The organism is Streptomyces sp. NPDC034111 (genome assembly GCF_055575375.1).
On record NZ_JBVIST010000003.1, the window covers coordinates 452,997 to 510,263 of the forward strand.

The 57,267-nt window shown below is 68.5% G+C and carries 51 protein-coding genes, 1 tRNA gene and 1 pseudogene (2 of these 53 running past the window's edge); 15 read left to right on the top strand and 38 right to left on the bottom strand.

Annotation, left to right across the window (positions count from 1 at the left end; translation table 11 throughout):
* The 4 genes from ACZ55A_RS11380 to ACZ55A_RS11395 form a co-directional block, all read right to left on the bottom strand.
* On the bottom strand, positions 1-727 hold the 5' portion of the coding sequence (locus ACZ55A_RS11380) for an SAM-dependent methyltransferase (RefSeq protein ID WP_468837570.1). 242 nt of this gene lie to the left of the window's left edge; only the first 727 of its 969 coding nucleotides appear in the window; it begins with the start codon at positions 725-727; its stop codon lies off the left edge, out of view.
* A 254-nt stretch (positions 728-981) separates the two neighbouring features.
* Positions 982-1,164, bottom strand: a complete 183-nt coding sequence (locus ACZ55A_RS11385) for a hypothetical protein (protein WP_468837571.1) — start codon at positions 1,162-1,164, stop codon at positions 982-984.
* Positions 1,165-1,326: 162 nt separating this feature from the next.
* Positions 1,327-2,784, bottom strand: a complete 1,458-nt coding sequence (locus ACZ55A_RS11390) for a SulP family inorganic anion transporter (RefSeq protein WP_468837573.1) — start codon at positions 2,782-2,784, stop codon at positions 1,327-1,329.
* A gap of 73 nt (positions 2,785-2,857) precedes the next feature.
* Positions 2,858-3,451 (bottom strand): carbonic anhydrase, encoded by a 594-nt coding sequence (locus ACZ55A_RS11395; protein WP_468837575.1) that lies wholly within the window; start codon positions 3,449-3,451, stop codon positions 2,858-2,860.
* 850 nt (positions 3,452-4,301) lie between these two features.
* Here ACZ55A_RS11395 and ACZ55A_RS11400 point away from each other — a divergent pair.
* Positions 4,302-5,462 carry an alkaline phosphatase PhoX gene (locus ACZ55A_RS11400; RefSeq protein ID WP_468837577.1) on the top strand — a complete coding sequence of 387 codons (1,161 nt, stop codon included), beginning with the start codon at positions 4,302-4,304 and terminating at the stop codon, positions 5,460-5,462.
* Between the two features lie 815 nt (positions 5,463-6,277).
* Here ACZ55A_RS11400 and ACZ55A_RS11405 read toward each other — a convergent pair.
* Genes ACZ55A_RS11405 through ACZ55A_RS11420 form a run of 4 tightly spaced genes read right to left on the bottom strand, consistent with a single transcriptional unit; the run spans position 6,278 to position 10,352 of the window.
* The gene (locus ACZ55A_RS11405) at positions 6,278-6,463 is read right to left on the bottom strand and encodes a hypothetical protein (protein ID WP_088799345.1); all 186 of its coding nucleotides are present in this window, start codon (positions 6,461-6,463) and stop codon (positions 6,278-6,280) included.
* On the bottom strand, positions 6,460-7,239 hold the full coding sequence (locus ACZ55A_RS11410) for a hypothetical protein (protein WP_468837579.1): 780 nt from the start codon (positions 7,237-7,239) through the stop codon (positions 6,460-6,462). Before ACZ55A_RS11410 ends, ACZ55A_RS11405 begins: the two co-directional genes overlap by 4 nt.
* A complete protein-coding gene (locus ACZ55A_RS11415; RefSeq protein WP_468837581.1) occupies positions 7,236-9,809 on the bottom strand; it encodes a hypothetical protein in 2,574 nt (857 codons plus the stop codon). Before ACZ55A_RS11415 ends, ACZ55A_RS11410 begins: the two co-directional genes overlap by 4 nt.
* A gap of 15 nt (positions 9,810-9,824) precedes the next feature.
* Positions 9,825-10,352, bottom strand: a complete 528-nt coding sequence (locus ACZ55A_RS11420) for a hypothetical protein (protein ID WP_088799343.1) — start codon at positions 10,350-10,352, stop codon at positions 9,825-9,827.
* 855 nt (positions 10,353-11,207) lie between these two features.
* Here ACZ55A_RS11420 and ACZ55A_RS11425 point away from each other — a divergent pair.
* A complete protein-coding gene (locus ACZ55A_RS11425) occupies positions 11,208-12,203 on the top strand; it encodes a hypothetical protein (protein WP_468837583.1) in 996 nt (331 codons plus the stop codon).
* Between the two features lie 178 nt (positions 12,204-12,381).
* On the opposite strand, the gene ACZ55A_RS11430 is transcribed toward ACZ55A_RS11425, so the two are convergent.
* A complete protein-coding gene (locus ACZ55A_RS11430) occupies positions 12,382-12,948 on the bottom strand; it encodes a peptide deformylase (RefSeq protein WP_088799341.1) in 567 nt (188 codons plus the stop codon).
* A gap of 163 nt (positions 12,949-13,111) precedes the next feature.
* Positions 13,112-13,309, bottom strand: coding sequence for a hypothetical protein (locus tag ACZ55A_RS11435; RefSeq protein WP_176956264.1), 198 nt, complete (start codon positions 13,307-13,309; stop codon positions 13,112-13,114).
* On the opposite strand from ACZ55A_RS11435, the pseudogene ACZ55A_RS11440 reads away from it, so the two are divergent.
* The 3 genes and pseudogenes from ACZ55A_RS11440 to ACZ55A_RS11450 form a co-directional block, all read left to right on the top strand.
* Positions 13,309-13,651: pseudogene (locus ACZ55A_RS11440) on the top strand (LacI family transcriptional regulator); the annotation flags it as partial. The gene ACZ55A_RS11435 and the pseudogene ACZ55A_RS11440 overlap by 1 nt on opposite strands.
* A 330-nt stretch (positions 13,652-13,981) precedes the next feature.
* Positions 13,982-14,326, top strand: a complete 345-nt coding sequence (locus ACZ55A_RS11445) for a hypothetical protein (RefSeq protein ID WP_088799340.1) — start codon at positions 13,982-13,984, stop codon at positions 14,324-14,326.
* The gene (locus tag ACZ55A_RS11450) at positions 14,301-15,500 is read left to right on the top strand and encodes a sigma factor-like helix-turn-helix DNA-binding protein (protein ID WP_107446798.1); all 1,200 of its coding nucleotides are present in this window, start codon (positions 14,301-14,303) and stop codon (positions 15,498-15,500) included. Before ACZ55A_RS11445 ends, ACZ55A_RS11450 begins: the two co-directional genes overlap by 26 nt.
* 737 nt (positions 15,501-16,237) lie before the next feature.
* Here the strand turns inward: ACZ55A_RS11450 and ACZ55A_RS11455 are convergent.
* The 8 genes from ACZ55A_RS11455 to ACZ55A_RS11490 form a co-directional block, all read right to left on the bottom strand.
* Positions 16,238-17,254: a hypothetical protein gene (locus ACZ55A_RS11455; protein ID WP_088799339.1), complete on the bottom strand. Its 1,017-nt coding sequence runs from the start codon at positions 17,252-17,254 to the stop codon at positions 16,238-16,240.
* Positions 17,255-20,461: 3,207 nt separating this feature from the next.
* Positions 20,462-21,505 (bottom strand): serine hydrolase domain-containing protein, encoded by a 1,044-nt coding sequence (locus tag ACZ55A_RS11460; RefSeq protein WP_088802260.1) that lies wholly within the window; start codon positions 21,503-21,505, stop codon positions 20,462-20,464.
* An 82-nt stretch (positions 21,506-21,587) separates the two neighbouring features.
* Positions 21,588-22,685 (bottom strand): glycosyltransferase family 4 protein, encoded by a 1,098-nt coding sequence (locus ACZ55A_RS11465; RefSeq protein WP_088799337.1) that lies wholly within the window; start codon positions 22,683-22,685, stop codon positions 21,588-21,590.
* Positions 22,682-23,218 (bottom strand): dCTP deaminase, encoded by a 537-nt coding sequence (locus tag ACZ55A_RS11470; RefSeq protein WP_088799336.1) that lies wholly within the window; start codon positions 23,216-23,218, stop codon positions 22,682-22,684. Before ACZ55A_RS11470 ends, ACZ55A_RS11465 begins: the two co-directional genes overlap by 4 nt.
* A complete protein-coding gene (gene dcd / locus ACZ55A_RS11475; RefSeq protein ID WP_468837590.1) occupies positions 23,215-23,754 on the bottom strand; it encodes a dCTP deaminase in 540 nt (179 codons plus the stop codon). The genes ACZ55A_RS11470 and dcd overlap by 4 nt, the downstream gene beginning before the upstream one ends.
* Complete coding sequence (locus ACZ55A_RS11480; protein ID WP_088799334.1) at positions 23,751-24,974, bottom strand: metallophosphoesterase; 1,224 nt, start codon at positions 24,972-24,974, stop codon at positions 23,751-23,753. The genes dcd and ACZ55A_RS11480 overlap by 4 nt, the downstream gene beginning before the upstream one ends.
* Entirely contained in the window at positions 24,971-26,257 is a 1,287-nt protein-coding gene (locus tag ACZ55A_RS11485; protein ID WP_468837976.1) for a UDP-N-acetylglucosamine 1-carboxyvinyltransferase, read from the bottom strand. Before ACZ55A_RS11485 ends, ACZ55A_RS11480 begins: the two co-directional genes overlap by 4 nt.
* Positions 26,258-26,289: 32 nt before the next feature.
* Positions 26,290-26,733 carry an ATP-binding protein gene (locus ACZ55A_RS11490; RefSeq protein ID WP_468837593.1) on the bottom strand — a complete coding sequence of 148 codons (444 nt, stop codon included), beginning with the start codon at positions 26,731-26,733 and terminating at the stop codon, positions 26,290-26,292.
* A gap of 176 nt (positions 26,734-26,909) precedes the next feature.
* Between ACZ55A_RS11490 and ACZ55A_RS11495 the strand changes: the two genes are divergently transcribed.
* Complete coding sequence (locus ACZ55A_RS11495; protein ID WP_468837595.1) at positions 26,910-28,172, top strand: helix-turn-helix domain-containing protein; 1,263 nt, start codon at positions 26,910-26,912, stop codon at positions 28,170-28,172.
* The gene (locus ACZ55A_RS11500; protein WP_468837598.1) at positions 28,169-28,723 is read left to right on the top strand and encodes a flavoprotein; all 555 of its coding nucleotides are present in this window, start codon (positions 28,169-28,171) and stop codon (positions 28,721-28,723) included. Before ACZ55A_RS11495 ends, ACZ55A_RS11500 begins: the two co-directional genes overlap by 4 nt.
* A 55-nt stretch (positions 28,724-28,778) precedes the next feature.
* On the opposite strand, the gene ACZ55A_RS11505 is transcribed toward ACZ55A_RS11500, so the two are convergent.
* The 8 genes from ACZ55A_RS11505 to ACZ55A_RS11540 form a co-directional block, all read right to left on the bottom strand.
* Positions 28,779-29,234 (bottom strand): hypothetical protein, encoded by a 456-nt coding sequence (locus tag ACZ55A_RS11505; protein WP_088799331.1) that lies wholly within the window; start codon positions 29,232-29,234, stop codon positions 28,779-28,781.
* A 9-nt stretch (positions 29,235-29,243) separates the two neighbouring features.
* On the bottom strand, positions 29,244-30,587 hold the full coding sequence (locus ACZ55A_RS11510) for a WXG100 family type VII secretion target (RefSeq protein WP_088799330.1): 1,344 nt from the start codon (positions 30,585-30,587) through the stop codon (positions 29,244-29,246).
* 170 nt (positions 30,588-30,757) lie between these two features.
* Positions 30,758-30,916 (bottom strand): hypothetical protein, encoded by a 159-nt coding sequence (locus ACZ55A_RS11515; protein WP_256331354.1) that lies wholly within the window; start codon positions 30,914-30,916, stop codon positions 30,758-30,760.
* A 241-nt stretch (positions 30,917-31,157) separates the two neighbouring features.
* Positions 31,158-32,867 (bottom strand): relaxase/mobilization nuclease domain-containing protein, encoded by a 1,710-nt coding sequence (locus tag ACZ55A_RS11520; protein WP_088799329.1) that lies wholly within the window; start codon positions 32,865-32,867, stop codon positions 31,158-31,160.
* Between the two features lie 4 nt (positions 32,868-32,871).
* Entirely contained in the window at positions 32,872-33,273 is a 402-nt protein-coding gene (locus ACZ55A_RS11525; RefSeq protein ID WP_256331756.1) for a plasmid mobilization protein, read from the bottom strand.
* 329 nt (positions 33,274-33,602) lie between these two features.
* Positions 33,603-34,517, bottom strand: a complete 915-nt coding sequence (locus ACZ55A_RS11530) for a DUF2637 domain-containing protein (protein ID WP_468837603.1) — start codon at positions 34,515-34,517, stop codon at positions 33,603-33,605.
* Between the two features lie 201 nt (positions 34,518-34,718).
* Complete coding sequence (locus ACZ55A_RS11535) at positions 34,719-36,074, bottom strand: DUF3631 domain-containing protein (RefSeq protein WP_371127280.1); 1,356 nt, start codon at positions 36,072-36,074, stop codon at positions 34,719-34,721.
* Positions 36,075-36,295: 221 nt separating this feature from the next.
* On the bottom strand, positions 36,296-36,490 hold the full coding sequence (locus tag ACZ55A_RS11540; protein WP_468837979.1) for a hypothetical protein: 195 nt from the start codon (positions 36,488-36,490) through the stop codon (positions 36,296-36,298).
* Between the two features lie 133 nt (positions 36,491-36,623).
* Between ACZ55A_RS11540 and ACZ55A_RS11545 the strand changes: the two genes are divergently transcribed.
* Entirely contained in the window at positions 36,624-37,313 is a 690-nt protein-coding gene (locus ACZ55A_RS11545; protein WP_468837607.1) for a transcriptional regulator, read from the top strand.
* A complete protein-coding gene (locus ACZ55A_RS11550; RefSeq protein ID WP_088799326.1) occupies positions 37,310-38,977 on the top strand; it encodes a site-specific integrase in 1,668 nt (555 codons plus the stop codon). Before ACZ55A_RS11545 ends, ACZ55A_RS11550 begins: the two co-directional genes overlap by 4 nt.
* A 45-nt stretch (positions 38,978-39,022) precedes the next feature.
* Here the strand turns inward: ACZ55A_RS11550 and ACZ55A_RS11555 are convergent.
* Positions 39,023-39,096, bottom strand: a tRNA-Thr gene (locus ACZ55A_RS11555).
* Positions 39,097-39,277: 181 nt separating this feature from the next.
* Here ACZ55A_RS11555 and ACZ55A_RS11560 point away from each other — a divergent pair.
* The 3 genes from ACZ55A_RS11560 (at position 39,278) to ACZ55A_RS11570 (ending at position 41,928) form a co-directional block, all read left to right on the top strand.
* The gene (locus ACZ55A_RS11560) at positions 39,278-40,414 is read left to right on the top strand and encodes an ABC transporter ATP-binding protein (RefSeq protein ID WP_468837610.1); all 1,137 of its coding nucleotides are present in this window, start codon (positions 39,278-39,280) and stop codon (positions 40,412-40,414) included.
* 338 nt (positions 40,415-40,752) lie between these two features.
* A complete protein-coding gene (locus ACZ55A_RS11565) occupies positions 40,753-41,169 on the top strand; it encodes a hypothetical protein (protein WP_468837613.1) in 417 nt (138 codons plus the stop codon).
* 30 nt (positions 41,170-41,199) lie between these two features.
* Complete coding sequence (locus ACZ55A_RS11570) at positions 41,200-41,928, top strand: nucleotidyltransferase family protein (RefSeq protein ID WP_468837616.1); 729 nt, start codon at positions 41,200-41,202, stop codon at positions 41,926-41,928.
* A gap of 685 nt (positions 41,929-42,613) precedes the next feature.
* Here the strand turns inward: ACZ55A_RS11570 and ACZ55A_RS11575 are convergent.
* The 7 genes from ACZ55A_RS11575 to ACZ55A_RS11605 form a co-directional block, all read right to left on the bottom strand.
* Positions 42,614-44,245: a DoxX family protein gene (locus ACZ55A_RS11575; protein WP_468837619.1), complete on the bottom strand. Its 1,632-nt coding sequence runs from the start codon at positions 44,243-44,245 to the stop codon at positions 42,614-42,616.
* A gap of 154 nt (positions 44,246-44,399) precedes the next feature.
* Positions 44,400-45,353, bottom strand: a complete 954-nt coding sequence (gene rlmB / locus ACZ55A_RS11580) for a 23S rRNA (guanosine(2251)-2'-O)-methyltransferase RlmB (RefSeq protein WP_468837622.1) — start codon at positions 45,351-45,353, stop codon at positions 44,400-44,402.
* A gap of 127 nt (positions 45,354-45,480) precedes the next feature.
* Entirely contained in the window at positions 45,481-46,884 is a 1,404-nt protein-coding gene (gene cysS, locus ACZ55A_RS11585; protein ID WP_468837625.1) for a cysteine--tRNA ligase, read from the bottom strand.
* A gap of 155 nt (positions 46,885-47,039) precedes the next feature.
* The gene (locus ACZ55A_RS11590; protein WP_468837628.1) at positions 47,040-47,444 is read right to left on the bottom strand and encodes a PPOX class F420-dependent oxidoreductase; all 405 of its coding nucleotides are present in this window, start codon (positions 47,442-47,444) and stop codon (positions 47,040-47,042) included.
* 129 nt (positions 47,445-47,573) lie between these two features.
* Positions 47,574-48,110, bottom strand: a complete 537-nt coding sequence (gene ispF, locus ACZ55A_RS11595) for a 2-C-methyl-D-erythritol 2,4-cyclodiphosphate synthase (protein ID WP_468837631.1) — start codon at positions 48,108-48,110, stop codon at positions 47,574-47,576.
* Positions 48,097-48,843 carry a 2-C-methyl-D-erythritol 4-phosphate cytidylyltransferase gene (gene ispD / locus ACZ55A_RS11600; protein ID WP_468837635.1) on the bottom strand — a complete coding sequence of 249 codons (747 nt, stop codon included), beginning with the start codon at positions 48,841-48,843 and terminating at the stop codon, positions 48,097-48,099. The genes ispF and ispD overlap by 14 nt, the downstream gene beginning before the upstream one ends.
* A 454-nt stretch (positions 48,844-49,297) precedes the next feature.
* A complete protein-coding gene (locus tag ACZ55A_RS11605) occupies positions 49,298-49,780 on the bottom strand; it encodes a CarD family transcriptional regulator (protein WP_003953493.1) in 483 nt (160 codons plus the stop codon).
* Positions 49,781-50,617: 837 nt separating this feature from the next.
* Between ACZ55A_RS11605 and ACZ55A_RS11610 the strand changes: the two genes are divergently transcribed.
* The gene (locus ACZ55A_RS11610) at positions 50,618-51,262 is read left to right on the top strand and encodes a copper chaperone PCu(A)C domain-containing protein (RefSeq protein WP_468837638.1); all 645 of its coding nucleotides are present in this window, start codon (positions 50,618-50,620) and stop codon (positions 51,260-51,262) included.
* A gap of 89 nt (positions 51,263-51,351) precedes the next feature.
* On the opposite strand, the gene phoP is transcribed toward ACZ55A_RS11610, so the two are convergent.
* Positions 51,352-52,023, bottom strand: coding sequence for a two-component system response regulator PhoP (gene phoP, locus ACZ55A_RS11615; protein WP_466419800.1), 672 nt, complete (start codon positions 52,021-52,023; stop codon positions 51,352-51,354).
* A 5-nt stretch (positions 52,024-52,028) separates the two neighbouring features.
* Entirely contained in the window at positions 52,029-53,297 is a 1,269-nt protein-coding gene (gene phoR / locus ACZ55A_RS11620) for a two-component system sensor histidine kinase PhoR (protein ID WP_468837640.1), read from the bottom strand.
* A gap of 505 nt (positions 53,298-53,802) precedes the next feature.
* On the opposite strand from phoR, the gene phoU reads away from it, so the two are divergent.
* Positions 53,803-54,480 carry a phosphate signaling complex protein PhoU gene (phoU, locus tag ACZ55A_RS11625; RefSeq protein WP_468837642.1) on the top strand — a complete coding sequence of 226 codons (678 nt, stop codon included), beginning with the start codon at positions 53,803-53,805 and terminating at the stop codon, positions 54,478-54,480.
* Positions 54,481-54,884: 404 nt separating this feature from the next.
* On the opposite strand, the gene ACZ55A_RS11630 is transcribed toward phoU, so the two are convergent.
* On the bottom strand, positions 54,885-55,133 hold the full coding sequence (locus ACZ55A_RS11630) for an SCO4226 family nickel-binding protein (protein WP_468837645.1): 249 nt from the start codon (positions 55,131-55,133) through the stop codon (positions 54,885-54,887).
* A gap of 269 nt (positions 55,134-55,402) precedes the next feature.
* Positions 55,403-56,164, bottom strand: a complete 762-nt coding sequence (locus ACZ55A_RS11635; RefSeq protein ID WP_468837648.1) for a phosphoglyceromutase — start codon at positions 56,162-56,164, stop codon at positions 55,403-55,405.
* 307 nt (positions 56,165-56,471) lie between these two features.
* Between ACZ55A_RS11635 and ACZ55A_RS11640 the strand changes: the two genes are divergently transcribed.
* Positions 56,472-57,267, top strand: partial view of an MDR family MFS transporter gene (locus ACZ55A_RS11640; protein ID WP_468837651.1) — the 5' portion only. 599 nt of this gene lie beyond the right edge of the window; 796 of the gene's 1,395 nt are visible here — the first part of the coding sequence; its start codon is at positions 56,472-56,474; the stop codon falls past the right edge of the window.

Sequence of the window (57,267 nt, forward strand, 5' to 3'; positions counted from 1 at the left end):
GGGTCGGAAGAAAGCACTCGGGGTACACCTTCCGCGACGCGTGCAGGCCCTCGCGTACGTTCTTGATCCCGCCGAGGATGTCCTTGAGGCCGAGGCGTCCACGGGCGCCGCCACTGCTCTGCGGGGTCAGTTGCTGGGGAGGCAGTACCAGGGAGGCGAGCCACCCGCGCTCGTTCCAGGCGTTGGCCTGTACGGACAGGCGCCCGGCCGGCCGGAGCCAGGAATGGCAGCGCTGGAAGAACTCCCGGTACCGGGCGATGCGCTGTGTGCGCCACATGGTGTTCCCGGCGCAGTGCTCGATCACCTCGATCGCGATGATGGCGTCATAAGGCCCCTCCGGTTCATGGTTGAACCAGTTCTCGGCCCGGACCTCGCAGCCCGGCCAGTGCTGGTCACGGGCCCACGCGGCCTGGGCAGGGCTCATGGTGAGGCCCACCGCGTGCTGGACGTGATGGGTTTCCACCAGCCGGTGCAGGAGGCTGCCGTACCCGCAGCCGATGTCCAGTACCCGGTCCGCGCCCACGGCGTGCGCTGCCTCAGCGTGGTGATCGAGCTTCCGGGTCTGCGCCGCGTCGAGGGTGTCGCCCTCCTCCCACATGCCGTAGGAGAAGACGAGCTCGGGCCCCAGGATCAGCCGGTAGAAGTCACCCAGGAAGTCGTATTGATGAAGGATCGCCTTCGACGATGTGCCCTTGTAGGAGGCTCTCTTCTTCGCTTCGTGTCCCACAGTGCCCACCAGTCCATTTCGGCAACGAAGGTCGGCCGGCCAGCGCAGACCATCGCTCCAGATAACCGGGTACGGGGCAGAACCTCCGGCTACACACCGGGCCGCGGTCCGCAGCCCGCTCGATCGGCGGCGGGCCCGGCGCCGAAGGACGGGCCACGGTGGTGAGCACCCTCACTGTCGTCCCCGGGCAAGGCATCGACTGCCGTCCCCGGTCAGGCATCGGCGGACGGTTCTTCGCGGCCTCGCAGTTCCGCTCACTCCGCGTCGCTGGTGGCTGCTGCCGTTTCGGCGGCCGCGTGCCCTTCGTCGGCCGGAGTCGGTGCGGGGAGGTCGATGGTGTTCTCGCCGCCCTCCTCACGGTGCTTCTGCAGGGCGAGTTCCTTGGCCAGCTTTTCCGAGTACAGCCGCATCTCTGCTTCTGCCTTGAGTTCGAACACCGTTGCCTCCTTTGAGCTTTACCGTGCGGCGGACGAAGCAGGAGTGTCAGGGTGTGCTGCCCCTCGCCCGGCGTCGGGCGAGGGGCAGCGGTGCACGGGTCCAGCGCGTCTGCGGTGCGGCGAACCGGCCGCAGACCACGCGTTCGGCATGCGGGGGCGGGGTCAGACGTTCGCGAGCACCCCGATCGTGGTTCCCCGCTGCTGTGCCCAGTTCTCCAGCGTCGTACGGCAGGCGTGGTCGAGGTGGCGCACCTCGGAGAGGTCGAGCTCGACCGGGCGGTCCTTGGGCAGCGCTTCGAGGGTTTCGAGCATGCGGGGCAGACGGAGGAAGGTGGCCGAACCGGTGAGGCTGACGATGAGCCGGCCGTCGGTCGTCTCGTGCACGTCGAGGTGGATGTGGGAGGTCTCCCAGGCGCACTTGACCACGGCGAGGGCGAGGCCGAGGAGGACGCCTTCGAACATGTTGGTGGTGATGATGGCGATCGCGGTGATGGCCAGGACAACGGCCTCGCCACGGTGCGCGCGCCACAGGGGCAGCAGGTCCTTGACGGGGACGAGTTTGCAGCCGGCGTGGACGAGGACCCCGGCGAGCGCGGCCAGCGGGATGACGCCGATCGCGGCCGGCAGGAGCGCGGCGAACAGCACGAGCCACAGTCCGTGCAGGATGCGGGAGAGCTTCGTCCTGGCCCCGGCCTGGACGTTGGCGGCGCTGCGCACGATGACGGCGGTCAGGGGCAGGGCGCCGAGTATGCCGCAGACGGTGTTGCCCACGCCCTGGGCCATCAGCTCCTTGTCGTAGTCGGTGCGCGGTCCGTCGTGCATGCGGTCGACGGCGGCGGCGCTGAAGAGGCTTTCGGCCGAGGCGATGAGAGCGAAGGCGAGCACCGTGCCGAGGCCGGCGAGGCTGGCCAGCGAGGTGAAGTCGGCCATGCCGGGCGGCTGGACGGCCGAGAGGAGTCCCTGTACCTCGACGCGGGGGACGGACCAGCCGGCGACTGCGGTGGCGGCGGTGGCCAGGGCGACCGCGGCAAGCGGTGCGGGCACCAGCTGGGCCTGGGCCGGGAGTTTCTTCCACAGGACGAGGACGGCGATGGTGGCTGCCCCGATGGAGAACGCGGTCAGCGCCTCGCTGGAGGTGACGATCTCGGTGACCAGGTGCGGCACTCCGATGATCTTGTCGATCCCGGAGCGGGGCTGCTTGACGTCGGCCATGGTGTAGAGCTGGCCGAAGATCAGAACGAGTCCGATGCCGGCGAGCATGCCCTGGACGACGGCTACCGTGATCGCGCGGAAGAAGCGGCCGAACCGCAGGGCTCCGAGAGTGAGCTGGACCAGGCCGGCGATCAGAACGATGGCCCCGAGCACGCCGAGGCCGAATTCCTGAACGGCCTCGAAGACCAGGACGGTCAGGCCGGCGGCCGGCCCGCTGACCTGGAGGCTGCTGCCGGGCAGGAAGCCGACCACCAGGCCACCGACAATGCCGGTGATCAGGCCGAGTTCGGCGGGAACGCCCGAGGCTACGGCCACTCCCACGCACAGGGGCAGGGCGACCAGGAAGACGACGAGGGAGGACAGGACATCACGCCGCAGGTCTGCGGGCTTTTTGAGGGTGGAGAGCATCAGTGGACTTCCTCGCACAACGGAAGCGGACGGGGGGAGGTGGTCGGCGGCCCGTGAGGCGGGCGGATGCGGATCACAGCGGCCGGAAAGAGTTGTCGTCCGGCGCGTACTCCTGCACGGCTCCGGTGTGCACCTCGTAGTACCAGGCGTGCACCGTCAGGGTTCCCGCCTCGACCCGTTCCGCGATGCAGGGGTGGGCGTGCAGCCGCTCCAGCTGGGCGACCGCGTGACGCTGGACGGCCTCGGCGAGGTCGGGGGACGGGGGTGCGGTCGTCTCGGGCTGGGACGCCGCGTGCTCCAGCCAGCCCTGTACGGCGGGCACGCCGGAGAGATCGTCCCCGCTTACCAGAGCGTTGACCGCGCCGCAGTGGGAGTGTCCGCACACGATGACGTCGCGGACGCCCAGCACCCGCACCGCGTACTCGATGGTGGCCGTCTCGCCGCTGGGCTGGTCGCTGCTGTACTCGGGCACGATGTTGCCCGCCGTGCGCAGCTCGAACAGTTCACCCGGCCGTGCGCCGGTGATCAGGGACGGCACCACGCGCGAGTCGGAACAGGTGATGAACAGGACCTCTGGGCTCTGACCGGCCTCAAGGGCGCGGAACTCGTCAGCGCGCTCCGTGACGTGCGTCGTGAAGGATCGTGCGTTGTCAACCAGGGACTTCATGGTGGCCTTTCTCCTGCGCCCGCAAACGTGCTTGCGGGCGCGGTGTGTTCAGGTCATCAGTGGAAGGGGCATGTGCCGGCGTGCCCGATGTGCGGACAGCCGGTGCTTACGCGTCATCGTCGACGCGAAGAGGTGATCCGAGACGGGACGGCGCTTGCGCCTACAGCGCTGAGCGCGCCACCCCCGCTTGGCCGCAGGAGCGGCAACGTCTGCGGTCCGAAAGTGACCGTGCCGACCGGTGTCTGGAATCGTGTGGACTCCGTCGCCGCTCCATCAGCACATCTCCCCCGAGTAATGCGGCCGTTGGCCCGACCACATGCGTGCCATTGCGTCAGCGCATCGGCGGCCCCCTTGGCCGCCGCGAACACCTCTTTGCCTGAAGATTACCTTACGGCTGGAGGTCAAGCCACGGTCAAGCACTTTCATATAAAGGTAATTGGCGCATTGAACACAGCGGCGCACCCATGCGTACGCCCCAAGGCGCGAGAGCCCCCACGAGCGCCCTGGCCCTCCTCACTCCCAGGTCGTCGCCGGGCAGCGCATCCCGCCCACCCACCGTTCACATGCACGCGGCGGACTCGACGGCTCGCACGCCGGAGCGGCCGGCAGCCCAGCCGGACAACGCCACCCTCACCCCCACTGTTCATCCACAGTCCGGAGGTTTCCCCTGTCGTTCATCTCGTGGCGCGAGCGATCGTTTCCGCACGAAACCTACTCACCGGTCGGCCAGGAAGAGTTCGCCTGTGGGGGCCTGATCGGCCAGGTGCGGCGGCCCTAGGTTCTCCCCGGTGACCAGTCGGCAAGGCGCTCAACTCCTCATTTTCCGCTGCACTTTGACGAAGGAGTAGTTGTGGAACGTCGTACCTTCCTGCGCGGAGCCGTCATCGGCACCTCGGCCGCCGCTTTCGGCGGCACCCTCATGCACAGCGCCGCCTACGCGGCCCCGGCCCAGAACGGCCCCGGCCCGTACGGTGCACTGGGCGCCGCCGACGCCAACGGCATCCAGCTGCCCAGCGGCTTCACCAGCCGGGTCATCGCCCGCTCCAGCCAGGTCGTCTCCGGCACCTCCTACACCTGGCACAACGCCCCTGACGGCGGTGCCTGCTTCGCCGACGGCGCAGGGTGGATCTACGTATCCAACTCGGAGATCAACCCCGGCGGCGGCGCGAGCGCCGTCAAGTTCAACTCCTCGGGCACCGTCACCGGCGCCTACCGCATCCTGTCCAACACCCGGCAGAACTGCGCGGGCGGCGCCACCCCCTGGCACACCTGGCTGTCCTGTGAGGAGGTCAGCCTCGGCTCCGTCTACGAGACCGACCCCTGGGGCGTGAACGCCGCCACCCGCCGCGACGCCATGGGCAAGTTCAAGCACGAGGCGGCCGCCGCCGACCCCGGGCGCCAGGTGATCTACCTGACCGAGGACGAAACCGACGGCTGCTTCTACCGGTTCATCCCGACAACGTGGGGGAACCTGTCCTCCGGCACCCTCCAGGTGCTGGTCGCCGGCACCGGCACGTCCGGCTCCTTCACCTGGTCAACCGTGCCCGACCCGGACGGCTCGCCCACCACGACCCGCAACCAGGTCTCCGGCGCCAAGCGGTTCAACGGCGGTGAGGGCTGCCACTACGCCGGCGACACCGTCTGGTTCACCACCAAGGGCGACAACCGCGTCTGGCAGCTCAACCTGACGAACAGCACCTACGAGCTGGCCTACGACGACAACCTGGTCAACCCCGGCCCCGCCCCGCTGACCGGCGTCGACAACGTCACCGGCTCCTCCTCCGGCGACCTGTTCGTCGCCGAGGACGGCGGCAACATGGAAATCTGCATCATCACCCCCGACGACATCGTCACGCCGTTCCTGCGGATCACCGGCCAGTCCAGCTCGGAGATCACCGGACCCGCCTTCTCCCCCAACGGATCACGCCTGTACTTCTCCAGCCAGCGCGGCACATCCGGCAGCTCCTCCGGCGGCATCACCTACGAGGTCACCGGCCCCTTCCGCACCTGACCACCCCGGGGAAGCACGCTCGACCGCTCGCAGAGGGCCCCAACACAACCGGTTCCGTGACACCTTGGCCCGGCCCGTCGCTGTAAAGAGTGCCGACTGGTCATCGGCCGCGCGGTTGCCCTGAGTCCTTGCACTCCTCCCCGCCTCAAGGCCACCGCGCACAGCGCGGGCGGTCGCCGGCCGACCGCCCGCGCCACCACTCAGCCCTTCCTCGCCACCGAGCCCGGTATCACGCAATCGGCCCCGGACACACAGTCCGGGGCCGACGGGACGCCGCTACATAGCGAAACCATCCGCTCACGGCATTCTGCTCAGAGCCCCCTGTCGGATTCGAACCGACGACCTTCGCTTTACAAGTGGGGTCGAATACCTGATCGGGGGTGCTGGTGTCTGCCGGGTGGTGCTGTTCTTGCAGGTCAGCACCACCCGGTCTGACGCTGGGTCCGGCTTTCGGGGCCTCATGTTTCGCCGTCCGCTCACGCATCGCTCACGCACCGGACAGCTTTCGGTGCGGCGGGATTTGAAATGGCAACCTCTTCGTCCCGAATGAGGTTCGAGGAGGGGCCTGACCGGGACTGGTCAGTATTTGTCCTGGTCAGACGGCTGGTGTGGTGTGGTGGTGATGGGGTTCAGTGGGCGTCCGGAGGAAGATCATCTCCCAAGGGGGCACGGGCACTGTGTTCCGCGCAGGTCTCGGCAACGGTTGCTGCCGCGAGTTCGCAGATGGCGCCGACTGATGCGGCGGGGGGCCCGCCACATCGGGTCAGGTCGTGGTGGCGGGCCACGTAACGCTGGCTGCGGCCATGACGGCTCGGTCATCTCCGTGGGTCCTCCGGGAGATGGCCGTACAGGCGGTACCCCATCTCGTCGGGGTGCCGTGTGACGCGAGCCAGTCGCCAGGCTGCCTCGTACGACATACGGCCGTGGTTCTGGGCACGGAGGCGCACCGCCAGCACGCTGGTGACCGGATCGAGGAGCCAGCGCAGGAGCGTCACCTTCACTGGAACTCGCCGGCGATGGCGGTGAGGGCACGGGCGGCGTCCTCGTCACCGAATGCCTTGACGGTGCCGGCGAGCAGGGTCAGGAGTTCCTTGCAGCCTTCGGGGGTCAGCTTGCTGACGAAATCGTGGAGCACCTGAGCAACAACGACCCACCGCTGTCCGGGTTGCCACTGTCTGACGGTGCGGACCAGTTCTTCGAGATCCGTACCGGTCGGTGGCCCGCCTAGACGCGGCCAGTTCTCGGCCGCGCTTTCCAGGGCTGTGTAGAGCCGGGCGGTGGCGGGGTTGGCGAGGATGTGCTCCTGGAGGAACTCCTCGCGTGCCCGGGCCTGGCGACGTGCCAGCTCGTCCAGTTCGAGTTCGCGGCGCAGCAGCTCTTCCTGACGATGGTGCTTCTGCCACAGCTGTTCCGTGGCGAGCGCGGCCAGCCGGGTTGGTTCGTCCACATCGATGCTCACGGTGGCGTCCACGACGATCACGCCTTCGCCACCGATCGGCAGGGCCTTGGTGAGCGCGGATCCGATGTCTTGCTCGGCGGCATCCGGGCGGAGGACATCGCATTTGGCTGCCGCCTTGTCGATCACTACCCTGACGAGTCTCCCGGCAGCTCGCGGATCCGCAGGAACGTCGGTGTCGTCACGGCGCCGCCATGCTGCCCGGACGTCCACGCAGAAGCAGAGCGTCGGGTCCGTGCTGCGTGGCCGGTCGGAGAAGGCGGAGACCCATGTGGTGGCACCCAGCTCGGAGGCGTCTTCGGGGACGGGGCGGCGCTTCATGCGGCTTCGGACTCCTCCGTCTCGTCAGCTTCGGAGGCTTCCGTCAGTAGGCGCTTCTGGACCTTGGCGAGGTCGGCGTCGAGGAGGGAGGAGAGCTCCTGTTTCAGGTGCGACCGGTCGGGTGAGTATGGGCGGTTCTCACTCTGGACCCAGACCTGGGAGCAGGTGCGGAGGGCTTCGCGCAGGATCGGGCCTTCAGGACCGCGAACGTCCACGGCCCGGCGGAGGGTGTCGAGGATGAGTGATCGCAGCGGCGGCTGTTTGAGGGCCGCGTCGAGCCACAGGTAGATGGCGTGGTCGAGTTCGCGATCTCCTGCCGGTCCAGTCGCTTGACGCAGGAGGGTGCGCCATCCGGTGACCAGGCCGGCGACGGGCGGGCGGAATTCCTCGTCCTCGTCGCTGTCCGGTGTCGTGTCGTTGTGCAGAACTAGCGGCACTCGGTCGGCCTTGGACGCGGGAGACGCGGCGAGAGCCGCGAACGTGCGCTGGCCCACGGTGTCCATGATCTTCTCGTCGCCGCACCAGTCGACGACGTACCCGAAGAGGGTCTTCCGGACGGACGTGTCCGCCCATAGCACCTGGATCGCCTCGCGCAGGCTGCCCACAACCTCCTCAAGTCCGATGTTCGCCACACGCTTCAGGCGGCGTAGCGCCTTTCCGGTGTGCCGACGTCCGAACTGCCCGGTGCAGACCTCGACGACCGCCTGCTGGAGGGAGGGCTCTTTGCGTTTGGCCCAGGACAGCAACAGCGTGTGGACGTATGGCGCGCTCGCGGCGTGGATCGCCGCGTTGTCGAACAACTCCACGGCCAGAGGCCACAGTTCTCTGTCCGTGCCGTGGGAGTACCACGCCTTGACGATCTCCTCCAATGGTTCCTGCCTGCGATGACGCACGGCCCAGCGCAGCGCGAACTCACCGATGCGGCCCGCCAGGGCACGGCGGGCGTCCTTGGTGATGGTTTCCAGGGCTTCCTTGTTCGTCCCCGTGTCGTCGATGGGTACCTGCGCGAGCCACTTCAAGAAGGACGTACGAGACAGAGGGCGGTCGTTCCAGAAGTACTCGATCGCGGCGTCGTCCCAGTGCGGGCGGTCGAAGCGAAGGGTGCCGTCCTCCTCGCGCCGCGCCTTGATCGCCTTGGTCATGGCGATCACGCCCGGGGCTTGCTGCCCGTGGATGGGAACGGAGTCCTTCTTCTTGTCTAGCGTGTCGGTCAACTCCGCGGCCTTGGCGTACACATGCCCCACTGGGTCGCCGCGCAGGACGGCCGCGGCCAGGAGGAAGTTCCGTTCGAAGCTGGTCCGGAAGTGGTCCTCCGGTTCGTGCCACTCGTAGAGCGCGTCCTCCCAGTTGCTCAGGACGGCCACGACGTTGGCGATCTGTGCGTCGAGGGAGAGGGGCCGCTCGGCGGAAGTCAGCTGTGTCGACTCCCGGGCTAAGTCCAAGGGGACGTCGGCAGCGTGACGCTCGGCCTTTCGGTGCTCATCGAGCATGAGAGAAGTGACGTTCAGGATGTCCGTGGGCGTCATGCCGTCGATGAGTCGGCGTATACCGGTGTTGCGGAGCCAGGTACTGACGGGGAACGACGGCTCCTGCGCGAGCAGCCAGCGGGTGGCGATGTCGTGCGGGCGGATCTTGCCCAGGTCCGGGGCTACGCCTGGCGGTGCGCCGTGGCTGATGCGCTGCCACTGTTCCGGGCGGGTGAGGACGATGAGCCGGTTGTCCCGCCGGGTCAGCCGCTCGCCGAGCTTGCCCAGACCGGAACCGAAGGTGTCGGCGACCTGGAAGCCGTCCTCGTCCGGCGGCAGTTCGAGCAGGAAGCCGCATCCGTGGTCGTGAGGTAGGCGTCGTGCGGGGAAGTGCTGGGAACCGCCGAAGGAGAGTGGTCGCACTTCTGTGATCAGACCTTCTTCCACGAGCTGGTCGAGAAGGGCGTAGGCGGTCGTGGTCCTGCTGCTGTTCGGCGGACGATTGATGACCAGCACGGACCCCGAGGGCCGGAGGGACGCCAGTGCCTGCGCGAACGGGCTGCGGCTCCGGTCCGCGCCTTCGAAGTGGGGCTCGGCATAGACCTTGCGGATCACCGCCAAGTACTCGGAGTCGATGGGCGCGTCGGCGTCCAAGGTCTGCTCGAACACGTACTTCGTGCCGATCATCTCGCCCAGATTGATCAACGCACGCTGTAGCGTGGCCGCTTGCCCGACCGCCTCGATCGCCTCGGGGGACGGTGATGCCGTCCTGCCCCGCTCGGCTTCTTGCTGGGCCAATGGCTCCGGGCTGCTCCGTGGGGCGGCAGGGGGAGGTGGATACGGCGAGAGTCCGGAGACGGACTGTGCGCTCGGCGCCGTCACCGCGGCCGCGCGGAAGTCGGTTGATGGCTCGGTATTGGCCACTGAGCCCGTCGCGTGTAAGCCAGCCGAACTGCCGTATTGTTCGGCGAGGGTGGTTTCTTCTTGATCTGTGTACCGGTCAAGCAGTGGTGGACGCACGCGCGAATCTTCGGTAGCGCTGTGCGGCACTCCAGTAGCCGGAGCGGGCTGCTGGGCAACGCCCGGTTCGTCGTCGAAAGCCATCGGTCGCGTCGCCTCTCAGCCGATGGTTCCGTCGATCTCGGTGCCTACTTGTTCCGCCGACGCCTCGATGACCTTCGCGGACTGGTCCACGCGCACGCGGCCCTGTTGGGAAATGCCTTGCGCGCGTACGCCGACCTGGTGACCGGCGAGGCGGTCCGTGCGTTGTGTGACGGAGACACCCGGGCGGGCAGGCCGCTCTTCCTCGTCACCAAAGGGCAGCTGCCGCCCATAGATCTCCTCCAAGTCCAGGCGCAGCCCACCCAAGAGCTCCCTGAGCTCGGGGTCGCCTCCCTGTAGCAGCGCAGGACGCGTCAGATACACCTGGAGTGCTCCGCGGGCTTCGGTGATGCGCTCGATGCGCGCGGCGGACAGTTCAGCTGGGTGGACGGTAAACAGCCCGCTCCGCCCTTCCACCTCTTCCGGTTCCTCTAGGGGAACTCGGCCCGAGCGTCGATCGAGGACCGCCCCGGCCCGATCGAATAGGAATTTGACCGCCTCGGTGAGCGCGGTGCCGACGAGCATCGGAAACGTCAGTGGATCCATGGCTGTATGCCCTCCCCGTTGATTGCGCATCCCGCGGCCTACCTGCGGGCACAAAACCCGACTGACGGTACGTTCGCTGTCACTCAGAGAGAAGAGTTGTTCCGGTCGCCGGAGATGCCGTCTGGAATGCCCCTGTCGTTCATGTGTGCGATGCCCTTGACGTGGGCGCCGTCCCGCGGTGCCCATTCCATACGCATATGGCAGGCGAACTTCCGGCTGGAATCATGCGGAATCGCCCGTGTGCGATCTTGCTGGCGTGGCCGAAATGCGGCAGAGGGGGCGCACGACTCTTCCGTGCCCGGAACGGAGGGCGCTTTCGCGACATCGGCATCGACGCGGGGTCGGGCGTGAGCGCAAGCGGAGCAGGCCATACATGGTGCCCGCGCTGCGTCTAGGTCAAGCTGGAGCTGACACGCGCCTTCTATCACGACAGCCGATTCCGTGGGCTGCCCCGGGAAGGCTGCTACGCCTACTGTCTCGACCCTGCCCGCTTCATGGCTGGCCCTTCGCTCAACGTCCGCTCCCACCCCCGGTGGCTTGACGAGCGCCAGGCGGTGCGCCAAGCGGGGGCGCAGCATGGTCATCGACCGACACGGTTCGCTCGCGCCAAGGACAGCCGCCGGCGCGCCGTAGCCATCATGGCGATGCGCGTGGCGGTCGTCGTATCGGAACGCCGCGGCGGTGGCAGCATCCAGTTCCGCAGAGGCTTCCCGAGCAGGCTTCTGTTTGCGAAGTTCGACCAAGCCCGCGTCAAGTGGCCCGGTTGGCCCTGGCCCCTCGGATCTTCACGACGTTGAACCTCTGATCTCCATCAAACCAGTCCGCCGCGCCGTGACTGAGCCGGAGCATGGTGGTATGTCGATTTGGTACCGGCCTGTTGGTCTTGTACGCGCCCACTGGAAGCTCGCCTTCTTGCCGGTCGGGTTTGTGCTGAACCTCTGGGGCAACCAGCTTTATGAGGCGGGGCGCCAGGCCGTTGGGGCCGTGATCTTTGTCTTCAGTATCGCCCTAATTGTTGTGGCGGGACGTCACTGGCGAAAGATCTCTCCTGGTTTGCAGGCGCCGAAGCCTTTACGCCGCATACGTAGTCGGCTGCGGCAGTGGGTGATAATTACTTTCCATACGCCCGTATGGTTCAGTCGCCGAGAGAAGGCGAAGGTGGCGATCTGGGGGATTATCGCGTTCAAGATATCCTTCTATCCACTCAATGTGGCTGACAGGATCATCGCAGCTCCAGAGCAATTCATCGCTCGCTACGGGGACGCTCAGAAGATGTTGGCCTTCTGCCTCCTCTTTCCTTACTTGGCGCACTGGTTTGAGCCGAAGGATAGACTGCTTGAGCGGCTGGAGGGGCGTGTCCTTCGAGCCATGGTCAGCCGGACGGTCGGGAACTTTAACGGAGCATGCGGTGTGGCTATTTTGCTGTATGCCGTGCTGCCGACGATTTCTCGTGACTACACCAAGGTGCTACCAGCTCTAGCGGTCACTGTCGCAATTGCCACCGTGGTGGCCACGCACAAAATGTGGACCCGCTACCGCAAATTGTGCACGCAGGCGCACAAGAACATCCAGGCCCTGATCCGGGCGCTGGAGCAATCGTCCGGAGCTGGAGCGCATTCGGAAGTTATGGCTACCTGGGAGGTGGTGGAGTTGGATTTTCGGACTCGCGTGGATACTGGCTACGTCTTCGGTATGCGATTCGCCCCGAAAGTGATTATCTCCGCAATCGGCGAAGCGGTTGAGAAGGTGAACAACGGGCTGCCCGGTCATGAGGAGGCCCGGGCTCAGGCGTTGGCTGACTTAAAGATCATTCGAGATGTGTGTGTTGAGCGGATTGATGCGGTGGCGTGAAGCGGTTTGTGGATCGAGCTGGTGTGTAGCATCTGCGGATGCATTTTCTCGTTGGGGAACGTTACGGATTGCGATAGCAGCGCCTCGCGGGAGCGGCAGGCGAGTTCGGCAGCGCCGGGCACGCCGCGGAGTTGGTAGACCGCGAGCCCGTATCTCGGCCCCCCCGTGAAGTTGACGGCTACTGCTCGTATGCCCAGGCCCTGCCGGTCTGTCGGTACTCCTCGACGGGGATCGGCTCGACCCCGCTGCGCATGCGGGCGGTGTAGAGCAGGCCGTCGAGGTGGTCGATCTCGTGGTGGATGAGGCGGGCGAGGCCGCGTTCGTACACGATGGTGACGGTCTCGCCGGTCAGGGCCGTGGTCTCGACGGTGACCTTCAGGGGGCGGGGGACGAGGCCGCAGACGTCGAAGAAGCTCAGGCAGCCCTCGTACTGCTCGTCCAGCTCGTCGGAGCGGTCGGTGATCTTCGGGTTGAGCAGGATGACGGCGGGTGCGTCGCCGGGCGGCTGGACGACGGCTGCGGAGCGGCCGATGCCGATCTGTGGGGCGGCGATGCCCATGCCCTTGGCGAAGGGGTGGACCTGGCCGATCCGTTCCATCGCGGCGAACAGTTCGTCGGTGATGCGCTCGGCTTCGTCGCGCTCGACGGGCAGGGTGAAGGCGCGGGCCGGTTCGGCCAGGATGCCGGCGCCGTGCTGGACGACTCCGAGGTCGCGCATCTGCTGGCTGGGCCGCACGTCAATCACCTGAAGTCCCCTTGTTCAGTGTTGTGTTCGGACCGTGCCCGGAACCTCCACTTAAGACGGTACCGAGCGTGGAGGGCGGGCGTGGTCGTGATCCAGGTGAATTGCCTTAGTTCACCGTCGTCGCTGCGGACGGGTGGGGTCCGCAGGGGTGAGGCTTCGGCCGTCATGGAGGTCTCGGTGCCCCACACGACGGGGTCGAGGGCTGCGGGGAAGCGAGCTGGACTTCGAGTTGTTCGGTGGGCAGGCGGACGGCCCGCTGGAACCAGTTGCCCCATTTGTCGTCGCCGACGGTGTAGGCGTACTCGATCCACACGGACTCGCCGGGGTAGAGCGGGAAGCGGCCGTGTTCGTTGTCGAACACTTGGCGAGCCGTGGCCTGGTGTCCCCCCGAGGCCGAGGTGCAGCCGCTCGGGCGGACGCCTGCTGGCTTCCGATCGCCAAGGGCCTCACGCCCCACGGCCTCCGCCACACCCACCGGACGATGGTGGAGGACCTCGGCACCGAGAACGTCCTCATGGACGAACGAATGGGACACATCGACGGCTCGGTCTCGGCGCGCTACGCCCATGTCACGTCCGGTATGCGCCGGCGTCTGATGTCCGGGCTGACCGAGCAGTGGGAGGCGACTCTCGAAGCCCGCCGCGCGATGTGCACTCGCTCCCCGGTGGCTGTGCTCGACGGTCTTCTGGACGCACGAGGGTAGACGGCGGCGGTGGTCGGCGCAGTGCTGTTGGGTGCCTGGATTCTTCCTGGGATGCCAGGCACTCAACAGTGAGTTCCCGTACGAACCTCATGGATCTTGAGCCCGCGTTACGAAACTCTCTTTAGATCTGCCTGGCGCCCTGTTGGCACCTGGAGAGCTCTGACCTGCAGATTTATGTAGGTCTTCAAATGGCTTCTATTTGGAGGCCGTTCGCGCTAGAGTCCTCTTGTCCAGCACACTTGTGCCCGGACGCAAGGCTCGCCATCGGCGGGCCTTTTTTGTTGTTCAGTTGCGCGGAGAAGCCCCCGGCAGTGGTCAGCCGGGGGCTTCTTGCGTCTGTACTGGGAGGGCATCCTGTTGACTCAACCACTCCTGCTCGCGGCCGACTCCGGTTGGGCGCACGATCTGGCGCAGGCTGGCATCGTGGCTCTCATCGTTTTCGGATTGATTGCGCTTGCCGCGGTCTGCCGTGCCCGTCCAGAAGACATGGTGCGCATGGTCGAGGCCGTGGGCCGAGCTCTGGCCGGCCTGGTGCCGTGGTCACGTCGGAACCTGAGTGTGGGGCAGCCTCCTACGGCAGAGACACTGCCTGCTCAGCCCGAGCTGGAGGGCGGCCTTCGGTCGATGGAAGCGGGAGGGGGCGAAGGGGATGCGAACCAGGGCCGCGAGGCGTAGAAGGTCATTTCGAGATCCCACGGCCCGGTACGTGGGCAGTGACGTCCTGAGCCAGGCTCTTGCGGAACTCGACGACGCTCAGCGGGACCTCCTCCTTCTGAGGCTGCAAGGGGCTCCAACTGCCCAGGTCGCCCGTCGTCTTGATACGCCTCCGTCCAACGTAGAAGCCGTTGTTGCGGACGCACTGGAGACCCTCCGTACTTCCGGGTACGCCGGCTCCCTCTTGGAGGAGATGCGGTGGGAGCACGGTCCGCTCCGTTCTGAGGTGGTGAGAGATCACTCCAGCGAAGTGGTAGTGCTGCAACGCTGCATCTGGCCTGAGTGCGAAGCCATCGTCGCTCAACCGGCCACAGGCCGTACGCGGTTGTACTGCTCGAGTGCGTGTCGGCAGAAGGCATACAGAAGACGTCGAAGTGGGAAGGAGGCACCGTCACTTCCCGCCCCGCCGAAGGTTCGTCGGCGCTTCACGATTCGGGACCCTTGGGCCGATGTACCGGAACTCCCCGCGCCGTTCGCAGCGCTTCAGCACCCGGTGTTCAGGCAGCACATCGTGCCCCGCCTCGCGGCCTGGTCGCGTGGGATCAGTCCCTCGCCGCTGGGAGCCCGCGTTCTGGGCTCGAGGCCCGGTTCCCGGGGTATGGCGTGGAGCCTTGTCTTGCCTGCACTCGCCACTCACGGATCGCCCATAGGTGATTCCTATCGAATGCTGATCGACGGTTCTCATCGTGCACGTGCCATATCGCCAAGTTTCGTGGGGTCGTTGCATAGCGTGGCTGTTCGTGGGCGTTGGCGCACACAGGCCGTCCTCGGAGAGAACTCCTGGGGGAGCTTCGGACAACAGGCTTTGCCTTTGAGCTCGATGGCCCCTTTTGCGGCCCGCCATGGCGCAGCCAGAACCCTGACCAGCCCGATGCTTCTGGGAATACCTGCAATACGTGGCCATGCTCGGCAACCTGATCGCGGTCTCCGAGGATGGATCCCCCCGCCATCGAGGCCGACAGGAACTGCTTGGGCCTTGCCGAGGGGAGACAGGCTGCATTGGCCGCAGTCCAAGCCGGTCGGCTGGCAACGTGGCCGGACGCAGTCTCGCGCGTGGGGGAGGAAGCACATGGGAGGTCACCAGAAGGCGTCGATGCGCAGGCGGTCAGGGAGGAAGGGGAGGCGGTCCGGGTGACCCACCACCCAACATGGCTGCACCGAGTATGGGCGCGCGTTCGTGATCGGAATCGGCAGGGAGTGAGGAGCACGGGCAGCCGTTCAGTCCAGCGCGTTTGCGACTGCCCAGCTTTCGCGCTCGCCGAGCTTCGGCATGACTGGCTGAGGGCGAGCGTCACCTGGGGGAGCCCGACCAAGATCCTCTCCCAGATTTCTCCCAGACGATCACCGGAGACGCAGGAAGGGCCTGATCAGAATCCGGATCAGGCCCTTGACCTGGTGTTTCTCTGTCGGGGGTGGCGGGATTTGAACCCACGACCTCTTCGTCCCGAATGAGGTTCGGTCAAGATCGAGACCTGCCTGTTTGGCTTTTCCGCAGGTCAGGGCGTTGGGCTCGGCGGGTCTCGGGTGGCGTCGGGAGGGTTTGGGGAACGGGTCGGCTCCCAGATGGCTACCCGCGGCGTCGGCCTCATTTCCCGGGCCTCAGTCCCGTACTCGCCCTCGGTGAGCTGATCGGTGACCGCCGCCTCGCTCCGCTTCAGCAGGAAGATCCGCTTGGCTCGTCTTGCCGGACCTTCCAATCTTGCGGCGGCGCTCTGTCACCTGCCAACGCTGACGTCGGTGTTCGAGGACTGCCTTCCACAGCTCCAGGCGATGGCGAGAATCCTTCGGCAACACGAAGCGGAGGACTCCGAGGACAACGGCAGCCACCAGCACGGATGCGGACCCCGGGTGGTCGGTGAGGAACGGCATGGATCAGCCCTTCCCGTCGCACAGGTCGAGTGAGGCGGTGCCCAGCACCACCCGGTATGTGTCACCGTGGCGGGTAAATCTCGCGCCCTTGACCCCGGCCTCCCGGTGGGTCAGTGCCAGAGCCAGGTCGCGGGGTTCGGGATAGCCGGTCCAGCGGCACTCCCATGAGTCGCCGGCGCCCCAGAGCCGACGTACGGGACCGTGCCGAATCACTTCCGGTTCCTTCCGGCGTTCGACTCCGGGGCGCTCCAGAGGGTCCCAGGACAGACTGGTCGCCCAGCGGCCACACCGGTCAACCAGGTTGTAGCGGGAAACGAGACCTGCTAGCAGAGTGGTCGCTTCCCCTGAGATCGGGGGAATGGCTGCCAGTGCGCGGCGCTCGTGCGCGGTGAGGTCGTTGTCCAGCGTGAGATAGGGGTGCCGGGGCACGAGGCTGCGCCTGTTGCCGCGCCGGCATCCGGCTGGGTCACCGGTGATGGTCAGCAGTGCACCGGTGGGCAGATGGCGTAGACAGACGGAGCGCTGCCCATGGCACGTGTATGTGACCTCGTGCCGTAGTCCAGGGACGCCGCGTGAGCCGGCTCCCTGGGTGGCTAGCAGCCGGGTGGCCACGTTCTCCGGGGCGCGCTCCGCCACTATCACCAACTGGTCCCTGCGGGGTGACATCACCGGGTCGTACGAGGCGACAACCGAGTAGTTCCACCTCGCCGTCGGACCGGTGTACACGTTGCCGTTGAAAAGCGCGAGCGCTAGTAGGGCCCGGAAGGCGCGCTGGTCGTCCGAGCAGTGGTCCAGGCCCAGCCCGTGGGTGTCGCTGCTGATCGCGGATTCGGCGGCGGCTTCGCTTTCCCCGGTGTACTGGACGCGGAGAGGGATCCGCTCCCCGGGCGCCATAGTGTGGACGGACAGTCCGCCCAACTCGCGCGCGGCGGTCAACCGTGCCTGCTGGAAGGGGATGACTTCACTGGACTCGTGCTGGATGCGGCGTGCGAGTTTAACGATGTCCCTGTCGAGCGTCATGTCCGGCTCCCGGTGGGCGCGCCTCAGTGCTCCCGCCCACTGCGCCCCATTAGGAGGAACGACAGTTTTCAATCACGCGCGCACTACGGCACTTTGCGCCCTCAACCCTGGGTAGCTGCGGGAGGAACCCAGGTCCGACGTAACGGCGAGCGTGGTCGCCTGACCGAAGCATAGCGTCTTTAGGGCACGTTGGACGAGGGTGTGCTCCGCTTGCGGAGCACACCCTGACCGCCTTTCAGTGCAACCAGTTCGCTACTCCCATGACACTGGCCGCCACCGTGCTCGCGAACGCCAGCGATTTGAGCGGTGCCGCGATCAAGGGTCACGTGCAAGGGGCCCGCAACGGAGCTCGAAGGCCGGCCTGGGCGAGGGCGGCTCCAACGGGTAGGCGGCCTGAGTGTCAGGGACAACGTGATAGTTCAGATGCTTGGGCACGGCTTCTCCGGTTCTTCGGCTCACGGCACATGTCGGCCGTAGGCAAGCGGCTGGCTCGGTGATTGGAGCGCGCCCACCTTCGAGCACCTGCTACTTAGCACCTCAAGTCGCTCCGGCCCGCTTCCTGCCGTTGCCGTCGACTCTGGCCGAGAAGATCACGGTGGAAAGGTGCGGCGGGGTCGTCGTGATCACTTACCTGCCAGACCAATGTGCTTGGAGCTGGAGCGCTCACGGCAGCGACGGAACCCGCCACGAGGCGGAGTAGGCGTATACCGTCCGATGGAAAGCCGTGATCGCGGTCGAGTGCTTCCTTTGAGATCACGTCGACCCTTGGGGGACATCAGCGGTGTCCCGATGGCGTTTGGCGATCCGAAGGAGTGTTGGTGCTGGGATGACGACGCACGGGCACAGGAGCCGATCAACGACGCGTGACGACGATGGGTGACGGCGGCGCCTTCGGTGAAGCCGCGCATGGGAGGGCATTTACCCCTCTTCCGGATCCGCGCCCCAAACGGCTCCCAGGCTGCCGCCGTCATTCGAGTGATCATGGCGGGCATGGTGGCGAAGGGTCCGTCGACGGCGTACCCGAACCGCAGAAGTGACCCCACAATCGAACCGGCAGCCGTCGACGCCGATCTGCCCCAAGACCTCCACGCAAAACCCTCGGACACGAAGCAGCGCCCGAACTCATCGGAGTGGGACCGGCCGTCGTGCGGCAGGCCGGACGGGATTCCCGCCGACCTGCACGCCGTAGACCGTGTGGGACTCGAACCTCCAATCAATGGAACCCGGAAAGATCACGTTGGCCGATGTCGGTCTCTGGTTTGCCTGCTCGGTGTGGTTCACGGTGGCGCGCCGTCTGGCTAGGGCCGGCGCATCCGCTCACGCATTGCCGCACCGAACAAGCCCTTCGGGCAGTCGTCTACGAGTTCTGACAGCGAGGCCGTCCCCCGACCGCAAGCTCTGACACACCTACATCAACCGCCCATAGGCAACATGATGTTGGTCGTTCCCCTATGCCCGTCGTCGCACGAGAAGGACTGACCTCCTACTTACTTGCGGTTGCGGGATGAACGGCCAGTCCAGACGGCGTACAAGCCGCCGAGAGCCGACGCGAGAACCGATATCCCCTCGGCATCGACCGACCGACTCATGATGAGCACTACACCGACCGCGAGAACGCCGATGAACGCTGTGGCGTCAGCGCCGAGTTGCGTAGGCTGGGTGGGCATCAGTGTTCCTCCAGAACGCTGTGGTTGGGCGCGAGGACGGTGGATGCTTGCCGGCGCTGCCGTCCTCGCCTCCGAGCACCGGGCGGTGCTCGCTGGGAACCATTCTGAGTGGGCTATCGGAGGACAGGCATGGGGAGCGATGACGTCTTGGTCCGACTTATCCGCGCGCGTGCGCCCGCGCAGAGAGGGGGAGGTCGGACCAAGACGTCATCGCCTGCGGTAGGGGGACAACTTTGACGGAGACGACGCAGAATCAGCAGAGGGCCCGGAAGCGAGCCGAGACGCTCAGAGTCCTCGTCCGGGAGCGGGGGCTCCCGGAGGTTCTCGCTGCGGCGGAGAAGCTGTGGTCCAACGGCCACGCACCCAACGAAATTCGCATTCGAACCCTCTATGTCCGCAACCCGAATATTCCAGACGTGGACCTTTGGGTCCCGTTTCCCGTCCCTGCGCAGCTCAGATTTGGACCCGAACTAGACGAACGCAAGCGCCCTGCGTCTCACATACTTCCCCCTATGGCGCGCCTTATTGTGTCACAAGGGGTGGCACTTCAGTTGCATTTGACTGCACTATTTGTCGCACACTGTCAATCCCGCCCAGGTCGGGCGTGGGATAACCAGATTCCCCTCGGTAGGCGCACCCCTGATTCGGTGAATTGGTTGGACCTTATGGCTGTGTCTGCCAAGTCCAGTGGGAGTTCCGCCCAGGCGTCGGCCTACACGCGGAATAAACTCCGCCAGTTTCGCTCGGCTCTCGGCCTACTGGCCCGGAATCATATGGTCGACCTGGGGAAGCATGGGTCGGCGAATAGGTACGAAGGGTTCCGACTTCTGTCGGAGGATGCCAGTAGCTCATCGGCGGGTGCAGTCGAGTACCGCGTCCCTCGTGGCGACGAAGATACGCTGAACATTCCCTTTCAGTTCTTCACGAGGGGGTGGGTGCAGGTGCTGACGAAGAGTGAGATCGCTGCCTTTTTGATGTGCCTCCAGCTGGCCTCCGAGGAGGAGTATCGATCCATTTCATGGAAAGATCGGGCCGGCCTTTTTGGGCTTTCGCGCGACGTGTATGACGCCACGCAGGCCCTTGAGGCATACCGACTTATCAACATCATGAGACCAAGAGATCGGAGGGAGGACGGTACTTGGCGCGGCTTCAGCAGCGGCGGCCAACCGTTCTCAAATAAGATTCGCCTGAACCTTCGCGGCCTCTGGAGGCCGGCCCCCGAAGTTGTCGAGGCAGCGGTGATAAAGACTGCTGTTCTAGGTAAATGGTCCAGACCCCTCGGTGGGTAAGTCAGGCGTGCATACCGCCCGGTTGCGTGCCAGCGTGCACGCCGGTCGTGGTTGTCGGGTCTGTATTGATGGGACTCTCCCGTGAAGCGGAGGCATCGCTGAGTTCGCTGGTCCCTTCCAGTCTGGGATGCCCGTGCTCTCCGTGAGAGGCGCCGTGCTCAGGCACGGTAACTTGGCCACTGACTCCGTCAAACGCTCGCCCGTGCTTTCCGGAAGGGAAAATTGTCCAATTGCGGTCCCAATTCCGTGTCTCAGCCGAAGGTGAGCGCGCCGAAGGCATTGCGGATGCGGGTCAACGGTTCGCGGTCGCGGGTGTAGTAGAGCTTGTTCGTCAGCAGGACGGCCCAGGTTCCCCGTTTGGGGGAGATCCACATGCCGGTGCCGGTGAAGCCGTAGTGCACGTAGGTGCGGTTGGTGGGTGCGGTACCAGGGGCCGGGTGCCAGAAGAGGCCGCGTACGGGCTCCAGGGTTCCGGTCTGGACGCTGAGCGATTCCTCGACCCAGTTCGGCCCGAATCCCGGTGCGACAGCGGCGGTCGTGGGGTCGAGCATGTACTTCAGGAAGCGGGTGAGGTCGTCGAGGGTGGAGAAGGCGCCGGCGATGCCGCAGACGCCGCCGAGGAGACGGGCGGAGAAGTCGTGGGCGATGCCCTTGAGGTGGCGGCCGGTGTCTTCGTCGAGTTCGGTCGGCGCACAGCGGACGGTCAGCTCGGGCGGCAGTGGGCCGAATCGGGTTTCGGTCATGCCCAGGGGCTGCCAGATGCGGGTGGGGGCGAGCTGGTCGAGGCCCTGGCCGGAGAGGCGCTCGGCCAGGTAGCCGAGGATGAGAGCGGCCCGGTCGGTGTACTCGACGGCCTCGCCAGGCGGCCGGTGGAGGGCTTCGTGGAGGACTCCAGCCCGGATCGTGGCCGGAACAGTGCCGTAGAGGTTCTTGAGCTGGGCCCGCAGGGGTACGCCGGCTGTGTGCGTGAGCAGTTGGCGGGCGGATGCCTGACCGAGGGGGTGGCCTGTGACCTCGGGCCAGAAGGCGCCGAGGGGGTCATCGAGCGGGAGGGCGCCGTCTTCCCAGAGGGTGCCGATCGTGGACCAGACGGCCAGGATTTTGGTCAGGCTGGCGACGTCGAAGACCGTGTCCGGCCGCATGGGGATGTCCGGCTCGGTGGGGTCGAGGACGCCAGCGGTGCCTGCGGCCTGCATGCCGACGGCGTTGCCGATGGCCCACACCGCACCGGGGTAGACCTTGTCGCGGACGCCGTCCGCCACGAGCTGCTTGATCCGGTCGGTGCTGTCTTGCATGAACATCTCCGATGTCGCAGTGCGGGCCCGCCCGTCAGCGTAGTGACGCGGGCGGGCCCGGCCGGGGAACGTGGCGGGGTAGTCAACTAATCCGGTGGCCGAGTTCGGTCAGGGCCTTAGCGGTGGCGCTGAGCGGATAGCGGGCGGCGTTGTTTCGTCCGGCCTGCTGCAAGGCGGCCAGCAGCCCCGGGGTGGTGCGGAGTCGGTCGATGTCTCGGGCGACGGCTGCGGGGTGGGTGAAGTCGGTCGCGGTGCCAGAGGCGGCGAGTGTTTCGGCCAGGCCGGGGACGGGCTGGTACAGCACGGGCAGACCGCAGGCTTGGGCTTCGAGAGCGACGAGGCCCAGGGCTTCGAGGGTGGTGGAGGGCATGACGAGCACGTCGTGGTCGGTGAAGGTTCTCCACAGTTGTGGACGGCGGAGCCAGCCGAGGTAACGGATCTTGACGCCGGACTGCCGTATGGCGCGGGTGAGGGTGTGGAACTGGTCTTGTGGCGCGGCGATGCTCAGCTCGACGCCCTGGACGGCCGCCAGGGCCAGCAGCAAGTTCTCGGCGCCTTTCTCTGGCGTGAGACGGCCGGCGTAGAGCAGCCGGAAGGGGCTGCCGGCCGGACGGGGTGATCTGTGCGGTGGGCGGGCCAGGAGTTGGTCGGGGATGCCCCAGGGCACGTGGGCGATCTTCGTGCGGTCGGTGGTGGGCGCGATTCGCAGGAGTCGGTCGGCCATGGCCGGTGTCGGCACGACGATTGCGTCGGCGAGTTTCACGGACTCGGTCAGGACCTTGTGTTGGTCGCGGTGGGATTCGGCGAACAGCAGGTCGGTGCCGTGTACGAGTGCGATCCGTGGGTGCTCGGGCAGGGCCTTGATCAGCGCGGGGGTGCCACCGAAGGTGAGGTGCTGGAGGTGGAGGACGCTGATGTGATTCGGGTCGATTGCCCCGGCCAGGGCCTGTCGGAGGGCGGCTACGTAGCGGTGGAAGGCCGGGCCTTCGAGGCACTTGCCCACGATAGGCAGTAGGTCGAGCCCGGCGGGCAGCCCGGGGCTGGGGCGGGCGGGGGCGAGCATGAAAGCCCGCGCGGGGATGTGGGGTTGGGGTCCTGTGTAGAGGTCGAGGAAGAGTTCGACACTGCCGCCAGGGCTGGGGAAAGGGAGGTCGAGGGCTGTGGCGACCGTCGTGTTCATGGCCGACCCCCCGGGGTCTCTTCGTACAGACGGGAGGTTTCGATTCCCTGGCTGGCCGTGTACTTGAGGCCGTGCTTCTGGTAACTGGCTGCAGCGCCGAGGGGCTGCAGAAAGACGAGCTTCCCGAAGGTCATGCGGGGGTAGATGCGGACCGGCTGACTGACACGGATCTCCAGGGTCCAACGGATGGCGTGGCCTTGGTGGCCGAGCGGCGCGGATACATGGACCCAGATGCCGAGGGCACCAGTGGTGCGGTCGCCGTTGAGGAGCTGGGCGTACGTCTCCGAGCCAGTCTTCTCGTGGGTGACGCCGAGGTAGAGCACTCCGGGTTTCAGGACGAATCCCGTGCGGGGGATGGAGATCTCGGTGAACGAGGTCGGGGTGGCGGCGTCGAGCTCTCCGTCGCAGACGTGTAGATCGTCGCCGAGACGCCAGTCGTAGGCGTTGGGAGAGAGCCTGCTGGGATCGTACGGGTCGATGGTGATCTCGCCCGCGGCAAGAGCAGAGGCGATGGCGGGACCGGTGAGGATCACGGCGCCACCGCTTCCAGTGGAGCGAGGTCCTGCCAGTAGGCGGAGGGCTTGGGCCCGCTGCCTGCCTGGTACTTGCCCGAGTACGGAGTGATGGGGCCGACGGCGACGAAGAACATGATCTGCCCGACCTTCATGCCGGCGTAGACGCGTAACGGCCGGATCGGGGAGAGCATGAGCGTCCACTGGCCGTGGAATCCGATGTCGCCGATGGGGGCGGTGATCTCGACGAACAGGCCGAGCCGGCCGACGGAGGAACGGCCGAAGAGGAGAGGGACGAAGGTGTCGGAGCCGACCTGTTCGACGGTGTGGCCGAGGTAGAGCTGGCCTGACTTGAGGACGTAGCCGTCGGAGTCGATCTCGATCCGGCGGGTCGGGTTGGGCCGGTGGGCGTCGAGGACGGGTGCGGTGTAGGCGAGCAGGGTCGGACCGAGGCGGACGTTGTAGCTGTTGGGGTTGACCTGTGCTTCGTCGAAGGGGGTGATGCGCACGCGGCCGTCGGCCGCGGCTGCGGTGATTTCTGGGCCCGTCAGGATCATCGGTGGGTCCCTTCGGTTAGGACGCGTTGGACGGCCTGGCGGAGGCGGAGGCCGGCTTGGTGGGTGCGGCCGTCCAGGTAGCTCTCGGCGAGGTAGTCGGTGGTCAGCACGGCTGGCAGCTGCGGGGGCAGAGGCTTCGGCTGGGTGATCAAGGGGCCCGCGCTCTTGGTGAGGTAGGGGAGCAGTGCGCCAGGGGTTTCTCTCAGGTCCTGGGGGATGCGGGCGTGGACGAGCTGGTTGTTGAAGGGCTCGATGGTGAGGAGGTCGCCGAAGGTGAGGACGTCGTCGAGCTGGGTGGGGCGCAAGGCGGTCTCGTTGAGGACGACGGCTTCGGCACCGAGGGCGGTATGGAGTCGGGTGGCGAGGTCGTCGAGGAGGAGCCTGCGATCGAGGACCCGTCCTCGGTACGGCTTTGAGACGGCGCCGATCGGCAGGGCCAGACGATCTTTAAGGTCCTCGATTCGATCACGGATGAGGGCGAGCTGGGGCGGTAGGGACGCCGCGCTGGTGATGTCTGGGAAGTGCGTAGTCTGCGCCGTCCATCGCGTGAGGGCCGGCTCAGCGATGGCGTAACCGATGCCGAGTTCACGACCCTTGAGAACGAGCGTCTCGCCCACATGGGTGGGGCCGTACTGGTCGCTGTGGCAGTGCCCGGCGAAGATCACGTCGAGGAAGGGGCAGACGGCGGCCAGCTTGAGGTCCTCGTCGAAGCCGGAGTGGCTCAGCACGACCCAGGAGTCGATCTCGTGGTGGTGCGCCAGCATCACTTCGCGCAGTGCCTGACCTGGTTCGGTGACGCGTTGGCCGGCTCGCTGATCGATGGGGATGGAGTGGAATGCCTGGACGCCGATGACCGCGGTGATGGCAACGCGCCGTCCGCCGATGCGCGCGGTGTGCAGGCGGCGGAAGAGCGGTCGGCCGGTTTCGGCATCGACGGCGTTCGCGCACACGGTGATGTCCCGGAGCGGTGGGTCGAAGTGGTGGATCCAGCCGTGGTTCCCGGGCGCGATCACGTCGTAGAGGCCATGGAGGATCGCTGTTTCGATACGGCCGTGGCCGAGGCGGTAGTAGCCGCTGCCTTCGAAGAAGTCGCCACAATCGACGATGAGCGTCTCCGGCCGGATGGCGTGCAGGTGGGCCAGCATCGGCAGGGCGTCGTCGAACGAGGAGTGGACGTCAGTGGTGGCCACGATCCGCCGCAGGGGGCGTGGACCGGTCACGGGGTGACCTCGCAGATGTCGGCTCCGAGTGCGAGCAGCTTGGTGGGAAGGTCGGCATGGCCTCGGCGGAGCTGTTCGAGGCCGCCGAGGGTCGTGACGCCGTGGGCGGTGAGGCCGGCGATGAGCAGGGCCGACCCGGTACGGATGTCGGTGGCTTCCACCCCGGTCCCGATCAGCTGCTGCGGCCCGGTCAGGCGGCACTGGGTGGGCGAGGTCTCGTGGATGTCGGCGCCGAGACGTGCGAGCTGAGGGATGAGGTTGCTGTGACGCCCAGGGTTGATCGCGTCGGCGAACAGGTGGGTGCCGGGCATGCCCAGGGCCAGTGCCATCAAGGCGGGTTCGAAGTCAGCGTCGAGTCCGCCGGGAGAGAGTGAGGCGATGGCTCGCAGGGGTTGATGGGTGGGGCGTGTGCGTTCGGCGTGGACGATGAGGATGTCTTGCTGGGCGTCGACGGGAATGCCGAGCCAGCGCAATGCGGCCACCATTGGCGCCACGTCCTTGCTGCGTACGCCCTCGATATGGCCGTTGCCCCGTGTGGCGGCGATGGCGCAGGCCAGGGTGCCTGCTTCGACCTTGTCTCCGGGGACTGCCCAGGTCACCGGCTCCTGCGATGCGGAGGCAGGCGGAGCCAGGGAGAGAACGCGCTCGTCGGCTCGGATCTCCCAACCGGCCACTTGTAGCGCCTGCAGGACGCTGAGGACTTCGGGCGAGAGGTTCGGCTGTCCCAGCCGCAGTGGTCGCTTGGCGACGACGGCGCGCAGAAGTGCCGCGATGCTCGCACCACGGGAACGGTACGGCAGCATCACCGATACCGAGCCGGTGCGACTCTCGCCGGCTTCGACGCTGTAGCCGTGGTCGTTGACGAGCGCGCGGTCGCCGAATGCCTCGTAGACCTTGAAGTGCTGCTCCATGCCGCGTTCACCGATCCGGCAGCCGCCCGGCCAGGGCAGTACGGCCCGCCCGTGAACGGCGAGGAGAGCGGGAACCAGGTAGTACGAGGCACGGATGCGGGCAGCGGTTTCGTGGAGTTCCGGCGCGATGTGCATACCGTCGCTCGGCTGCACCAGGACGGTGTGGGGCTTGTCGACCTTGCAGGTGGCTCCGTGGCCTGCGTGCTGGAGCAGCATGAGCATGGCCTGGACGTCGTCATTGGCCGGGACGTTGGTCAGCTGGACAGGCTGGCGCAGGGAGGCCGCCGCAGCGAGGAGCGGCAGGGCGGCGTTCTTGGAGCCGTCGACGGTCACGGCCCCGGAAAGCGGCGGGCCGGGACGGATGGCGATCACTTCGGAGGTAATGGCGGGTGTCCGGGCGGTTGTCACGGCCATCTCCTTGGAAGGTGAACCTGTGGTGCGATGTGGGGACTTGGGACTGCTCGCAGGTGGATTTCGGCCCAGCACCGCTTGCCGGACTCGGTCGGCTCGACGGCGTACCGGTCTGCCAGGGCCGCGACGATGAGCAGGCCCCGGCCGTGCTCGTCGACCTCGTTGGGTGACCTGGGCCGGGGAAGGTCGGGGCTGCTGTCACTGACCTCGATCCGTATGGCGTTGCCGTCGCAGCGGGCAACCACGGTGATGGCGCTGGGACCTGCGTGCTGCACCGCATTCGAGAGCAGTTCGCCAGCCACCAGCTCAGCGGTGTGCAGTGCGTCGCTGTCGGCCGGTAGGCCCCATTCGTGCATCTCGGCGGCGAGCCGACGCCGCGCAGCTGCTGCAGCGTGCGTCGTGCCGGGTACGGAGAAGCTGAGGTGCTGCGGTTCCATGGGCGGCCTCCCAGGCGAGTTCGGCCACTCCACGGAACCGGCGTCAGCAGAGGACGGACCACCCCAGGTGCCGGCGCTGCATCAGTTATGCAGGACCTACATCAGCACCAAGTTCAGCTCTACTACGCTCTGTTGAGCAGGCAGGATCGGCGACGGCGGAAGGGGCCGTGGCGCGGATGGCCGATGCATACGACGAGGCGAGACGGATCGGTGAAGTGATCCGGCGGGCAAGGGTGCTCGCGAAACGCTCCCAGACGGACGTCGCCGCCGCACTGGGCTACCACCAGTCCAAGCTGAGTCGCCTGGAACAGGGCCGGGGCACCGAGGACTCCCGGGTGGTGCGGGCAGCTGCAATGGAGCTCGGCATCCCACTGCCTGCTGTCGGCCTCGCCGCCATGCCGGAAACCAGCACCTGCGACCCCGAGACAGAGGACATGCACCGCCGAACCTTCCTCGCCGCCAGCATCGCCGCCCTCACAGCACCCACCACACCGGTCGCCGGCCACGGCGATCTCGTCCACTCGCTCCTCCCAGGCCCGATATCTGCCTCTGCCCAGGACCCCCAGGACACACCAGGGCTCAGCGACCGTGTCACTGCGGCCCGACGGCTCTTCTGCACCTGCGACTACGCCGAGCTGGGACGCGTGCTGCCCGCGCTGATCGGCAACCTCCGGCACGCCGCGACGGGCTCCAGCCAGGCCGCCGGACTCCTTGCCACCGCGTACCAGACCTCTGCCAGCCTGCTCCTCAAGCTCAGTGATCATGGCAATGCCTGGCTGGCAGTCGGCCGTGCCATGGCCGAGGCCGAGCGCTGTGGCGACCCGGTCGTCCTGGCCTCCAGCGTCCGCGTCCAGGCGCATTTACTAGCCCGCGAGAAACACACCACCCAGGCCGTAACCGTCGTCCGGCACACCGCTGACCAACTCACCGGCGCCTACGACAAGCGCTCTCCGCGCTACCTCGCGGCCCTCGGCCTCCTGCTCCTGCGCGGCGTCACCGCCGCCAGCACCGGTGGCGACCGCTCGGCCACCAAGGACTTCATTGCCGAGGCGAAGGACGTTGCCCGCTACGTCGCGCTCGACCGCCCCGACGCCTGGGCCAACTTCAGCCCTACCAACGTCGCCCTCCACGCGGTGAGCGCCGCGGTTGCCTTCGGCGACGCGGGCGTGGCCCTGGCGACCGCCCGCCCCCTCATGCGCCGGCACATCCCGGTCCCCGAGCGACGGGCCGCCCTATGGGTCGAGGCGGCACGCGCATACAGTCAGCAGGGGAGGCTCGCCGACGGCTATCAGGCTCTGCGGATCGCGGAGAGCTGCGCGGCCCAGGACATCCGTCGGCCTGCCGTACGGGAACTGGTCGCCGACATGGCCGCCCGTGACCGCCGCCGCGCCCTGCCCGAACTGCACCACTTCAGCCGACAGCTGGGAGTCCCCGCGTGAGTGATCAGCCCGACCAGCCGAAGAAGCCGTTCCTGTACGTCGTTGTGTGCGCAGCCGGGATCGCGGGCGACGTCGGCAAGCTGATCACTGCTGCCCAGGAGGCGAACTGGGATGTCGGGGTCATCGCTACTCCGCAGGGTCTCGGCTTCATCGACGCGATGGCGGTCGAGGCGCAGACCGGCTACCCGATCCGTTCCGCCTGGCGCAGTCCCGGCGACCCTCGTCCCCTCCCGCCGGCGGACGCCATCGCGGTCGCCCCGGCCACCTTCAACACGATCAACAAATGGGCTGCCGGGATCTCCGACACCCTCGCGGTGGGCATCCTGTGCGAGGCGTACGGCTTCGGCATTCCCACCGCTGTCATCCCGTATCTGAACTCCGCCCAGGCCGCCCACCCCGCGTACCGGCAGAGCCTGGACCGGCTGCGTGAGATGGGCGTCCTGATCGGCTCGTACGAGCCGCACCGACCGAAGGTCGGCGGAGGGGCAGATCGTTTCCGCTGGGGGGAAGCGCTGGAGCTGCTCACCCCGGGAGTGCCGGGACGGATGTGAAGCGACTGTGGCCCGATGCGCGCGACGCATCGGGCCACAGTCGCTTGAAACCACCTCAGATAAGGGGATTCGCGCCGATTGTCACTTCTGCGTTGGCGAGCATTCGGGCGATCTGGATCGGGAGGTTTCCGAATTCCTCCATGACGACGTCGAACGGGTCGATGTGGCCGGCTTCGCCATCGCGTGCCGTGCCTTCGATGACGTAGCGGAAGCCGCGGGGCGAGGTCTCGTCGTCCAGGACCTTCCACGACGCACCGTGCTCGCGAATTCCGACATCTGCCACATAGGCGGCCAGGTCATTGTGGAGGGTGACCCAGTCGTCCTGCTCGAAGTCGTCAAGCGGGAGCTGGGAAACGTAATCCTGCAGCGGGCCGATGAGGATCAGCGCGTCCTGCTCGTATTGCTCGGCGGGGACGTTGAGCATCTCGGCGATGCCCAGCACATTCTCGTGCGCGTCCTGAGCCCACTGGTCGAGGTTGCCCCGCGCCTGGTCCGCCTCGGAAATCTGCATTCCTTCTCCCTAGTGGTGTTCCACGAATATGATACCGGCTTCCTTAAGGTATTCGCGCAATTCCTGTGAAGGTCCTGCGTGAAGGAACACCCACCGGGGGTCGAATCCCGGGTCCATTCTTCGTAGCGCGATGTCTTTGTGGATCTGCTCTTTGATGTGCTTGCTGAGCGGCACCTCTACTTGCTGGGGTGCGTGCTGGCCGGGAGCTATTTCGACCATGCGGTACTGCTGGTATGTCTTCACCTCAAGCCCGAGCGTCCGGCCGTCGGGCAGTTGGACGGGTACGTCGACCTTCCGGCCGCCTCTGGCGGTGACAGGGTACTTGGGGTCCTGGTTCGTGGGGACCGGGTAGTGCTTCTCGGGCTGGCCGCCGTACATCTTGCGCACGTGGTCTTCTCCTGTGGACCAGCGCTTGCGCTTGTCGCGCATCTTCCGCACCTGCTCCAGCGAGGGACCGCCGTTCCCCTTCGCCAACTGCCCTCGCCGAGGAGGGGGCGGGAGAGCAGGGACCTCGTCGCCGTTTCCCGTACGGAACATGCGTGAGGCGGAGCCACGTGGCAGGGGCCCACCGCCGGCCGTCGCGAGTCGTGGGCTGCCGAAGCCCAGGGATTCGAGGTGTATGTCGTCGAAATTCCTGAGCACGGTCTTGAGGCCGCCGGCTCTTGAAACGGCTCGTGCCGTACGGGCCGCGCCTCCGATGGCGCCTCCCATGAGGACACCGGTGACGCCCGCGTCTTTGATCTCGGCGAGGTTGATGCCGCTCTGCTCGCCCAGCAGGTTCCTGCCGCCCTGGGCGACGACGACATCGACGGTGATCGCTTCGAGGCCGCCGATAGCAGCGGTTGCCAGAACCGTTCCGGCGATCTCGGCAACCGTGGCCGACACAGCGACACCGGCCGCACCGGCTGCCGCGGCGATGGTCTCGGCTGCACCAAGGGCGGCGACTTCGGTGATTCCGCCAGTGAACACGGCCAGCGCAGTGCCCGCGACGAGGACTGCGCCGGCGATCTCCAGCTCATGCTTGATCTTGCTCTTGGCCTCGGCGATCTGGTCGGCGAATTTGTCCAGTGCTTTGGCCATGTCCCGGGCGGCAGATGCCAGATCGTCCAGGTAGCCCTTGCCTCCACCGTGGTACTTGCGCCAGAACTCCGAGAACGCCTCAATCGACTGGCCCTTGTTGTTGTCGATGACGTCCTGCGCTGATTTATGCGCTGCCGCGGTGCAGTCCTCGACGTCGTCGGCGTATGTGCGCCAGGCGCGAGCGGCTTCCCGGAGTTCGTCCTCGTCCCCCTCCGGCCACCACATGCCGGTGAGGTCCTGCACGACCTCCTTCACCTTGTCGGAAGCGCTCAATGCGCACCACCACGGCCGCCGTCCTTGAAGCCGGAGGCGCTGGAGCGGTCGGCCTCCTCATGGTTGTCGGCCATGTCCTTCATGGACTTCTGGATGCTGGCCAGCCCTTTGACCAGAGCATGGGCGGCCCGTTCGACCTGGTCGCGATGAGGGGTATACGCGTCGCGGAACTACTGTCCCTGTTCGTCGTCACCCCATGGTGAACCGAGTGCAGCCAGGGAGTGCTTGAGCCTTTCCGTGGCCTTCTCCAGCGCCACCGACTCCCGGTGGAATTTCGGCGCTTCGGTTTTCAACTGGTCTGTGTCTATGTCGAAGCCGGAAGCGGCCACGGACTCCCCCCCTTGACGGTCTATCTCCACTCTCCATCCAACCTACAGGGAGGGACTGACAGTGCTGTCGGAGGCGTTCAAGCCCGCACGCCTATGGGGACTTGATTCAGCCAGTTTTGGTGGGTGGGCATGCTCGAATCAGGCTGTGAACTGCTGACAGGGCCCCAACCGATGGAGCCCTGTCAGCGTGGACGTCTACTGCTTCATGGCTGCCGACCTCCGGCCGCAGAAGCCGACGTGTTCAGCGACGCGGACGATGACGCGTGGGCGTGGCTCCGTTGGCCGCAGCGTGAGGCTGTGGCGGAGTGGGCCGTAGCTGCGTCGCACGGCTGCTGCGGGCGTTGGCGGCTTGTGCCAGTGGGCTGGGGGCGTGTCGTTCGCCGAGGCGGCGGACGCGCCATGTCAGTGCGCGGGCGGGGTTGCGGGCGTCGTCCAGGGTGCGTTGGCCTACTGCTTGGTCGAGGACGGTGGCGGCGTTGTGTCCGGCGCTTTCTGCCTCGGCGAGGACGGTGGCGAGTGCGTCCCAGGCGGGGTCGTTGAGGATGCGCTCGGCGTGCTCGGGTACTGCCTCTTGGAGGTAGTGGGCGAAGCGCCCCTTGCTTTGGAGGCTGGGGGTGCGTTGCGTGAGGCCGGCCAGGACCGGTTCGGCGGTCTGTGCGTATGCGGCGTGTAGGTGGAGGAGGGCTTGCTGGGCTGCGGCTTCCTGCTGGGCGTGTTGGCGAGTGCGGTGCCAGTGCATCGCGTAGGCGACCGCGGTGAGCATGGTGTCCAGGAGCATGGCGAACCCGGCGCCGTCCCTGTCCTGGGGCCGGTCGCGCCAGATCGTCTGGATGCTGCGGCGTAGGACGCGGGCGCTGTCGCGGTCACCGGTGATGCGGGAGCGGGTGGCGCGCTCGAAGACGGCGGCGGCCCGTTCGAGGTCGGCCTTCACCGTGGCAGGTGCGGTGGCCGGCAGCAGGTCCAGTGCTCCGCCTAGCGCTTCCAGCTGGCCTTGGGCCACCGCGTCGTTGCTGCCGATCAGGTGGCTGGGGATGCGTTCGGTGGCGGCGGTGGCCTGGTGCCACGGGTTACCCGGTGGGACGGTGGCCGGTTTGGGGCTGGTGGTGGCGAGGCGTTCGCGGATCTTGGGCAGGGACAGGTCGGGGGCGAGGGTGGAGCCCGCGTAGAAGACCGGCTCGCCCTTGTCGTTGGTGTCGCCGGGCAGGGCGAAGTTGCAGCCGAGTGCGTCGCCGGAGGGACCGAGCTTGAGGCGCACGGTCACGTCTGTGGCCTCCAGCAGGGCGAAGAACTCGGCCTCGTCCGCCGCGGCGGCGACGGCGCGGCGCACTCGCATGCGCAGGACGTCGCGGGTGGCGGCGTCCTGGCCCAGGCGCTTGGCCTTGAAGTGTTCCTTGCTGGTAGGGCGCTTGGCGGCGGTGCCGTCGCCCGGCTTGAGTCGCCTGAGCCCGTAGTCGACTTCGATCTTGCGGGCTTCGCGCTGGACGGCGCGCTGGTCGTGGTTGCGTTTGGGGCGTTTGCCGTCTTGGCGTACGAGGGTGGCGGCGATGTGGATGTGGTCGTCGGCGTGGCGGACGGCGACCCAGCGGCAGGCTTCTTCGTCTCCGTCGGGGGCGAGGCCGGCGGCGGCCACGATCCGGCGGGCGATGTCCGCCCATTGGGCATCGGTGAGGATCGGGTCTTCGGGGGCGGCACGGACGGGGCAGTGCCACACGGTGTACTTGGGCGCCTTGTCACCCAGCATCTTCACGGGCTGGTTGAGTTGTGCGGCGAGCTGGGCCTCTACTTCCTTCGGGTCGCGGTGGGGGCTGCGGCCGGGGTCCGGAGCGAAGTCGTTCCAGGACGCCACCAGGTGCGGGTCGGTGTGCTCGTTGGCCCGGCCTTCGCCGAAGAGGTAGCGGATGGTGCGGCGCGTGGCGTCTGGGCCCGTACCGAGGATGATCTTCGGTATCACCGGCTCACCGTGCCTCTGTGACCCGGGCGACGGCGGTGTCCAACTCGGCGATGGACGCCTCGACCCGGTCCAGGAGCCGTTGGACGGTGTCGGGGTGGGGCCAGGCGCCGTCCTTGTTGAGGTGCCAGGTGAGCTGGTTGAGGTTGTTGCCGATGCCGCCGAGCTGCCGGTTGGCAGCCATCAGCGTCTTCACCATGGCGCGGTAGTCGGCGACTGCGGCGGTGGGGTCGTCAGCGCGGGCGGCGGCGAGCGAGCACTCTGCGACGTAGCCGCCAGGGTTCATGCGGCTGAGGTCGGCGGCGTTCTTCACGAGGGCGAGTTCGTCGTCGTTGTAGCGGGGAGAGATGCGGTGCTCGCGCAGCTGCTTGTCACGCAGTCGACGACGCGGCGCGGGCTTGGGCGGCACGTTCGACGACGGCTCGACGACCCCTTCCTCGGTCGGCTCCCCTGGGCCGGCCGACTCCGGTGCCTCCTCGGCGCCGGATACCTCCGCCTCCCCCGGGGCGGAGGCCGGGTAAGGACTCCTTACCCGACAACTTGCTGCGTGTGAGATGGGGGTGGTGGTCATCTCCGGCTGGGGGATGGGGGGTTCGTGGTGCTGGTGGTGCATGGAGCGGTTCTCCGTGGGTGCTGGTGTCGGGTGCCCCGCTGTAGGCGGTGCCCGTGTCCCCGCGCTCTCTGCACGGGAACACGGGGTGAGCGGGAAGGGTGGGGCGATCGGCGTGATCGCGGGGGTCAGGCAGCGGCGACGGGGGCTGCGTCGAGTTCCGCCTGCCGCTGGGAGGCGGCTTCGTCGAGTTCGGCCTGAAGGATGGCCTTCAGCCTGTCCGCCTCCTTCCTGCCGATGGTCAGGTCCTGGCTGCGGAACGTGTCTTCGATGTGGCGGCGCGAGGCTCGGCCTTGGCGCCCCAGTGGTGCGGTACGCGCGATGGCGAGCCGTTCGGGGGAGATCTCGCTGGCTTCGTGGTCCTGCGGTTCGGTGGACGGCTGAGGGTCCTCGGCCATGTCTGGGGTGTCCGAAGCCACGTCGGCAGAACTCCGAGCCACGTCGCCGGGGCCGTGAGCCACGTCGGCTGCGATTGGCTCCGGTGCATCGTGAGCGGTGCCCACGGGGACAGTGGGCTTGGCGCTGTCGGTGCTGTTGTGGCTGTGCCCGACGGGGTTGTGGCTCTTGGTGGTGCCCGGCTCGTGGGGGCTGGGAGCGGGCTGGCGGCGGATGACGATGTAGAGGTGGACGGCGCCGGCCAGGGCGAGTGGAGCGATGGCGGACAGGGCGCCGACGGTGAGGTCGTCGAGTTGTAGGCCGTCGTCGTGGCGGGCCTGCTGGTTGAGGCGGACGGCATGCAGGGCGTTGGCCCAGATGCTCGTCACGGTGGCCACACCGACCAGCGCCCACACGTACGCGCGGGAGCGTGTCGGGGCGGTACGGAGCATGAGCAGGGCGCCGACGCCGATGGCGATGAACCCGTCGATCACGAGGGGGAAGGCGTAGGTGAGCAGTCCGCGGATGTGGACGGCGACGGCCATCTGCCGCAGGGCGTCGTAGGAGAGAGCGAAGGCGAATGCGGCGAGCAGGGCGATGCCGAGGCGGATCGCATCGGTGCCCGATATCGATATCCGGGTGGGTTTGGTGAGGGTGCGGGAAGTCAAGCGGAGGCACTCCGGGTGGGATTGAGCGGCGGCCACCGGCGCGGGGGTGGGCGCCGTGAGGTGTGGTGACTCGTACCACTCGTTGCATGCCTGGTCAGAGCAGGTACGAGTGGCGGCGTGATGTCGACTCGACCCGTTGCGGGCCGGGCACCCGTCCCCGCGCTGACCTGCGCGGGGACGGGTGGTACGAGTCGTGGCGGGTCAGGCTCCGGTGTCGGGGAGCGGCTCGGCGGCCTGTTGGGCGGGCCCGGCCGAAGGCGTCGGCTCGGGGCAGTAGCGCGCCCAGGTGTCGAGGAACTGGTTGCGGGTGAAGCCCCTGGCCTGGGTGCCGTCGGGGAAGCGGCGGTTGGACGAGTGGAGGCCGTAGGGCTTCAGCCGCTCCTGAAGGCCGCGCGGGGTCAGGCCGTCTGGGCCGTAGTCCGCCCACGGCGCTTCCTTGTCCGCGTTGAGGTGCTCCAGCAGGCGCTTCGTGCGCATTGCCGGCGGGTCGTTCTCGGCGGCGAAGGCCCGGCGGATACCGACCAGCAGGCGCGTGCGCAGACCGCCCTGTTCGTCCTGCCCGGCCTCGTAGTCGGTCATGACGCGGCAGGCGGTGCGGGCCAGCGCAGGCCACTCGCCGCCGGCGAGGTCGGCGATGGTCACCAGAGGCTCCCAGGTGTCCGCCGCGCGGTCCTCCACCGGCATGGCCGGCTCCATGTCCATCGCCTGCCGGAACAGCGGCTTCAGCCACGCGGCGAGACGGTCGCGTATCGCGTGCAGGGCCGGAGTGTCGCGGACGGTGCGGAAGTGCGCCACCTTCTCCTTCCCCGCCCGGCGGCGCATGCGGATGACCACCGACCTGTCCATGACCGTGTCCGGCAGGTCGCCGATCCCGGCAAGCGCTGCCATGGCGAAGGTGGAGAACTTCGTCGGCTTGTGCTCTGGCCCGACCACCCGCAGCGTCGGGCGGTTGCGCTGGTGGCCCGCGTTGATCAGGCCGCGCACCTCCTCGTTCTTCTCCGCCGCCTTGGTGGTGCCGAAGAGGGTGTCGGCCTCGTCGACCAGGAGCGTGATCGGGTCATCGTCGTCGACCGACCGGAAGATCGCCGCCGGGCTGGCGTTGACTGTGATCAGAGGGTTGTGCACCGTCTCAGTGATCACGTCCAGCAGCCGCGACTTCCCGCACCGCTTCTCCGGCGCGACGATCGCCAGGCGCGGCGCGTGCTGCCACGCACGCTGCAGATGCGTAGCCGCGACCCACAACGTCACCGCCGTGAGCGCCTCCTCACTCGGCATCACCACATACCGCGCGATCTGTGCACGAAGTTCGGCCAGCACCTGCTCGCCCTCGCGCAGAGGGCCGATGAGCACGCCAGCACTCGCCGTCCGAGGCTCGGGTACGGACGGCCGCTGCGCCGCACCATCTCCCGATCGCGGCTCGCCTCCCTCTCCGGCTTGCTCACCGGCCAGGTGGGCACCCGGCTTCCCAGGGATCGCGACCGCCGGCCACTTCGCCTTGCCGGTCTCGGTCTGGGAATGTGCGTCGGGTGTCGTAGGTTGCACAGGGCAGCTCCTCATCTGGCGGCTTCGGGCTTGCCCGCCCTTGCCGCCGGGTTGGTTCTCACAAGGCCACGTAGGGGTGTTGCTCGGGCCTCCGGCGTTGCCCCGCCGGGGGCCCCTCCACGTGTCGCGGCTACTCGACCGCGGCGCGGGACCAAGGACAGTACGTCCACGCCCTGGCACAGTCCAGCGTTTCTGTGTCAGCTCAGCGCAGAAGCGACTGCTACGGTGCCCCGCTCTCACGCCGCCAGGCCCAGCAGCTCCAGCAGGTCCGCCGTCACCACGCGGTAGGCGTTACCCAGCCGCAGCACCCGGCACGGGTACTCGCCCCGCTTCGCCAACGCGTAGCCCTTACTCCGCCCCAACCCGAGTGCCCGGTTTCCTGTCTCCAGGTCAACGGCAGCAGGGAGGGCCAGAAGGTCATCCCGGCTCATCCCCTTCGTCCCGCCAACGGGTCCGTTCTCACGCATACACACACTCCATCCATGACTGAGCCCTCGGCGAACGCGACCATCACGTCCGGCTCCAGGCGCACACCTACCAGAATGACCGAGCTAATGTGTCCTCATGACACAACGCAATGCCGATGCTGGATACGACGACGAGGACGACGTTCCCGAGTGGACCGACCACGTGATGGCCACCGTGGCCGCCGAAGTCCGCCGACGCAGAAAGGAGCTACGGATGAGCGCCCAGGACCTGGCCGACGCTTGCGCGGACCTCGGTCACCCGATCCCCCGCAACGTCATCGCCAACATGGAATCCGGCCGCCGCGCCACCCTGCCTCTGGTCGACGTCATGGTCCTGGCCCAGGCGCTGCACACGAACCCGATCTGCCTGATCTACCCGATCGGATACGTCGCCGAGATCCAGCGCCTCCCCTACGAGGATCGGATTGCCCCGTGGGAGGCCATGCGCTGGTTCACCGCTCAGGACAGCGGCTATCTGGCCGACCACGACATGCTCCGCTACCAGCGCGAACACATCGAGGCCCTCGGCGAGGCCCGCTCCGCGATGGCCAGCGAGCGATACTCGCGATACGCCGTCGAGACGGCGCGCAACGCCGCAGAGCGGGCCGAGGCCCTCCGCGATCAGGCCGCCTGCATCGAGCGAATCGACGCGGCCAAGCAGCGCCTCCGCGTAGCCCGCTCCTTCATCCGGCGCGACCGCGGACTCCTCCCCTACCTGCCACCAGAACTCGCCGAAATCGATCCGCCGGGATCCCAGCCCAACACCGCCGAGGAGGACAGCCTTTGAAGGGCTCCACCCACCGCCGCTGCTACTGCCGCGACCCGCACACCGGCAAACCGCTCGGCAAGAAATGCCCCAAGCTCTCCAACCGGAAGCACGGCTCGTACTCCATACGCCAGGAACTCACGCCCCGCGAAGACGGCACCCGCCACTCCTTCAGCCGCGCCGGCTACGAGACCCTGAAGGCCGCCCAGGCCGACCTCGACCACATACGCGCGCTCCTCGGGCTCGCCGATGCCGACGATCCCGAGGGGCTGGCACAGATCGCCGAACTGTTGGAGAAGGTGGCCGACGAGAAGGCCCCACTGCCCAACGTCGAAGAGACCCGGCGACGCCTCAGCCACGGCCTGGACCTGACCAGCCGCCTCACCGTCGGCGACTGGCTGGACATGTGGCTGGCCGGCAAGAAGGGGCGGCAGAGTGCCATCAGCCGCGATGAGGGCAACATCCGCCTCCACCTCAAACCGCGGATCGGGCACCTGCGGCTGGACCGTCTCCGCGTCAGCCACCTCTCGGAGATGTTCGAGGCAATCGCCGAGGCCAACGTCGAGATTGCCGAGGGAAATGCGGCCCGCCGCAAGGCAATTGAGGACCTTGCCCAGATCCCCTGGAAGGGGCGCGAACATCGCGCCCGCCGCAAGGTGCTGAAGGCCGCCATCGCTGAGATGGCCCCCTTCCGCCGCGTAGTCACTCCAGCCACGCGCCAGCGCATCCGCTCCACCCTGCGGGCCGCGCTGAACGCTGCGATCGCCCAGCAGTTGATCACCTTCAACCCGGCTACCCACGTCGAGTTGGAGGCGGGCAAGCGCCCCAAGGCGCTGGTGTGGACCGAAGAACGGATCCTCCACTGGAAGCGCACCGGCGAGAAGCCCTCGCCCGTGATGGTCTGGACACCACAGCACACCGGCCTCTTCCTCGACCACGTCGCGGAGGACCGCCTGTACGCACTGTGGCACCTGGTCGCCTTTCGCGGGCTGCGGCGAGGTGAGGCGTGCGGGCAGCGGTGGACCGACACACACCTCGACGACGGCCGCATCACCGTCGCCAAGCAACTCGTCGTGAACGGCTGGGAGGTGTACGAGGACGATCCCAAGACCGACGCCGGCGCCCGGACCATCGCGCTCGACTCGGACACGGTCCAAGCCCTCAAACGGCACCGCATCCATCAGGAGAAGGACCGCGAGGGGTGGGGCAGCGCCTGGGTGGAAACCGGACGCGTCTTCACCAAGGAGAACGGCGAGATGCTCCACCCCGCCAACGTCACCCGCCGCTTCATCGAGCTGTACGAGGAGATCGACCTCCCGCCGATCCGACTCCACGACCTGCGCCACGGAGCGGCGACCCTCGCCCACGCGGCCGGGGCCGACCTGAAGGACATCCAGGAGATGCTCGGCCACTCCTCGATCGCCATCACGGCGGACACGTACACGAGCCTGCTGCCGGAGACCGACCGGGCGATCGCCGAGGCCGCTGCCCGCCTCGTCCCTCGCGCACGCCGGACGGATCAGGCCGCCGGGACCGAGGCCGACCTCGAAGCGGACGAGAAATCCGGAGCCGAAGCCGTGGCGGACGGTGCCGATGAATCCGCACCCCAGCCGGGCTCTGTTCCCCCGTCCGCTCACGCACCGCGCACGCAAACGGCCCCGGACGAGGAGTCCGAGGCCGAATAGAGCGCCTCTCCGGGGAGAAACCCCAGGTCAGCGCGGCGTAACAAGAGCCCCCTGTCGGATTCGAACCGACGACCTTCGCTTTACAAGAGCGGTGCTCTGGCCAGCTGAGCTAAGGAGGCGTGCGGGAAGAAGTGTACCCAGGCGGGCCGGGTGCCGGGCTCACGAATTTGATGAGAGCCAGGCTACTGACATCGGGGCGCGGTGAGGGTAGCGTCACGGGACAGTCCACATCAGTGGACTACACCACTCCTTTTACTCGGATCGTCCGGCACGTTCCTGCCGGTGAAGGGATCTTTCACCATGGCTACGGTCACGTACGACCAGGCAACCCGTATCTACCCGGGTTCCGACAAGCCCGCCGTCGACAAACTGGACATCGCCATCGAAGACGGCGAATTTCTCGTCCTGGTCGGCCCCTCCGGATGTGGCAAGTCCACCTCACTGCGCATGCTCGCGGGGCTGGAGGACGTCGACGGAGGCGCCATCCGCATCGGTGACCGCGACGTCACCCACCTTCCGCCCAAGGACCGGGACATCGCCATGGTGTTCCAGAACTACGCGCTCTACCCGCACATGACGGTCGCCGACAACATGGGCTTCGCCCTGAAGATCGCCGGCGTGCCGAAGGCCGAGATCCGACAGAAGGTCGAGGACGCGGCCAAGATCCTCGACCTGACTGAGTACCTGGGGCGCAAGCCCAAGGCGCTCTCCGGTGGTCAGCGGCAGCGCGTCGCGATGGGCCGGGCGATCGTCCGTGAGCCGCAGGTCTTCCTGATGGACGAGCCGCTGTCCAACCTGGACGCGAAGCTGCGCGTCCAGACCCGTACGCAGATCGCCGGTCTCCAGCGCCGCCTCGGGATCACGACGGTGTACGTCACCCACGACCAGGTCGAGGCCATGACGATGGGCGACCGGGTCGCCGTCCTCAAGGACGGTCTGCTCCAGCAGGTCGACTCGCCGCGGAACATGTACGACCGCCCGGCGAACCTGTTCGTGGCCGGATTCATCGGATCGCCCGCGATGAACCTGGTGGAGGTGCCGATCACCGACGGCGGCGTGAAGTTCGGCAACAGCGTGGTCCCGGTCAGCCGGGAGGCGCTGAGCGCGGCCGCCGACAAGGGGGACCGCACGGTGACCGTGGGCGTGCGCCCCGAGCACTTCGAAATCGTCGAGCAGAACGGTGCCGCCGCGCAGTCGCTGTCCAAGGCCGCCGCGGACGCACCGGCCGGCCTGGCCGTCACCGTCAACGTCGTCGAGGAACTCGGCGCCGACGGCTATGTGTACGGCACCGCTGAGGTCGGCGGCCAGGTCAAGGACCTGGTCGTACGGGTCAACGGCCGCCAGGTCCCGGACAAGGGCACCCAGCTGCACGTCGTGCCGCGGCCCGGTGAGACGCATGTGTTCTCGACGTCGTCCGGGGAGCGTCTTTCCGACTGACCGGGAGACGGACGGGGCAGCGCGCCCCCGTGAGTGAGTTGGAGCGGCGGCGGTGCGGGGTAGTCCTCGTACCGCCGCCGCTGCGTGCGGGCCCGGCGAGGACCGCCGCGACGCCTCCGGCTGTACGCCGCTGCCGCGCTCCCGATCGTCCGGCGCCGTCGCGCTCCCGGCTGTCCGACGCCGCCGCGTGCCCGGTTGTCCGGCGCCGCCGCTATAGGGGCAAATCGCGGCTTTTCGTACCAGTGCGTCAACATCACAACCCCACCGACGGGCCATTGCGTCCCCCGATAAGGTGACCAAATGTCGCCAAATCATCACTCCTCGCTACCATCGCGAACGTGAACTCCGCAGCCCGCCGCATCGGCAGAACTCTCGCCCTGGTCCTCCCCGTCGTCCTTGTGCTCTCCGGAACCCTCGCGGTCACCCGCGTCCCCTGGGCCACGACGGCCACCGACTCACAGGTGCTCACCGCATCCTCCGGAACGGCCTCCACCAAGGCCGGCCACCGCGCTCCCGAGGAGGCGCTGCGCAAGCGCCTGCTGGTCGAGCTCCAGGAGAAGAACCCCGGCGTCGCCCTGACGCACCTCCAGGAGGCGACCACCAAGCGGCCCTCGCTGGCCAAGGCGTGTGCCTCCATCGCCCGTGATCTCGGCCGGGCCGCGGTCGCCAAGTACGGCGCCGCACACCGCGCCCAGGCCTTCTCCCGTCCGGTCTGCGACACCTCCTTCGCCAGCGGCGTCGCCGACGCCCAGTGACCACCGCTCGCACCGCATAGGGTGCGATCCATGACCGGCGCCCCGTACTCGTCCCCCACGCAGGCCGTGATCCTGGCCGGTGGCCAGGGCTCACGTCTCCGCCCGTACACCGACGACCGGCCCAAGCCGATGGTCGAGATTCCCGGCACCGGGACCCCGATCATCGGCCATCAGCTGAACTGGCTGGCCGAGGAAGGCGTCACGGACGCGGTCGTCTCGTGCGGCCACTTCGCCGAAGTGCTCCAGGAGTGGCTGTCCCGGGCCCAACTGCCCTTGCGGGTCACGACCGTTGTCGAGACCGAGCCGCTGGGCCGCGGCGGGGGCCTCAAGTACGCGGCCGGCTCGCTGCCCCGCCCCGACGAGGCCTGGTACGCCACGAACGGCGACATCTGGACCCGCTTCCCGCTCCGCGAAATGGCCGCCTTCCACTACGAACGCGATGCCGAGGCGACCCTTGCGCTGGCCCGCCCCCGCCTTCCGTGGGGCATCGTCGAGACCGACGCCTTCGGCCACGTACTCGACTTCATCGAAGCGCCGCCCTCGCCGTACCTGATCAACGCGGGCGTCTACGTCTTCTCCGCCGCCTTCACGGATCTGCTCCCCGCCCGCGGCGACCACGAGCGCACCACCTTCCCCCGCCTCGCCCGCGAACGCCGCCTGGCCGGCTTCCCGCTCCCCCACGGCGCCTACTGGCGCGCCATCGACACCGCCAAGGACCTCACAGAGGCGGCCAACGAGCTGAGCGCACAGGCGGGTTGAGGCTGCTGAGCGCTAAGGGCGGACGAGTCCCTAGCTAGACCTAGGGTGCCTCGTCGGTCTCGGTGAGCGTGCGGTGGCCCTTGGGCTCCGCTCACGCGCCGGGGAGCCGATGCCGCGGAAGGGAACGGATGCGCCGGAGGCGGATCTGAAGCCCTGGGCGGCCGTGAGAGCTCCGCGGGCGGGCGGCTCACGGGGAGCGGCTCCCGGGTCCTCGTACGCGCCCTCAGCCCCCCGCCGAGGAGCCTCACGCGCCCAAGCCCGGCCGTAGCGTGATCCCTGCCGTAGCGGCCGTACGTGATCCCAGCCGTGTGTGATCCCGGCCGTACACAACCTCGCCCGTACGACCCCGTACCCAACCCCGCCCATACGCGATCCCAGCCGCCGCTCTCCTCCCCGTCAGCATCGCCGCGCCCCGTGCGTCGCGGGCCCCTGTGCGTACCGGGTGCACCGGACCCACCGGCTGCACCCGGTACAGCCGCGTACCCGCGCACATACACCCGCCCACCCCCCGAAGGGGGGTGGGCGGCGGGGAAAAACAGGAGAGAGGCCGAAACGAATCCGCAGAAGCTGACGAATCCGGGAAACCCGACGCGGCCGGCGAACCCGACGGGCCGGAAAGCCAACGCCGCGGCCCCAGGAGAACCCCAGGCCGGACAGCATTGGCTCACGGCTCACGGCTCACGGGTCACCCCAAGAGGCCGCCCAAGGTGCTCCCCCGCCCTCCGGAGTCGCCGGAGCCGTTGGAGCCGGAGGAGCCGGTGCCGGTGGTGCCGCCGCCGGTGCCGCCGGCGGAGGGGACGTGGGTGGTCGGGGCGGGGGCCCGGGTGGGGACCGTCTGCTGGGGGGCGCTGGTGGTGGCGCCCGGCTGCTGGGAGAGGCCGCTGGTGCTGCCCGTGGAGCGGCCGGTGCCGGGTGCCGACGCGGAGGGCCTGCCGGGCTTGCGGACCTTGTGGGAGGCGCCCGCGGAGGGCGTACCGGGGCGCGGGGTGCTGCTGTGGGTGTGGCGCTGCCCGGGGTGGGTGGCGCTCTTGTCCGGGCGGGGCAGCGGCGAGCCGGGCAGGTTGTTGATCGCGGGTTCACCGGGCCGCGGGACGGTCGCGACCGTCGCGGACCGTACGGCACCGCCGAGCAGTGAGCCGATCAGCAGGGTCAGGCCGGTGACCACCGTGGTCATCATCGCGCCGCGGCGCAGCACCCTGCGCCGGAGGTCGGCGACCTCGACGCGCGGGCCGAGCCGCCGCCAGGCCTCGCCGGCCAGCCGGCCGTCCATGGAGTAGACGGGGGCGCCCGCGATGATCAGGGGGCTCCAGGCGGCGAGGTAGATGATGTCGGGGGCGTCGTAGGCGGGGACCGTGCGCCAGCTGACGGTCATCAGCAGGGCCGCGGAGAGCAGCGCGCCGATCGATGCGGCGAGGCGCTGCCACAGTCCGCAGATGGTCAGGACGCCGACGACGACCTGGAGGAAGGCGACGGTCAGGCCGGCGCCCACCGGGTGCGCGACCGCGAAGTCGCGGAGCGGTACGGCCAGTGCCCAGGGGTCGAGCGAGAGCAGCCACTTGACCATCGAGCCCCGCTCGCCGCCGTCGAAGTAGACGGGGTCGCAGAGCTTGCCCATACCGGCGTAGACGGAGATCAGGCCGAGGAAGATGCGCAGCGGAAGGAGGACGACGCCGAGGTTCATCCGGCGCCCGGGGTAGTACGCATGGCGCACGCTGTCCGGGACACGGCGCCGGGATCCGGAGTCGTAGTAGTCGCGGGCCTCGAAGCCGTCGTCGTCGTAGGCGTCGTCGCCGCGGTCCCCGTAGGGGTAGCGGCGGGCGGTGCCGGCGTAGTTGTCGGCGTATGCACTGCCCACGGGGCGTACGCCGCGCAGCAGGGTGGTGTCGGAGTCGGCGGGGCCGCGCTGGCCGATCACGGTCTGGCCGGGGCCGTCGTCGAGCCGGACCCGGGGCAGGACCTGGGTCGTGCCGACGTCCTCGCCCTGGCCGCCGTCGAGGCCGATGCCCGCGTCGCGCACCGCGTGCAGGAGTTGGGTGGTGGCGCCGGCCGTACCGCCCGGTGCGGTGCGGCCGCTCCACACCACGGGCGCCCGGCGTCTGGCGCCGGCGTTCGCGTCCCGGACGGCGGGGATGCGCGCGGTGTCGGCCATGGCGTTGCCCGCCGCGGGCGCGGCGAGCTGTACCCGGAAGCTGGCGTGGTTGACGATGACCTGCGCGGGATCGCACGGCACCTTGACCGAGCTCAGGCCCGGCTCGTCATCGAAGCCCGGCGAGCGTCCCCCCGTAGGCGTGCGGGGTGTTCTGGTGTCCACGCTCATCTAACCGAGTGACCCCCGGTTAAGACACTGCCTTGACCCGGCCGATCTGTCCGAGACCCGTCAAAAGATCACGGGATACCCGGGCGCCGTACGGAGGGTCAGGTTTTGCCCCGAGGTGGCGGGCGTGGTGTACGCGCCGCCCCGGGGCACGCGTTCAGCCGCGCCGACGCGCCGCCTCCCACAGGACGACACCGGCCGCGACACCGGCGTTCAGCGACTCCGCGCCGCCCGGCATCGGGATCCGTACGCGCAGATCGCAGGTCTCGCCGACCAGCCGCGACAGGCCCTTGCCCTCGCTGCCGACGACGATGACGACCGGGCCGTCCAGGACCTCCAGGTCCTGGAGCTCCGTCTCGCCGTCCGCGGCCAGGCCGACGACGGTCAGCCCGGCCTTCTGGTACGACTCCAGGGCCCGGGTCAGGTTGGTCGCGCGGGCGACGGGGGTGCGGGCGGCGGTGCCCGCCGAGGTCTTCCAGGCACCGGCCGTCATCCCGGCGGCCCGGCGCTCCGGCACGACCACGCCGTGGCCGCCGAAGGCGGAGACGGAGCGGACGACCGCGCCGAGGTTGCGCGGGTCGGTGACGCCGTCGAGCGCGACGATCAGCGGGTCCTCACCGGCGTCGAAGGCGGCCGCGGCCAGGTCCTCGGGGTGCGCGTAGTCGTACGGCGGGATCTGCGCGACCAGGCCCTGGTGGTTGAGCCCGTTGGTCATCCGGTCCAGCTCGGGACGCGGGGCCTCCATCAGGTTCAGCCCGCGCTCGGTGGCGAGCTGAAGCGCCTCGCGCACCCGCTCGTCGCTGTCGATGAACTGCTGCACGTACAGCGTCGTGGCGGGCACGCCCTCGCGCAGCGCCTCGACGACCGGGTTACGGCCGACGACCAGCTCGGCCGTGCCCTTGGCGCCGCCGCGGCGCGGGGCCGGACGGCGTGCCGCGGCCTGCTTGGCCTTGGCGTTGGCGACGCGGTTCTTGACGTGTCCCTTTCGCGCGGAGGCGGGCGGGGTCGGGCCCTTGCCCTCCAGGCCCCGGCGCCGCTTACCGCCGCTGCCGACCTGCGCGCCCTTCTTGTTGGACGTGCGGCGGTTCCTGCGCTGGCTGTTGCCGGCCATGGGTCACCTGTTTCTTCACTGCTCTCGACGTCTCGCGACGTGGAGTGGGTACGTACGTATGGATTGAGTGTCGCCCGCGGCCACCCGGAAGGGCGAATCCGGGGGGCCGCCTACGGTGCGACGGGGGTCAGGACAGCGACCAGCGCGGGCCCGCCGGGGTGTCCTCGATCGACAGTCCCGACTGCTGGAGCTGGTCGCGGATGGCGTCTGCGGTGGCGTAGTCCTTGCGGGAGCGGGCGGCCTGGCGCTGGTCGAGGACGAGGCGTACGAGCGAGTCGACGACGCCGTGCATGGCCTCGCCACGGCCCGAGGAATCAGCGGCGCCGCCCGACCAGCGCTCGTCGAGCGGGTCCAGGCCGAGCACGCCGAGCATCGCCCGCAGCTCGGCGAGCCGGGCCGCCGTCGCCTCCTTGTCGTCGGCGGTCAGCGCGGAGTTGCCCTGGCGGACGGTGGTGTGCACGATCGCCAGCGCCTGCGGGACGCCCAGATCGTCGTCCATCGCCTCCGCGAAGGCCGGCGGCACCTCGGCAGCGGGCTCGACGACGCCCGCCTTCTCGACGGCGCGCTGGACGAAGCCCTCGATCCGCGCGAAGGCCGACTCGGCCTCCTGGAGCGCGTCCTCGCTGTACTCGATCATGGAGCGGTAGTGCGGCGTCCCCAGGTAGTAGCGCAGCACGATCGGGCGCCAGTTCTTGACCATCTCGGAGACGAGGACGGAGTTGCCCAGCGACTTGGACATCTTCTCGCCGCTCATGGTCACCCAGGCGTTGTGCGACCAGTACGCGGCGAAATCGTCACCGAAGGCCTTGGCCTGGGCGATCTCGTTCTCGTGGTGCGGGAAGACGAGGTCGACGCCGCCGCCGTGGATGTCGAAGGCGGAGCCCAGGTACTTGTGGGCCATCGCCGAGCACTCCAGGTGCCAGCCGGGACGGCCACGGCCCCAGGGGGTCTCCCAGCTGGGCTCGCCCTCCTTGGCCGCCTTCCACATGGCGAAGTCGCGCGGGTCCCGCTTGCCGGTCTCGCCCTCGCCGGACGGCTGGAGGAGGTTGTCCAACTCCTGGTTGGAGAGCTGGAGATACTCCGGGAAGGACTTGACGTCGAAGTAGACGTTGCCGTCCGCGGCGTAGGCGTGACCGCGCTCGATCAGGCCGCGCATCATCTCGATCATCTCGGGGATGTGGCCGGTGGCGCGCGGTTCGTAGGTGGGACGCAGGCAGCCGAGGACGTCGTAGGCCGTGTTGAAGGCGACCTCGTTCTCGTAGCCGATCGACCACCAGGGGCGGCCCTGCTCGTTAGACTTCGCGATGATCTTGTCGTCGATGTCCGTGACATTGCGCACGAACGTCACGTCGTAGCCGCGGTACTCGAACCAGCGGCGCATGATGTCGAAGTTCAGTCCCGACCTGATGTGCCCGATATGCGGGGCAGCCTGCACGGTGGCACCACACAGGTAGATCGAGACACAGCCCGGCGTGAGGGGGGCGAAGTCGCGAATCTGCCGGGCGCTGGTGTCGTACAGGCGAATCGTCACGGAACCAGGGTAGTCGGAACCGGGCAGTGCCCTGCGACGCATGGGCAAAGGGGACACGGAACCGTCAAAACCGTCCGATTTGCCGGAAGTGGTGGCCGGAAGTCGTGGGTGGTACGTCACAGCCGGGAGCGGCGGTGGCCCGCCCCGCGCGGCGGTCAGATGCGGCCGACCACCTTGCGCGGGGTGATCCGGACCACGACCCGCTCAGCGTCCTGCCCCGCCGCCGGGTTGAACTCCGCGTACGGCTTGCCGGTGTACTTCTGCGACAGCTCGTCGATGAGCTGCGGGCCGCCCTCGGTGGTGAGCGTGGCGGTGCCGCGCACCTCGGCGTAGGTGTACGGGGCGTCGAAGGGCTGGACGACGACCGAGACGCGCGGGTCACGGCGGAGGTTGGCTTCCTTGCGGCGGCCGACGGTCGTCGAGATCAGCAGGTCGTCGCCGTCCCGCTTCACCCAGACCGGGGAGACCTGGGGGCTGCCGTCGGGCTGGATCGTCGCCACGGTCACGAAGACCGGGGTGTCGAGGAGGTTCTTGAGGTCGTCGGACAGGGTGGCGGTCACGAGGGGTCCTTCCTGCGGGCCGTTCCGAGAAACACACGTACCCCGATGGTCCCTCAACAGCCGTGCGGCGCCCGGCGTTCCCGCGCCGTACGGGGGAATGCCGGGCGCCGCAGGTTCCGCGCCGCCGGCTCAGGCCGTACGGAAGACGAGCGCGGTGGCCACCGCCGCCAGGCCCTCGGCGCGGCCCGTCAGGCCCAGCCCGTCCGAGGTCGTCCCGGAGACCGAGACCGGCGCCCCGACGGCCGCCGACAGCGCCTTCTGCGCCTCGTCCCGCCGCTTGCCGACCTTCGGCCGTACGCCGATGACCTGCACCGCGACATTCCCGATCTCGAAGCCCTCGGCCCGGACGATCCGCGCGGCCTCGGCCAGCAGCGTCACACCGGAGGCACCGGACCACTCGGGGCGGGAGGTGCCGAAGTGCGCCCCCAGGTCGCCGACGCCGGCCGCCGAGAAGAGCGCGTCACAGGCGGCGTGTGCAGCCACATCGCCGTCGCTGTGGCCGGCCAGCCCGTAGCCGTCGCTCTCCGCCGCGTCCCAGAGGAGACCGGCGCACCACAGCTCGCGGCCCTGCTCGAAGGCGTGCACGTCCGTGCCGATGCCGACGAGGGGGACGACGACGCCAGGGGCGGCGGCAGGGGTGCCGGGGGTCGGCTCAGACATAGCCATCGGTGGCCCTCCTACGGGCGAGTACGGCCTCGGCCAGGACCAGGTCCAGCGGCCGGGTCACCTTGAACGCTTCCTCGTGGCCGGGCACGACCACGACCGGGGCGCCGAGCCGTTCGACCAGTCCGGCGTCGTCGGTGGCACCCTCGCCCTCGACGACGGTGTCATGCGCCTTGCGCAGGGTCTCCAGGTCGAAGCCCTGCGGGGTCTGTACGGCGCGCAGCAGGGCCCGCTCCGGGGTGCCGACCACCGGCTCCGGGGTCCCCTGGGGCTGCGGTTCGACCTGCTTGACGGTGTCGGCGAGCGGCAGCGCGGGGACGACGGCGGACGCACCGGCCCGTACGGCGGCGATCACCGCGTCGACGGTGTCCACCGGCACGAGGGGGCGCGCGGCGTCATGCACCAGCACGACGTCGATGTCCTGCGGCAGCACCGCCAGGCCGCGCTGTACGGACTCCTGGCGGGTCCCTCCACCGGGGACGACCACGAGCTCGGTGCGGTCGGCGAGCGGGTACTCGTGCAGCAGGCGGTCGACCTCGGTGGCGCCGTCGGGCGGGGCGACCACGACGATGAGCGAGACGGCGCGGGAGGCGGCCATCGCACGGACGGCGTGCACCAGCATGGGGGTGCCGCCCAGCGTGCGCAGCGCCTTGGGGGTGCCGGGACCGAGCCGGACACCGCGGCCGGCGGCCGGGATCACCGCGGCGGTACGGATCGGGCGGGAGGAATCTGACATCGTTGGCTCCGGGGTCCGGGCCGAGCCCGGAATTGGCGCAGACAGGTTTGTTTCCTCGGGCGGGGTGGGTATGGCCTGGGGGTACCCCCTGCTCGTAGAGCTGGGGGAAGTGCCGGGCGTGACGCCTTGACCGGACCCTTCCGTGACAGCGGTCGAGGCAGCTGCCCGAGCCCGGCACGCCACAGGGGGTCGGCGGTCCTCGCCGAAGTCGGCAGTCGCCGCCTCACCCGCAATTGGTGCCCCCGTAGATATGCCGCAGCGCCCGGCAACAGACCCCTCCGCTGGGGAGGCGGTCGTCGCTCGGGCACCGCGGCATTGCTACGTCGTCACTGCTTTGAACGTCACTGCTGTGAAACTCACTGCTGCGAAAGTCACTGCGTTGAACGTCGTTGCTGTGTACGTCACTGCGTGAAACGTCGCTGCGTTGGACGGGATGACCAACGCGGCAGCGTCGTCAGGACGCGAGAACCTCGTCGAGCAGGGCCTCGGCCTTGTCCTCGTTGGTGTTCTCCGCGAGGGCGAGCTCGCTCACCAGAATCTGGCGAGCCTTTGCGAGCATCCTCTTCTCACCGGCGGAGAGTCCGCGCTCGCGCTCACGCCGCCACAGGTCACGCACCACTTCGGCGACCTTGATCACATCGCCGGAAGCGAGCTTCTCGAGATTTGCCTTGTAGCGACGGGACCAGTTCGTCGGCTCTTCGGCATACGGTGCACGAAGCACCTCGAAGACCCGGTCCAGCCCGTCCTGACCAACCACGTCGCGTACGCCGACGAACTCCGCATTGTCCGCTGGCACACGAACAGTCAAGTCGCCCTGGGCGACCTTCAGCACCAAGTAGGTCTTGTCCACGCCTTTGATCTGGCGAGTTTCGATGGCCTCGATCAGCGCGGCCCCGTGATGGGGATAGACCACGGTGTCGCCAACCTTGAACGTCATGTGACAGGTACCCCTTCCGTGGCTATCCATGCTAACACGGGAACGGGCCGTTCTGAATGGCGTTTTCGCAGGTCAGGGCATATCTCGGGGCTTGACAACAGCGGCCGTGACGTGCTGCGAGGGGTCCGCGGATACGGGTATTCGCAGGTCGGAGGGGCTTCTCGGGGGAGCGGAAACCCGCCCGTCACACACCGGGAAGGGCATGATCAACAGGCTGAACGTCCCGTTTTGCACGGATCCGCATGAGCGAGTTCCGCTACTCCGTTCGGCTGCTCGGGGCTCTCTCGAGGGCGATTCTCGAATTGATCACCATCCGGCGGCCGAAGAGTGTGATCAATTCCGCGAGGCCTTCACATTCCCTGCGAATACTGCTTTTCGCCATGGGAAACCGGCCGGTGGAAACGGCGCGACGCCACCCGAACGGCCGCGCGCCGAATATCCCGGCGTGTTCTCGGCGGACGTTCGCGTGTTCTCGGCGGACGTGCTGAAGGTTCACCGGCTCCTCTTCTCGAGAGCGGCTTCTCCCGGCCGCTCTCAAGAAGATCTTGGAAGAGCGTGAACGGGCGGCCGGTTTTCCGTCCGGTATCGAGCGGCGGCCGGCCCGGAGCCGTACCGGGAAACCGTGCGCGGGCGGCGGCAGCGGGCCGGTGATCGCGCTGGGGGCGGGTCGGGTGCGGCGGCGCCGGGACGGCTCGGTAACCTAGCGGCGCTGACACACCCTTAAGGCGGCTTTACGCACCCGTCGTCCTGACGCGTACGGAGCGCCGCCCCAGCCGTCCATCCGCGACCGGGCACGAACGTTCGGCCGCCGTAGCTCGTCAAGGAGATGCCGCCGCCGTGAGCCGCAGCCTTCGACGCGGCGTCCTCGCCGCCACCGTCCTTTCGCTCTCGGTCGCCACGCTGTCCGCGTGCGGGGCAGGGAGCGACGCCGCGACGCTGCAGGTCAAGCCGGACAACGCCGCGACCGCCGTCGGGGACATCAAGGTCCAGAACGCGTCCGTCGTCACCCAGCCCGACCTGAACGCCAAGGGTCCGGCGGTGGTCACCGCGACGCTGTTCAACAACGGCGCCAAGGACCAGAAGCTGACCGCGATCTCCTTGGACGGCAGCGGCCAGTCGGCCAAGCTCGCGCCGGCCGGCGGCGGCTCGGGCGCGATCACCGTGCCGGCCGGGGGCTCCGTGGTGATCGGCGGCCAGGGCAACGCCTCGGCCGTGCTGCCGAGCGGCCGGGAGGCGGTCCAGGACGGGAACGCCCAGCCGCTGACGTTCAGCTTCAGCTCCACCGGCAAGGTCAAGCTGGCCGCCTTCGTCGTCCCGGCGAAGAGCTACTTCAAGGGCTATGGGCCCGCCGAGGTGCCGCAGCCGACCCGCTCCGGCAAGCCGACCGAGTCCGGCAAGCCCTCCGAGCCGGGCAAGCCGTCCGAGCCGGGCGAGCCGTCGGCCACCACCAAGCCCGCGGGGTCGGCGCACGCCGGTCACTGAGGCCGTACGCCACATATACGCGTCAGGGGCGCTCCTCCGGTCCGGAGGAGCGCCCCTGAGCTGCTTTACGGGCCTACGGGCCTACGGGCCTACGGCTCGAACTTGTAGCCCAGGCCGCGGACCGTGACCAGGTAGCGGGGCGCCCCCGGGTCGGGCTCGATCTTGGCGCGCAGCCGCTTGACGTGCACGTCGAGGGTCTTGGTGTCGCCCACGTAGTCGGCGCCCCAGACCCGGTCGATGAGCTGCATACGGGTCAGCACCCGGCCGGCGTTGCGCAGCAGCATCTCCAGCAGGTCGAACTCCTTCAGGGGCAGATCGACCTTGCCGCCGGAGACCGTGACGACATGGCGGTCCACGTCCATCCGGACCGGGCCGGCCTCCAGGGCCTGCGGGGCGACCTCTTCCGGCTCGCCGCGGCGGCGCAGTACGGCGCGGATGCGGGCGACCAGTTCGCGGGAGGAGAAGGGCTTGGTGACGTAGTCATCGGCTCCTATTTCCAGGCCGACGACCTTGTCGATCTCGCTGTCCTTGGCGGTCACCATGATGACCGGGACATTCGAGCGGCCACGCAGCTGGCGGCAGACCTCCGTGCCGGGCAGCCCCGGCAGCATCAGGTCCAGCAGGACGAGGTCGGCGCCATTGCGCTCGAACTCGTCGAGTCCGTCGGGGCCCGTTGCCGCTATGGCGACCTCGAAACCCTCCTTGCGGAGCATGTACGACAGTGCGTCACTGAACGATTCCTCGTCCTCGACGACGAGCACTCGGGTCACGGAAGGACCTCCGGGGCTGGGTGAGCAGGGAGCGGATCGTTGAAGGTCTCGTACGGGCGGTCCTCGTCGTCGAGGCCCTCCGCGGAGAGGTCCGCGGGCCGTTCGCGGTCACGTACGGCCCCGGCTTCCGGGAGACGCAGGGTGAAGGTGGAGCCCTGTCCCTCAGCGCTCCACACCGTGACCTCCCCGCCGTGCGAGGCGGCCACGTGCTTGACGATGGCGAGTCCGAGGCCGGTCCCGCCGGTGGCGCGCGAGCGCGCCGGGTCCACACGGTAGAACCGCTCGAAGATGCGGTCCCGGTCCTTTTCGGATATTCCGATGCCCTGGTCCGTCACCGCGATCTCGATCAGATCGCCCCCCGGTGCGGACACCCGGCGTCCGGCGATCCCGACGCGGGTGCGCGCCGGGGAGTAGTTGACGGCGTTCTCGACGAGGTTGCCCAGGGCCGCCGCGAGCTGGCCGCGGTTGCCCCATACGCTCAGGTCGGCGGTGCCCCCGGTCGCCATGGTGATCTGCTTCGCACCGGCCTGCTGGCGGCAGCGGTCCATCGCCTCGGCGACGAGCTCGTCGACGGGGACCGGCTCGGCGTCCTCCAGCGGGTCGTCGTTCTGGACCCGGGAGAGGTCGATGAGCTCCTGGACGAGGTTGGTCAGCCGGGTGGCCTCGTTCTGCATCCGGCCGGCGAACCGCTCGACCGCCTCGGGGTCGTCGCTGGCGTCCATCACGGCCTCGGACAGCAGCGAGAGCGCGCCGACGGGCGTCTTGAGCTCATGGCTGACGTTGGCGACGAAGTCGCGGCGGACGGCCTCTATCCTGCGGGCCTCCGTGAGGTCCTCGACCAGCAGCAGGACGAGCCGGGAGCCGAGCGGGGCGACTCTGGCGGAGACCGCGAGGGCTTCGCCGCGGCCCGTGCCGCGGCGCGGCAGGTCCAGTTCGATCTGGCGTATCTCGCCGTCCCTGCGGGTGTCGCGGGCCATCTGCATCATCGGCTCGACGGCGAGCTTGCCGCCCCGGACCAGGCCGAGCGCGTACGCCGCCGAGCTGGCCTTGACGACGGCGTCGGCCTCGTCGAGGACCACGGCGGAGGAGCGCAGCACCGACAGGACGGTGTCGACACCGGGCGGCAGCACCGCGTCCATGTGCAGCGAGGTGCGGGTGGGCTTGGCCTGTTCGCGCTCGCTCCAGCGGAACGCCAGCATGGCGAAGACGCCGGTACAGAGGCCGGCGATCGCTGCCACTGCGGCGACGGCCGCATCCACGTTCATGACTCCAGAGTATGTGCCGGGTCGGACACTCCCCCAGCCTCGCGAGACGCTGCTCGGACAGCCGTCGCCCAGAGTTCACCGAGGCGTCCGTACCGGTTCACTCCGGAGGCCGGGAGGCGGCGCGCGGCCGTGTGCCGGATGTCCCTAGGGGGACCGGCGCGAGCGTGCCGTCCCGTATGCGCACCGCCGGGTGAACGGCGGTGCCGGGCCCGGGACAGGGGCAACGTCGCCCCGAGTTCACCTTCACGTCGGTGCCGGTTCACCGCGGGTGGCACCGCAGGACGCGATCCGGCCCCAAGGTGAGGATGCGGGTGACGGATCGGTTCCGCTCGATGCGCGGCCTCCGGGCACCGGGGCACCGGCTCCGTGGAGACCGCCCTCCGGGAGACGGGCCGCGCCGGCACGGACCGTGAGAGCGTGGGCACAGGCAATCTGCACCCCGTTCCACTCCCCCCCACCACGCCACACACCCCACACCACCACTCGACGCGAGAGAAGGTCACACATGCGGGACGCGTACCACGAGGAGCTGGATTCGATCGGCGAGGGCCTGGTCGAGATGGCCCGGCTCGTCGGCTCCGCGATCGGGCGCGCCACCACGGCGATACTCGACGCGGACCTCAAGCTGGCCGAGAACGTCATCGCCGCCGACGAGAAGGTCGACGACCTCCAGCGCGACCTGGAGGCCAGGGCGATCGCCCTGCTGGCGCGGCAGCAGCCGGTCGCCACCGACCTGCGGATCGTCGTCACCTCGCTGCGGATGAGCGCCGACCTGGAGCGCTCGGGCGACCTGGCCCAGCACGTGGCCAAGCTGGCCCGGCTGCGTTTCCCGCAGACCGCCGTACCGCGCGATCTGCACGCCACCATCCTGGAGATGGGGCAGCTGGCGCAGCGGCTGATGGCCAAGGCCGCCGAGGTCATCATCACCAAGGACGTCGATCTTGCGCTCCAGCTGGAGCAGGACGACGACGCGATGGACATGCTGCACCGCACCCTCTTCCAGCACCTGATGGACGACCGCTGGCAGCACGGCATCGAGACGGCCGTGGACGTGACCCTGCTGGGCCGCTACTACGAGCGCTTCGCGGACCACGCGGTCTCCGTCGCCAAGCGGGTCGTCTACCTCGTGACCGGTGAGCACGCCGACGAGATCGCCCCGCCCACGGCGGTCGAGGGCGCATGACAGCGGGGGCGGGCGACCGGCGCGGATGTGCGCCGTAAGCCCCCGCGCGCCATTGACGCGTGCCTCCACGCGCCGTTGACGCGCCTTGGCGCCCGGGCTTGCAATGGGCTCCAGGTGCCCCCATGGGCACCCGGTGACCCCTAGGAGGCAATGGATGGCACCCATGGCGGACTCCCCCAAGCCCACGCCCCGGAACCACCCGACGGCCGTCGACCGCCCGCGGCTCCCGCTGCTCGGCGCGTGTGGCTGCGGCCCCGGCTGCAGCTGCGGCTGCCAGTCGGGCGGATCGTGCCAGTGCGGCGGCAGCTGCTAGCGAGGCCGACGGCCCCCTACGGCACAGCGCCACAGCGGCCCCGGCCGGTGGGTTTCACGACCCTCCGGCCGGGGCCGTCGCGCGTCACCCGTCACAGGATGATCGCCAGCGGATGGATCTCGTCCGCTTTATGGCCGGCGCGCTCGTGGATGCGCTGCACGGCCCCCGCCGAGGGCGCCTCCGACAGACAGAAGACATCGCCGGACTCGGTGTCGGCCCAGGCGCGCTCGAAGGTCACGCCCTCCTCACTCTGGATGGCGAGGTCGGCCTGGTGCGCCGCCTTGAACTGGTCGGGCGTGAGGTCCTTCATACCGTGATGGATGTCCATGAACTTGGGCATCGGGCTCATCCTTCCGATTGCAGACGCCCCCGGTTCCCGCCCTGGTCCCCCGCTCCCAGGCCCCCTCGGGGCCCCCTTCCATGCTGCATCCACCGGCCCCACGTCCGCACCGGAAGCGCTCGCGCCAACGGCCCCTCCCCCGTTGCACCGCCGCGGGCCACCCGGCGTGCGGGGGACCTGCGCTCCCGCCGAGCCCGAACCCAAAAGCCCCCTGCACACGGGGATCCGTGGCAGGGGGCTCGGCCGGGCGGGCCGGCTGGGCTGCTTCGTTACTTCTTCTTGCCCTGGTTCTTGACCGCCTCGATGGCGGCCTTGGCGGCCTCCGGGTCGAGGTAGGTGCCGCCGGGGTTGACCGGGCGGAAGTCGGCGTCGAGCTCGTAGGAGAGCGGGATACCGGTGGGGATGTTCAGGCCGGCGATGTCGGCGTCGGAGATCCCGTCGAGGTGCTTGACCAGGGCGCGCAGGCTGTTGCCGTGGGCGGCGACCAGGACCGTACGGCCGGCGAGGAGGTCCGGGACGATGCCGTCGTACCAGTACGGCAGCATGCGCTGGACGACGTCCTTGAGGCACTCGGTCTTCGGGCGCAGCTCCGGCGGGATCGACGCATAGCGCGGGTCGTCCGACTGGGAGAACTCGGTGCCGTCCTCAAGGGCGGGCGGCGGAGTGTCGTACGAGCGGCGCCAGAGCATGAACTGCTCCTCGCCGAACTCGGCCAGGGTCTGCGCCTTGTCCTTGCCCTGAAGCGCGCCGTAGTGGCGCTCGTTCAGCCGCCAGCTGCGGTGGACCGGGATCCAGTGCCGGTCGGCGGACTCCAGGGCCAGCTGCGCGGTGCGGATGGCGCGCTTCTGGAGGGAGGTGTGCACTACGTCGGGGAGCAGGCCGGCGTCCTTGAGCAGCTCTCCGCCGCGGACTGCCTCCTTCTCGCCCTTCTCGTTGAGGTTGACGTCCACCCAGCCGGTGAACAGGTTCTTCGCATTCCACTCGCTCTCGCCGTGGCGGAGGAGGATCAGCTTGTACGGTGCGTCGGCCATGGCCTCGAGCGTAATCCAATTCCGGAAACGGCCTCGCCCCGGTCCAGGACCTGGGCATCCCGGTGACGTTTGACGCTTTCCGTCAATTCGGTGGCGGCGGGAGCCGAGCGGTATGTAGGTTGCAATCGCCGTCTGCGCCTCTTACCGACCGACCGCACCGCGGGGCGCGCGGCTCCCGGCCGCACTCACTGCACCACTGCACTCACTGCACTCACTGCACTCACTGCACCGACCGCACCCACCGCTTCCGCTTCGGCTTCCGCATCCGCATCCGCGCACCGCGCCACCGCTCCACGGGGGAAATGTCATGTCCGCATCCATCCGCACTCTGAGGCGAGCCGCCGTGGAGAGCGTCTCCGGTCTCCCCCGACAGTTCTGGTGGCTGTGGACCAGCACCTTGATCAACCGACTGGGCGCCTTCGTCGCCACCTTCCTCGCGCTCTACCTGACCGTCGAGCGCGGCTACTCCGCCTCGTACGCGGGCCTGGTCGGCGCGCTCTACGGCCTCGGCGGCGTGATCTCGTCCATCGGCGCCGGGGTGCTGACCGACCGGCTCGGCCGCCGCCCCACGATGCTGGCCGCGCAGCTGTCAACGGCGGCGTCCGTGGCGCTGCTCGGCTTCATGGAGGACCCGGTCGCGATTGCGGCGGTGGCGGGCGTGGTCGGTATGGCGACCAACGCCTCCCGCCCCGCCGTACAGGCGATGATGGCGGACATCGTCGCCCCCGAGGACCGCGTCCGCGCCTTCTCCCTCAACTACTGGGCGATCAACCTCGGCTTCGCGATCTCCTCCACCGCCGCCGGGCTCATCGCCGAACACGGCTATCTGGCCCTCTTCCTGGGCGAGTCGGCCCTCGTACTGGCCTGCGCAGTGGTCGTCTTCTGCAAGCTGCCCGAGACCCGGCCCGCCGCGAGCGCGACGGCGGACGCCCAGGACACCGCCGGGCCCGCCCCCACGGCCGTCTCCATGCTGACCGTGCTCCGCGACGGCCGCTTCATGACCGTCGTCGGCCTCAACCTCCTCCTCGCGCTCCTCTTCCAGCAGGCGTACGTCTCGATGCCGGTGTCGATGGGTCAGGACGGCTTCTCCAGCGCCGACTTCG

What these genes read in the sequence shown, in the direction of transcription:
- ACZ55A_RS11545 (WP_468837607.1), top strand. Translation starts at nt 36,624, where the DNA reads ATGACACAACGCAATGCCGATGCTGGATACGACGACGAGGACGACGTT.
- ACZ55A_RS11450 (WP_107446798.1), top strand. Translation starts at nt 14,301, where the DNA reads ATGCGAACCAGGGCCGCGAGGCGTAGAAGGTCATTTCGAGATCCCACG.
- ACZ55A_RS11395 (WP_468837575.1), bottom strand. Translation starts at nt 3,451, where the DNA reads ATGAAGTCCCTGGTTGACAACGCACGATCCTTCACGACGCACGTCACG.
- ACZ55A_RS11635 (WP_468837648.1), bottom strand. Translation starts at nt 56,164, where the DNA reads ATGGCCGACGCACCGTACAAGCTGATCCTCCTCCGCCACGGCGAGAGC.
- ACZ55A_RS11415 (WP_468837581.1), bottom strand. Translation starts at nt 9,809, where the DNA reads ATGGCTTTCGACGACGAACCGGGCGTTGCCCAGCAGCCCGCTCCGGCT.
- ACZ55A_RS11605 (WP_003953493.1), bottom strand. Translation starts at nt 49,780, where the DNA reads ATGACGTTCAAGGTTGGCGACACCGTGGTCTATCCCCATCACGGGGCC.
- ispD (WP_468837635.1), bottom strand. Translation starts at nt 48,843, where the DNA reads ATGTCAGATTCCTCCCGCCCGATCCGTACCGCCGCGGTGATCCCGGCC.
- ACZ55A_RS11465 (WP_088799337.1), bottom strand. Translation starts at nt 22,685, where the DNA reads ATGAACACGACGGTCGCCACAGCCCTCGACCTCCCTTTCCCCAGCCCT.
- ACZ55A_RS11560 (WP_468837610.1), top strand. Translation starts at nt 39,278, where the DNA reads ATGGCTACGGTCACGTACGACCAGGCAACCCGTATCTACCCGGGTTCC.
- ACZ55A_RS11425 (WP_468837583.1), top strand. Translation starts at nt 11,208, where the DNA reads ATGTCGATTTGGTACCGGCCTGTTGGTCTTGTACGCGCCCACTGGAAG.
- ACZ55A_RS11535 (WP_371127280.1), bottom strand. Translation starts at nt 36,074, where the DNA reads ATGAGGAGCTGCCCTGTGCAACCTACGACACCCGACGCACATTCCCAG.
- ACZ55A_RS11420 (WP_088799343.1), bottom strand. Translation starts at nt 10,352, where the DNA reads ATGGATCCACTGACGTTTCCGATGCTCGTCGGCACCGCGCTCACCGAG.
- ACZ55A_RS11505 (WP_088799331.1), bottom strand. Translation starts at nt 29,234, where the DNA reads ATGCAGATTTCCGAGGCGGACCAGGCGCGGGGCAACCTCGACCAGTGG.
- ACZ55A_RS11630 (WP_468837645.1), bottom strand. Translation starts at nt 55,133, where the DNA reads ATGCCCAAGTTCATGGACATCCATCACGGTATGAAGGACCTCACGCCC.
- phoR (WP_468837640.1), bottom strand. Translation starts at nt 53,297, where the DNA reads ATGAACGTGGATGCGGCCGTCGCCGCAGTGGCAGCGATCGCCGGCCTC.
- ACZ55A_RS11455 (WP_088799339.1), bottom strand. Translation starts at nt 17,254, where the DNA reads ATGACGCTCGACAGGGACATCGTTAAACTCGCACGCCGCATCCAGCAC.
- dcd (WP_468837590.1), bottom strand. Translation starts at nt 23,754, where the DNA reads ATGATCCTGACGGGCCCAGAAATCACCGCAGCCGCGGCCGACGGCCGC.
- ACZ55A_RS11460 (WP_088802260.1), bottom strand. Translation starts at nt 21,505, where the DNA reads ATGCAAGACAGCACCGACCGGATCAAGCAGCTCGTGGCGGACGGCGTC.
- rlmB (WP_468837622.1), bottom strand. Translation starts at nt 45,353, where the DNA reads ATGGCCGGCAACAGCCAGCGCAGGAACCGCCGCACGTCCAACAAGAAG.
- ispF (WP_468837631.1), bottom strand. Translation starts at nt 48,110, where the DNA reads ATGGCTATGTCTGAGCCGACCCCCGGCACCCCTGCCGCCGCCCCTGGC.
- phoU (WP_468837642.1), top strand. Translation starts at nt 53,803, where the DNA reads ATGCGGGACGCGTACCACGAGGAGCTGGATTCGATCGGCGAGGGCCTG.
- ACZ55A_RS11495 (WP_468837595.1), top strand. Translation starts at nt 26,910, where the DNA reads ATGGCCGATGCATACGACGAGGCGAGACGGATCGGTGAAGTGATCCGG.
- ACZ55A_RS11575 (WP_468837619.1), bottom strand. Translation starts at nt 44,245, where the DNA reads ATGAGCGTGGACACCAGAACACCCCGCACGCCTACGGGGGGACGCTCG.
- ACZ55A_RS11540 (WP_468837979.1), bottom strand. Translation starts at nt 36,490, where the DNA reads ATGAGCCGGGATGACCTTCTGGCCCTCCCTGCTGCCGTTGACCTGGAG.
- ACZ55A_RS11410 (WP_468837579.1), bottom strand. Translation starts at nt 7,239, where the DNA reads ATGAAGCGCCGCCCCGTCCCCGAAGACGCCTCCGAGCTGGGTGCCACC.
- ACZ55A_RS11490 (WP_468837593.1), bottom strand. Translation starts at nt 26,733, where the DNA reads ATGGAACCGCAGCACCTCAGCTTCTCCGTACCCGGCACGACGCACGCT.
- ACZ55A_RS11570 (WP_468837616.1), top strand. Translation starts at nt 41,200, where the DNA reads ATGACCGGCGCCCCGTACTCGTCCCCCACGCAGGCCGTGATCCTGGCC.
- ACZ55A_RS11390 (WP_468837573.1), bottom strand. Translation starts at nt 2,784, where the DNA reads ATGCTCTCCACCCTCAAAAAGCCCGCAGACCTGCGGCGTGATGTCCTG.